This is a genomic window from Anaerostipes stercorihominis, assembly GCF_057535655.1.
This window is the reverse complement of the sequence record NZ_BAAJCL010000004.1, coordinates 56518-113116: the sequence shown is the minus strand read 5'-3', so window position 1 is coordinate 113116 and position 56599 is coordinate 56518. Positions and strand designations below refer to the sequence as shown.

At 41.4% G+C, this 56599-nt stretch carries 61 protein-coding genes, 3 tRNA genes and 1 pseudogene (1 of these 65 cut by a window edge); 54 read left to right on the top strand and 11 right to left on the bottom strand.

Annotation, left to right across the window (positions count from 1 at the left end):
* Positions 1–25: 25 nt before the first annotated feature.
* Positions 26–98, top strand: a tRNA-Gly gene (locus AC27EF_RS06080).
* 696 nt (positions 99–794) lie between these two features.
* Here the strand turns inward: AC27EF_RS06080 and AC27EF_RS06075 are convergent.
* Positions 795–1001, bottom strand: coding sequence for a DUF378 domain-containing protein (locus tag AC27EF_RS06075; RefSeq protein ID WP_487109594.1), 207 nt, complete (start codon positions 999–1001; stop codon positions 795–797).
* 241 nt (positions 1002–1242) lie between these two features.
* On the opposite strand from AC27EF_RS06075, the gene AC27EF_RS06070 reads away from it, so the two are divergent.
* The 15 genes from AC27EF_RS06070 (at position 1243) to AC27EF_RS06000 (ending at position 13762) form a co-directional block, all read left to right on the top strand.
* Complete coding sequence (locus AC27EF_RS06070; RefSeq protein ID WP_487109593.1) at positions 1243–1755, top strand: HAD domain-containing protein; 513 nt, start codon at positions 1243–1245, stop codon at positions 1753–1755.
* 134 nt (positions 1756–1889) lie between these two features.
* Positions 1890–1962, top strand: a tRNA-Phe gene (locus tag AC27EF_RS06065).
* 6 nt (positions 1963–1968) lie between these two features.
* A tRNA-Gly gene (locus tag AC27EF_RS06060) sits at positions 1969–2039 on the top strand.
* Between the two features lie 147 nt (positions 2040–2186).
* On the top strand, positions 2187–3341 hold the full coding sequence (locus AC27EF_RS06055; protein WP_487109591.1) for an NAD(P)-dependent malic enzyme: 1155 nt from the start codon (positions 2187–2189) through the stop codon (positions 3339–3341).
* 105 nt (positions 3342–3446) lie between these two features.
* A complete protein-coding gene (malQ, locus tag AC27EF_RS06050; protein WP_487109590.1) occupies positions 3447–4883 on the top strand; it encodes a 4-alpha-glucanotransferase in 1437 nt (478 codons plus the stop codon).
* 356 nt (positions 4884–5239) lie between these two features.
* A complete protein-coding gene (locus tag AC27EF_RS06045; protein ID WP_487109589.1) occupies positions 5240–6088 on the top strand; it encodes a Rossmann-like and DUF2520 domain-containing protein in 849 nt (282 codons plus the stop codon).
* Positions 6085–6912 carry a 3-methyl-2-oxobutanoate hydroxymethyltransferase gene (gene panB, locus AC27EF_RS06040; protein ID WP_487109588.1) on the top strand — a complete coding sequence of 276 codons (828 nt, stop codon included), beginning with the start codon at positions 6085–6087 and terminating at the stop codon, positions 6910–6912. Before AC27EF_RS06045 ends, panB begins: the two co-directional genes overlap by 4 nt.
* A 13-nt stretch (positions 6913–6925) precedes the next feature.
* Entirely contained in the window at positions 6926–7768 is an 843-nt protein-coding gene (gene panC, locus AC27EF_RS06035; RefSeq protein WP_487109586.1) for a pantoate--beta-alanine ligase, read from the top strand.
* 14 nt (positions 7769–7782) lie between these two features.
* On the top strand, positions 7783–8172 hold the full coding sequence (gene panD / locus AC27EF_RS06030) for an aspartate 1-decarboxylase (protein ID WP_487109585.1): 390 nt from the start codon (positions 7783–7785) through the stop codon (positions 8170–8172).
* A gap of 9 nt (positions 8173–8181) precedes the next feature.
* Complete coding sequence (coaBC, locus tag AC27EF_RS06025; RefSeq protein WP_487109583.1) at positions 8182–9411, top strand: bifunctional phosphopantothenoylcysteine decarboxylase/phosphopantothenate--cysteine ligase CoaBC; 1230 nt, start codon at positions 8182–8184, stop codon at positions 9409–9411.
* A gap of 175 nt (positions 9412–9586) precedes the next feature.
* Entirely contained in the window at positions 9587–11083 is a 1497-nt protein-coding gene (locus AC27EF_RS06020) for a sensor histidine kinase (protein ID WP_487109582.1), read from the top strand.
* Positions 11076–11765 carry a response regulator transcription factor gene (locus tag AC27EF_RS06015; protein WP_487109581.1) on the top strand — a complete coding sequence of 230 codons (690 nt, stop codon included), beginning with the start codon at positions 11076–11078 and terminating at the stop codon, positions 11763–11765. Before AC27EF_RS06020 ends, AC27EF_RS06015 begins: the two co-directional genes overlap by 8 nt.
* 8 nt (positions 11766–11773) lie before the next feature.
* The gene (locus tag AC27EF_RS06010; RefSeq protein ID WP_487109579.1) at positions 11774–12487 is read left to right on the top strand and encodes an RluA family pseudouridine synthase; all 714 of its coding nucleotides are present in this window, start codon (positions 11774–11776) and stop codon (positions 12485–12487) included.
* Positions 12488–12498: 11 nt separating this feature from the next.
* Entirely contained in the window at positions 12499–13290 is a 792-nt protein-coding gene (gene hisA / locus AC27EF_RS06005; RefSeq protein ID WP_487109578.1) for a phosphoribosylformimino-5-aminoimidazole carboxamide ribotide isomerase, read from the top strand.
* A gap of 1 nt (position 13291) precedes the next feature.
* Positions 13292–13762 carry a hypothetical protein gene (locus AC27EF_RS06000; protein WP_487109576.1) on the top strand — a complete coding sequence of 157 codons (471 nt, stop codon included), beginning with the start codon at positions 13292–13294 and terminating at the stop codon, positions 13760–13762.
* Positions 13763–13867: 105 nt separating this feature from the next.
* Here AC27EF_RS06000 and AC27EF_RS05995 read toward each other — a convergent pair whose 3' ends face one another.
* From AC27EF_RS05995 to AC27EF_RS05980, 4 genes are all read right to left on the bottom strand, one after another.
* Positions 13868–14329, bottom strand: coding sequence for a hypothetical protein (locus tag AC27EF_RS05995; protein ID WP_487109574.1), 462 nt, complete (start codon positions 14327–14329; stop codon positions 13868–13870).
* A gap of 53 nt (positions 14330–14382) precedes the next feature.
* Entirely contained in the window at positions 14383–15117 is a 735-nt protein-coding gene (locus AC27EF_RS05990; protein ID WP_487109572.1) for a lysophospholipid acyltransferase family protein, read from the bottom strand.
* A 17-nt stretch (positions 15118–15134) separates the two neighbouring features.
* Complete coding sequence (locus AC27EF_RS05985) at positions 15135–16589, bottom strand: nicotinate phosphoribosyltransferase (protein ID WP_487109571.1); 1455 nt, start codon at positions 16587–16589, stop codon at positions 15135–15137.
* A 231-nt stretch (positions 16590–16820) separates the two neighbouring features.
* Complete coding sequence (locus tag AC27EF_RS05980) at positions 16821–17087, bottom strand: HPr family phosphocarrier protein (protein WP_487109570.1); 267 nt, start codon at positions 17085–17087, stop codon at positions 16821–16823.
* Between the two features lie 73 nt (positions 17088–17160).
* Between AC27EF_RS05980 and AC27EF_RS05975 the strand changes: the two genes are divergently transcribed.
* The 3 genes from AC27EF_RS05975 (at position 17161) to AC27EF_RS05965 (ending at position 19229) form a co-directional block, all read left to right on the top strand.
* Entirely contained in the window at positions 17161–18096 is a 936-nt protein-coding gene (locus AC27EF_RS05975) for a SpoIID/LytB domain-containing protein (RefSeq protein ID WP_487109569.1), read from the top strand.
* A gap of 40 nt (positions 18097–18136) precedes the next feature.
* Positions 18137–18823 carry a peptidoglycan DD-metalloendopeptidase family protein gene (locus tag AC27EF_RS05970; RefSeq protein ID WP_487109568.1) on the top strand — a complete coding sequence of 229 codons (687 nt, stop codon included), beginning with the start codon at positions 18137–18139 and terminating at the stop codon, positions 18821–18823.
* Positions 18824–18938: 115 nt separating this feature from the next.
* Positions 18939–19229, top strand: coding sequence for a GIY-YIG nuclease family protein (locus tag AC27EF_RS05965; RefSeq protein WP_487109566.1), 291 nt, complete (start codon positions 18939–18941; stop codon positions 19227–19229).
* A 9-nt stretch (positions 19230–19238) separates the two neighbouring features.
* Here the strand turns inward: AC27EF_RS05965 and trhA are convergent, their stop codons facing one another.
* Positions 19239–19883, bottom strand: coding sequence for a PAQR family membrane homeostasis protein TrhA (gene trhA, locus AC27EF_RS05960; protein ID WP_487109565.1), 645 nt, complete (start codon positions 19881–19883; stop codon positions 19239–19241).
* A gap of 206 nt (positions 19884–20089) precedes the next feature.
* Between trhA and AC27EF_RS05955 the strand changes: the two genes are divergently transcribed.
* The 12 genes from AC27EF_RS05955 (at position 20090) to AC27EF_RS05900 (ending at position 33689) form a co-directional block, all read left to right on the top strand.
* Positions 20090–20791 carry a FadR/GntR family transcriptional regulator gene (locus AC27EF_RS05955; protein WP_487109563.1) on the top strand — a complete coding sequence of 234 codons (702 nt, stop codon included), beginning with the start codon at positions 20090–20092 and terminating at the stop codon, positions 20789–20791.
* A gap of 222 nt (positions 20792–21013) precedes the next feature.
* Positions 21014–21802 carry an electron transfer flavoprotein subunit beta/FixA family protein gene (locus AC27EF_RS05950; RefSeq protein ID WP_487109562.1) on the top strand — a complete coding sequence of 263 codons (789 nt, stop codon included), beginning with the start codon at positions 21014–21016 and terminating at the stop codon, positions 21800–21802.
* A 14-nt stretch (positions 21803–21816) separates the two neighbouring features.
* On the top strand, positions 21817–23010 hold the full coding sequence (locus AC27EF_RS05945) for an electron transfer flavoprotein subunit alpha/FixB family protein (RefSeq protein ID WP_487109560.1): 1194 nt from the start codon (positions 21817–21819) through the stop codon (positions 23008–23010).
* Positions 23011–23013: 3 nt separating this feature from the next.
* Positions 23014–24417 (top strand): FAD-binding oxidoreductase, encoded by a 1404-nt coding sequence (locus AC27EF_RS05940; protein ID WP_487109559.1) that lies wholly within the window; start codon positions 23014–23016, stop codon positions 24415–24417.
* Positions 24418–24615: 198 nt separating this feature from the next.
* On the top strand, positions 24616–25011 hold the full coding sequence (locus AC27EF_RS05935) for a Fur family transcriptional regulator (RefSeq protein ID WP_487109558.1): 396 nt from the start codon (positions 24616–24618) through the stop codon (positions 25009–25011).
* A gap of 127 nt (positions 25012–25138) precedes the next feature.
* Positions 25139–25681: an NADH peroxidase gene (locus AC27EF_RS05930; protein ID WP_487109557.1), complete on the top strand. Its 543-nt coding sequence runs from the start codon at positions 25139–25141 to the stop codon at positions 25679–25681.
* 613 nt (positions 25682–26294) lie between these two features.
* The gene (locus AC27EF_RS05925) at positions 26295–27842 is read left to right on the top strand and encodes an L-lactate permease (RefSeq protein ID WP_487109555.1); all 1548 of its coding nucleotides are present in this window, start codon (positions 26295–26297) and stop codon (positions 27840–27842) included.
* Between the two features lie 19 nt (positions 27843–27861).
* Entirely contained in the window at positions 27862–29148 is a 1287-nt protein-coding gene (gene larA, locus AC27EF_RS05920; RefSeq protein ID WP_487109554.1) for a nickel-dependent lactate racemase, read from the top strand.
* Positions 29149–29174: 26 nt separating this feature from the next.
* Positions 29175–30602 carry a D-lactate dehydrogenase gene (locus AC27EF_RS05915; RefSeq protein WP_487109553.1) on the top strand — a complete coding sequence of 476 codons (1428 nt, stop codon included), beginning with the start codon at positions 29175–29177 and terminating at the stop codon, positions 30600–30602.
* Positions 30603–30710: 108 nt separating this feature from the next.
* Positions 30711–31847: an acyl-CoA dehydrogenase family protein gene (locus AC27EF_RS05910; protein WP_487109551.1), complete on the top strand. Its 1137-nt coding sequence runs from the start codon at positions 30711–30713 to the stop codon at positions 31845–31847.
* Positions 31848–31877: 30 nt separating this feature from the next.
* Positions 31878–32681 (top strand): electron transfer flavoprotein subunit beta/FixA family protein, encoded by an 804-nt coding sequence (locus tag AC27EF_RS05905; protein ID WP_487109549.1) that lies wholly within the window; start codon positions 31878–31880, stop codon positions 32679–32681.
* An 18-nt stretch (positions 32682–32699) separates the two neighbouring features.
* On the top strand, positions 32700–33689 hold the full coding sequence (locus AC27EF_RS05900; RefSeq protein ID WP_487109547.1) for an electron transfer flavoprotein subunit alpha/FixB family protein: 990 nt from the start codon (positions 32700–32702) through the stop codon (positions 33687–33689).
* A gap of 94 nt (positions 33690–33783) precedes the next feature.
* Here the strand turns inward: AC27EF_RS05900 and AC27EF_RS05895 are convergent, their stop codons facing one another.
* From AC27EF_RS05895 to AC27EF_RS05880, 4 genes are read right to left on the bottom strand one after another with little or no spacing between them, the layout of a single operon-like run.
* A complete protein-coding gene (locus AC27EF_RS05895) occupies positions 33784–34665 on the bottom strand; it encodes a DUF4340 domain-containing protein (RefSeq protein WP_487109545.1) in 882 nt (293 codons plus the stop codon).
* A 9-nt stretch (positions 34666–34674) separates the two neighbouring features.
* Positions 34675–36087: a DUF7088 domain-containing protein gene (locus tag AC27EF_RS05890; RefSeq protein ID WP_487109543.1), complete on the bottom strand. Its 1413-nt coding sequence runs from the start codon at positions 36085–36087 to the stop codon at positions 34675–34677.
* Between the two features lie 12 nt (positions 36088–36099).
* On the bottom strand, positions 36100–36966 hold the full coding sequence (locus tag AC27EF_RS05885; protein ID WP_487109541.1) for an ABC transporter permease: 867 nt from the start codon (positions 36964–36966) through the stop codon (positions 36100–36102).
* A complete protein-coding gene (locus AC27EF_RS05880) occupies positions 36950–37930 on the bottom strand; it encodes an ABC transporter ATP-binding protein (protein ID WP_487109539.1) in 981 nt (326 codons plus the stop codon). The genes AC27EF_RS05885 and AC27EF_RS05880 overlap by 17 nt, the downstream gene beginning before the upstream one ends.
* Before the next feature lie 263 nt (positions 37931–38193).
* Here AC27EF_RS05880 and acpP point away from each other — a divergent pair, with 263 nt between their 5' ends.
* The 8 genes and pseudogenes from acpP (at position 38194) to AC27EF_RS05840 (ending at position 45504) form a co-directional block, all read left to right on the top strand.
* Positions 38194–38427: an acyl carrier protein gene (gene acpP / locus AC27EF_RS05875; protein WP_412232099.1), complete on the top strand. Its 234-nt coding sequence runs from the start codon at positions 38194–38196 to the stop codon at positions 38425–38427.
* Between the two features lie 219 nt (positions 38428–38646).
* Positions 38647–39567, top strand: coding sequence for an ACP S-malonyltransferase (gene fabD / locus AC27EF_RS05870; RefSeq protein WP_487109537.1), 921 nt, complete (start codon positions 38647–38649; stop codon positions 39565–39567).
* Positions 39567–40307 carry a 3-oxoacyl-[acyl-carrier-protein] reductase gene (gene fabG / locus AC27EF_RS05865; RefSeq protein WP_487109535.1) on the top strand — a complete coding sequence of 247 codons (741 nt, stop codon included), beginning with the start codon at positions 39567–39569 and terminating at the stop codon, positions 40305–40307. Before fabD ends, fabG begins: the two co-directional genes overlap by 1 nt.
* A gap of 15 nt (positions 40308–40322) precedes the next feature.
* On the top strand, positions 40323–41567 hold the full coding sequence (gene fabF, locus AC27EF_RS05860; RefSeq protein WP_487109534.1) for a beta-ketoacyl-ACP synthase II: 1245 nt from the start codon (positions 40323–40325) through the stop codon (positions 41565–41567).
* A 15-nt stretch (positions 41568–41582) separates the two neighbouring features.
* Complete coding sequence (gene accB / locus AC27EF_RS05855) at positions 41583–42035, top strand: acetyl-CoA carboxylase biotin carboxyl carrier protein (RefSeq protein ID WP_487109533.1); 453 nt, start codon at positions 41583–41585, stop codon at positions 42033–42035.
* 12 nt (positions 42036–42047) lie between these two features.
* Positions 42048–42470 carry a 3-hydroxyacyl-ACP dehydratase FabZ gene (gene fabZ, locus AC27EF_RS05850; protein ID WP_487109531.1) on the top strand — a complete coding sequence of 141 codons (423 nt, stop codon included), beginning with the start codon at positions 42048–42050 and terminating at the stop codon, positions 42468–42470.
* A gap of 16 nt (positions 42471–42486) precedes the next feature.
* Complete coding sequence (locus AC27EF_RS05845; protein WP_487109530.1) at positions 42487–43848, top strand: acetyl-CoA carboxylase biotin carboxylase subunit; 1362 nt, start codon at positions 42487–42489, stop codon at positions 43846–43848.
* Positions 43839–45504: pseudogene (locus AC27EF_RS05840) on the top strand (acetyl-CoA carboxylase carboxyltransferase subunit alpha). The gene AC27EF_RS05845 and the pseudogene AC27EF_RS05840 overlap by 10 nt, the downstream one beginning before the upstream one ends.
* An 86-nt stretch (positions 45505–45590) precedes the next feature.
* Here the strand turns inward: AC27EF_RS05840 and AC27EF_RS05835 are convergent.
* Positions 45591–46358 carry a DeoR/GlpR family DNA-binding transcription regulator gene (locus AC27EF_RS05835; RefSeq protein ID WP_487109528.1) on the bottom strand — a complete coding sequence of 256 codons (768 nt, stop codon included), beginning with the start codon at positions 46356–46358 and terminating at the stop codon, positions 45591–45593.
* 209 nt (positions 46359–46567) lie between these two features.
* Here AC27EF_RS05835 and hxlB (AC27EF_RS05830) point away from each other — a divergent pair, with 209 nt between their 5' ends.
* The 15 genes from hxlB (AC27EF_RS05830) to rplP all read left to right on the top strand — a co-directional run.
* Positions 46568–47131 carry a 6-phospho-3-hexuloisomerase gene (gene hxlB / locus AC27EF_RS05830; protein ID WP_487109526.1) on the top strand — a complete coding sequence of 188 codons (564 nt, stop codon included), beginning with the start codon at positions 46568–46570 and terminating at the stop codon, positions 47129–47131.
* A 12-nt stretch (positions 47132–47143) separates the two neighbouring features.
* Positions 47144–48142 carry a dihydroxyacetone kinase subunit DhaK gene (locus AC27EF_RS05825; protein WP_487109525.1) on the top strand — a complete coding sequence of 333 codons (999 nt, stop codon included), beginning with the start codon at positions 47144–47146 and terminating at the stop codon, positions 48140–48142.
* 42 nt (positions 48143–48184) lie between these two features.
* Entirely contained in the window at positions 48185–49345 is a 1161-nt protein-coding gene (locus AC27EF_RS05820; RefSeq protein ID WP_487109523.1) for a mannitol dehydrogenase family protein, read from the top strand.
* 43 nt (positions 49346–49388) lie between these two features.
* Positions 49389–50015 (top strand): 3-hexulose-6-phosphate synthase, encoded by a 627-nt coding sequence (gene hxlA / locus AC27EF_RS05815; RefSeq protein WP_487109522.1) that lies wholly within the window; start codon positions 49389–49391, stop codon positions 50013–50015.
* A 19-nt stretch (positions 50016–50034) separates the two neighbouring features.
* Positions 50035–50592 carry a 6-phospho-3-hexuloisomerase gene (gene hxlB, locus AC27EF_RS05810; RefSeq protein ID WP_487109521.1) on the top strand — a complete coding sequence of 186 codons (558 nt, stop codon included), beginning with the start codon at positions 50035–50037 and terminating at the stop codon, positions 50590–50592.
* A 70-nt stretch (positions 50593–50662) separates the two neighbouring features.
* Positions 50663–51604, top strand: a complete 942-nt coding sequence (locus AC27EF_RS05805; protein ID WP_487109519.1) for an aldo/keto reductase — start codon at positions 50663–50665, stop codon at positions 51602–51604.
* 467 nt (positions 51605–52071) lie between these two features.
* Positions 52072–52392: a 30S ribosomal protein S10 gene (gene rpsJ / locus AC27EF_RS05800; RefSeq protein WP_294688017.1), complete on the top strand. Its 321-nt coding sequence runs from the start codon at positions 52072–52074 to the stop codon at positions 52390–52392.
* Between the two features lie 116 nt (positions 52393–52508).
* A complete protein-coding gene (gene rplC / locus AC27EF_RS05795) occupies positions 52509–53138 on the top strand; it encodes a 50S ribosomal protein L3 (RefSeq protein WP_487109517.1) in 630 nt (209 codons plus the stop codon).
* Positions 53139–53167: 29 nt separating this feature from the next.
* The gene (gene rplD, locus AC27EF_RS05790; protein ID WP_487109516.1) at positions 53168–53788 is read left to right on the top strand and encodes a 50S ribosomal protein L4; all 621 of its coding nucleotides are present in this window, start codon (positions 53168–53170) and stop codon (positions 53786–53788) included.
* On the top strand, positions 53788–54087 hold the full coding sequence (gene rplW / locus AC27EF_RS05785; protein ID WP_008393404.1) for a 50S ribosomal protein L23: 300 nt from the start codon (positions 53788–53790) through the stop codon (positions 54085–54087). Before rplD ends, rplW begins: the two co-directional genes overlap by 1 nt.
* A gap of 58 nt (positions 54088–54145) precedes the next feature.
* Positions 54146–54988, top strand: a complete 843-nt coding sequence (gene rplB, locus AC27EF_RS05780; RefSeq protein WP_487109514.1) for a 50S ribosomal protein L2 — start codon at positions 54146–54148, stop codon at positions 54986–54988.
* A 16-nt stretch (positions 54989–55004) separates the two neighbouring features.
* Positions 55005–55286, top strand: coding sequence for a 30S ribosomal protein S19 (gene rpsS, locus AC27EF_RS05775; RefSeq protein WP_487109512.1), 282 nt, complete (start codon positions 55005–55007; stop codon positions 55284–55286).
* A 27-nt stretch (positions 55287–55313) separates the two neighbouring features.
* Entirely contained in the window at positions 55314–55703 is a 390-nt protein-coding gene (gene rplV, locus AC27EF_RS05770; RefSeq protein ID WP_412232035.1) for a 50S ribosomal protein L22, read from the top strand.
* A 12-nt stretch (positions 55704–55715) separates the two neighbouring features.
* Entirely contained in the window at positions 55716–56366 is a 651-nt protein-coding gene (gene rpsC / locus AC27EF_RS05765) for a 30S ribosomal protein S3 (RefSeq protein ID WP_487109510.1), read from the top strand.
* Positions 56366–56599, top strand: partial view of a 50S ribosomal protein L16 gene (gene rplP / locus AC27EF_RS05760; protein WP_412232033.1) — the 5' portion only. It continues 204 nt past the right edge of the window; the window shows 234 of its 438 coding nt (coding positions 1–234); its start codon is at positions 56366–56368; the stop codon falls past the right edge of the window. Before rpsC ends, rplP begins: the two co-directional genes overlap by 1 nt.

Below are 56599 nucleotides of genomic sequence, written 5' to 3'. Positions count from 1 at the left end.
TTGTTCTCAAGAAGAACAGATATAAGCGATAGTGGCGTAGTTGGTAACGCGCGACCTTGCCAAGGTCGAGACCGCGGGTTCGAGCCCCGTCTATCGCTTTTTTTGTTGCCTTTTAGAAATAGCTTAAAATGGTTATTTTTAGGAGGCTTTCTTTTTTTCTCCGACCAATATTTTTACAATGGTTAAAGTTTTTGGTTAAAGTCCTAAAATATCTTATCTGCGTAGTCCGTTACCGCCTTTGCGGATTGCCTGCGCTGGATGTGGGCATAGGAATGATAAACAGATTATCCTTCAAGTAGGAGGTGGCAAAAATGGCAAACGATTTCAAATCATTACAGACCAGAAAAGTATTGAAAAATATGATGGAAGTTAAATGTATTTTGCATCGCCAATCGACTATGACAAAGTAATCAAAAAAATTCCGTATGGTAAAGGGATTACCGTTGGGAAAATACGAGAATACTTTCCAAAATTAAGAAAATTGGAAATTGAGAGAGGGTACTGATATGAAAATGAAAGAAATCAAAGAGAATAAAAAACAATTTCTTCCCTTGTTGTTAGCCGATGAACAATGTATGTATTAGACGATTAGGGGATTAAATGTGAGTGTATCGTAACTGATGAGGGGAAATATGATTTATTTGCAGAAAAAAATATAAATCCGGGTTTGCTGGCAGAGAAATTAAAATATTTACGAACAAAAATGAAGATTCACAGAAGCAGCTTTTTGTTTCATAAGGACACAGGCACATTTCATGGAAGAAAATGTGCCTGTATAAAAAATGAAATATTCTTTATATCTGTTTTCCACAATATCGGTAGAATGCCAGAAGGTATAAACCGCAGATGCCAACCAGATCATAGATGATTCGTGTTACAACGGTCATTTCTCCAAAGAGAAAAGCAACCAGATCAAAACGGAAAAATCCAATGAGCCCCCAGTTGATCGCTCCGATAATTACAATCGTAAGCGCGGTACAATCTAAAAATTTGTTTCCCATAAAATCCTCCTTGTTATTTAAGAGTACACCTGCAATCTTGTCGCAGGTGATATAAAGAATACTTAAGATAGTATTCGTTGCAAGTAATCAAACTATACATTTTAGCAAGAAATTTATGAAATTAATTTTAGGGACCAAGACACTTCATTGCCTTTTTTTGGAAGAGAGAGTATAATAAGAACAAAATATATGAGAAACAATGGATCACCAGAAAATCAGCGGCCATGAAGGAGGAATGGAAATGAAAGTTATTTTTCTGGATGTGGATGGAGTATTAAATTCTCAGAGTTTATTTGAAAAATGTAAAGAAGAGCTGGTACCCATTGATGAAGAGAATATTAAATATTTGAAACAAATTGTGGATGCAACCGGAGCCAGCATTGTACTTTCATCTTCCTGGCGATATGGATGGACAAAACACAGCGACAATGTACAGGACTGGTGCAGACTTTTGGTGGATACTCTGAAGAAATATCAATTGAGAATTATTGATAAAACGGAGTATTTGAGCAATGGAAGACGGGAAGATGAGATTAAGGACTGGCTGGAAAAAAGTTCGGAACCGGTGGAGAATTTTGTAATATTGGATGATGGGGATTATGATTGGCGTAGACATGGATATGAAAAATATTTGGTCAAGACAGACTTTTGTACCGGAGGATTACAGAGGGAGCATGCAGAACGAGCAATTAGTATTTTAAAAAAACCTCCTTTTTGGAAATTTTGGAAACGATGGAAATCAGAAAATCGGTGATTAAAAATAGGAGGAGTGGAGTTCACAAAATTTTTTCAAAAAATGACTTGTCAATTGTTCTTGAATATGGTAAAGTATAGAAGTCGCAGAGATGCGGGGAAAGAAGACAAAGATTGACACTTTCCAGTTGAAAAGCCCAGATAGCTCAGTCGGTAGAGCAGAGGACTGAAAATCCTCGTGTCGCTGGTTCGATTCCGGCTCTGGGCATGATATGCGGGTGTAGTTCAATGGTAGAACTCCAGCCTTCCAAGCTGATCACGTGGGTTCGATTCCCATCACCCGCTTGTGAAGAAGAATGTTTATGTCATTCTTCTTTTTTTGATAATTAGAGAATTCTTCACTTTCCTATAGAATAGACGAAGTTTTGTTTTATTCTATAGGAATTTTTTGTATAATAAGGATGAAGAAATACGAAGAAAAGGAGAAAAAAGATGGATTATAATCAGTTGGCGCTGGAAATGCACGAAAAAAATAAAGGAAAAATTGGAGTTCGTTCAAAGGTAGCAGTAAAAACCAGAGACGATTTAAGTACGGCTTATACGCCGGGAGTTGCAGAACCATGCCGTAAAATTCGAGATCACAAAGATGATGTGTATCGTTATACTGCAAAAGGCAATTTGGTCGCTGTGGTATCGGATGGAACTGCGGTTTTGGGGTTGGGAGATATTGGACCGGAGGCAGCGATGCCGGTGATGGAAGGAAAGGCATTATTATTTAAAGAGTTTGCAGACATTGACGCGTTTCCGATCTGTTTGGATACAAAGGATACAGAAGAGATTATACAGACAGTAAAAAATATTGCGCCGTGCTTTGGAGGAATCAACCTAGAGGACATTTCCGCACCGAGATGTTTTGAGATTGAGAGAAGGCTGAAAGAAGAACTGGATATTCCGGTGTTTCATGATGATCAACATGGAACGGCAATTGTTGTGGCAGCGGGACTTTTGAATGCGTTAAAATTGGTTGGGAAAACGATGGAAGAAGCAGAAATTGTGATTAATGGGGCCGGGTCTGCCGGTATTTCCATTTGCAGACTTCTTCTCCAATTCGGAGCAGGCAATGTTGTTCTGGTAGACCAAAAAGGTGCTCTTTGTCCGGGAGAAGAATGGATGAATCCTGCACAGAGAGAGATGGCGGAAATTACCAATAAAGAAAAACAAAGAGGTCTTTTGCCTGAAATTATAAAGGGGAAAGATGTATTCATTGGGGTTTCGGCACCGAAGATTGTTACATCAGATATGGTTTCTGACATGGCAGACGATGCAATTATTTTTGCAATGGCAAATCCAACTCCTGAAATTATGCCGGAAGAAGCTAAAAAAGGAGGAGCAAGAGTTATCGCAACCGGACGTTCCGATTTTCCAAATCAGATTAACAATGTTCTTGTATTTCCGGGAATTTTCAGAGGCGCTTTGGATGCCAGAGCCGGACAGATCACAGAAGCGATGAAAATGGCTGCGGCAAGAGCGATTGCCGGAATCATCGGTGATGATGAACTAAGTGAAGAATATGTTATTCCCGGAGCTTTCGATGAGAGAGTATGCAGGGCAGTTGCAGAGGCGGTTGCAGAAGAAAGTCGAAAATAGTGATTTGTATGAAAATTAAATACGTTTAAAAAGGTGAAAAGTTTGTTCATACAAAGCTTTTTTATGATATAATGCAAGAAATAAAAAAGAGCTAAGGAGAATTTAATGAAAACAAGTGGAATTTTGTTACCAGTTTTTAGTTTGCCGTCATCTTATGGGATTGGATGTTTTTCCAAAGAAGCGTATCAATTTGTCGATTTTTTGTCAGAAGCCGGACAACAGTATTGGCAAATTTTACCTTTGGGAACGATTGGTGCAGGAAATTCTCCTTATCTTTCATTTTCCAGCCATGCAGGTAGCACACTCTATATAGATTTAGAGCAGCTTCAAAAAGAAGGGCTGCTGACCCAGCAGGAGCTTGATCCGTATCAAGAGGAGAATACCGGAAAGGTGGATTATGATGCAGTGCGTGAAAGTCGGCATAAGCTGCTTCGCAAGGCATATCTCAGATTTTCACCGGATCAGGATTACGAAACGTTCAAAGAGAAGAATCAGGAGTGGCTGGATGAATATGTGTCTTATATGAAAAAGCGAAAAGAGCTGGACAGCGGGGGCTATTTTCGCTTTTGTCAATATTATTTTCAGAAGCAGTGGCTGTCACTGAAAGCGTATGCGAATAAAAAGGGAATTAAGATTATCGGAGATTTACCGTTTTATGTAGCATTGGAGGGAACCGCATTTACGCATCATAAGGAGTTATTTAAAGTAAATGAAAAGGGAGAACCAAAGGTTGTCGGAGGGTGTCCTCCGGATGCCTTTGCGGAAGACGGACAGATTTGGTCAAATCCGGTTTATGATTGGGAATATCACAAAAGCACCGGATATCGCTGGTGGATGAATCGTCTTCGTTACAATTTCCTGTTATATGACGTCCTGCGTCTGGATCATTTCCGGGGATTTGACGAATACTTTGAAATCCCGGCGGAAGACCAGACAGCAGTGGGCGGACACTGGCAGAAGGGGCCGGGACAGGAGTTTTTTCATGCGATGAAGAAAGAGCTGGGAAACCGGGAAGTTATAGCAGAGGATTTGGGATTTTTAACTCCGAGCGTATTTGAGCTTTTGAAAGAGACAGGGTATCCTGGGATGAAAGTTCTGGAATTTGCCTTTGGCGCGTGGGATGACAGCATCTACCTGCCTCACAAATATGAAGAAAATTGTGTCGTTTATACCGGAACTCATGATAATGATACGGTGGTTGGATGGTACGAGACATTGTCCGAGGAAGATCGGGCGTTTTTGGAGCACTATTTGTCCCACAGCACCATTGAGAGAACGGGAACCGTTCATCTTGACTTAATTTCACTGGCATTGGAAAGCCGCGGAAACATGGTGGTGATCCCATTGCAGGATTATCTTGGTTTAGGAAGTGAGGCAAGAATCAATACACCTTCAACGGTGGGAGATAACTGGGAGTGGAGAGTCAAAGAAGAACAATTGGACGATGAATTGAAAAAGTTAATTCTCAGATTAACGACAAAATATCGAACCATTTCGGAGGACAAATGTAAAAAAGAAGCTGTTGAGAAGCGTGAAGAATAATGTGAAAAAGAATAATCGCCGGAAGTGCTAAAAGGCACATTCCGGGATGGTAAGCAGTCGCCGGAGGCTTGGGTAAGCCCGGATTTTGGATCATCGCTATTACAAAAAGAAAAACGTGCCATGGCGGAGTCTGTAGGAAGGCTTTTTGTCATGGCACGTTTTATATCCTATGGGCAGTCATAACTGCAAAATGCTTTGGAGCGCAGGATATTTGTATACGAAATAATACCACAAAGGGATGTTTTTATCTTGCGTTTTGACGGTGCGGGTGCTATAGTACGAGGTGGATGGTATTCTTGGAAGAAATCATACCGACAAACACTGGAACATCACCGCACGAAAGCAGGTGATATTGTATGAAAGTAGGATTTATCGGAGCCGGAAAAGTGGGCTGCTCTCTTGGAGATTACTTTATACATCATAACATACCCGTTGCCGGGTTTTACAGCCGCACACAAGCTCAGGCATGTGAAGCGCAGAAACAAACACAAAGAAGTTATGTAGCATCCATTGATAAATTATTAACGATGAGTGATGTTCTGTTTTTAACGGTACCGGACGATTCAATTGAAGAAGTCTGGGAACAGGTCAAACCCTTTCCTTTAAAGGGAAAGTATATCTGTCATTGCAGCGGATCTTTGAGTTCTGCTGTTCTTTCTGGAATTGAAGAAACCGGAGCATACGGTTATTCTATTCATCCAATGTTTCCATTTAAGAGTAAAAAAACTGCATATGAAGATCTAGAGCAGGCATTGTTTACCGTAGAAGGGGACCAAAATCATGAAGAACCGATCCGGCAGCTGTTGTCTTTATGTGGGAATTCTGTTGTTTCCATTGAAAAAAAGGACAAGCCGAAATACCATGCGGCTGCGGTGTTTTCATCCAATTTGATGGTTGGTCTTATGAGAGAGTCTGTAAGTCTGTTAATGGAATGTGGATTTGATGGCTCCCAAGCCCTGGCAGCTTTAAAGCCTCTGGCACTGCAGAATCTTGAAAATATTTTTCAAGTGGGACCGGAGGCGGCGCTCACCGGACCGGTGGAGCGGCATGACGTTGAGACCATAAAAAAACATCTGGAAGTTCTCGGAGAACAAGAAAAAGAAACCTATTGCGTTCTTACGAGAGAAATCATTCAGATTGCAGAAGAGCGACATCCTGAAACAAATTATGCAGATATGAAACAGGTATTGGAGGAAGAAAAATGAAGGTTACAGTAAGTACATTGCAAAAAATGAAGGATAACAAAGAGAAAATTTCAATGTTAACCGCGTATGATTATTCTACAGCAAAACTGTTTGATGAGAGTGGAATTCATACAATGCTGGTGGGGGATTCTCTGGGGATGACGATGCTCGGATATGATTCCACGATCCCGGTTACGGTGGAGGACATGATTCACCACGGGGCTGCAGTGGTAAGAGGAGCCAAAGAGGCTTTAATTGTTGTTGATATGCCGTTTTTATCCTATCATACTTCAGTATATGATGCTGTTGTAAATGCCGGAAGAATTATGAAAGAAACAGGATGTACGGCGGTGAAATTAGAAGGCGGAAAAGATGTCTGCCCGCAAATTGAGGCGATAGTGAAAGCACAGATTCCGGTCTGCGCGCATATTGGGCTGACTCCTCAGTCTGTGAATGCATTTGGTGGATTTCGAGTTCAGGGAAAAAGTGAAGAAGCAGCAAAAGAATTAATTGAGGCAGCGCTGGCGGTAGAAAAAGCGGGAGCTTTTATGGTCGTTTTAGAAGGAATTCCGGCTAAATTGGCGTCTGTTATTACGTCGAAGCTGCATATTCCAACCATTGGGATCGGGGCAGGGGCAGACTGCGACGGTCAGGTGCTGGTATATCAGGACATGCTGGCGATGTATGGAAACTTTGTTCCTAAATTTGTAAAGCAATTTGCACAGGTTGGAACAGCAATGAAAGAAGCGGTTGCAGATTATATGAAAGAGGTTCAGGACGGAACGTTCCCGGCAAAAGAACACACATACGCAATTGATGATGATATTATAGAGAAATTGTATTAAACAGGAGCGGATTATGAAGATCGTTGAAACAATCAAAGAAGTACGAGAACAGGTAAAAGATTGGAAAATGCAGGGACTCACTGTCGGATTGGTACCTACCATGGGATATCTTCATGAAGGACACCAAAGCCTGATGGAAGCGGCAAGAAAAGACAATGATAAGGTGGTTGTCAGTATTTTTGTAAACCCGATGCAGTTTGGACCGACGGAGGATCTTGCTCAATATCCAAGAGACTTAGAGCATGATGCGGCATTGTGTGAGAAAACAGGCGTGGATCTGATTTTCCATCCGGAACCGGAGGAAATGTATGAGAAAGATTTCTGTTCTTTTGTGGATATGACAGGTTTAACCGAAGGATTATGTGGAAAAACAAGACCGATTCATTTTCGGGGAGTTTGTACGGTTGTAAATAAGTTATTTCATATTGTCACGCCGGATCGCGCTTATTTTGGACAGAAAGACGCACAACAGCTGGCAGTGATCAGACGCATGGTCCGAGATTTGAATATGGATATTCAAATCGTAGGCTGTCCGATTGTAAGAGAAGAAGATGGATTGGCAAAAAGTTCCAGAAATACTTACTTGTCAAAGGAAGAAAGAAAAGCGGCGCTGATTCTTTCAAAGACCATTGCGCTGGGAAGAGAGCTGGCAGAAACTCAGAAAGATGCAGCAAAGGTTCTTCAGGCAATGAGAGAGAAGCTTGAGACGGAGCCTCTGGCAAAGATTGATTATGTAGAAGCTGTGGATGCATTTTCCATGCAGCCTGTGGATGAGCTTCGGGGAGAATGTATGCTTGCGATGGCTGTATATATCGGAAAGACAAGATTAATTGACAATACATTAATTCATCAATAGGAGAGAAGAGAACAATGAAGGTTAGCATGTTAAAAGGGAAAATCCACAGAGCAACTGTAAAACAGGCAGAGCTTGATTATGTGGGAAGCATTACTGTAGATCCGGTACTATTAGAAGCCGCAGGGATTCTTGAATATGAACATGTACATATTGTGGATGTGAATAACGGAAGCCGTTTTGAAACGTATACAATTCCGGGAGAAGCGGGAAGCGGGATGATTTGTCTGAATGGTCCGGCGGCAAGATGTGTGGCAACCGGAGATAAAATTATTATCATTGCCTATGCAGATATGACATTGGAGGAAGCCCGGACGTTTGAACCAAAGGTGGTTTTTGTGGATGAGGAGAATCATATTTCACGCTGCACCAATTATGAGAGACACGGACGATTAGAAGATATGTAGGAGAAAACGATGTTAAAAGGAAAAACGATTGTGTTGGGCGTGACGGGAAGCGTTGCAGCTTATAAGATGGCGAATGTTGCCAGTAGGCTGGTAAAACAGGGATGCGAAGTGCATGTGATTATGACAAAGAATGCGACAAATTTTATCAATCCCATCGCATTTGAAAGTCTGACCAATACAAAATGCTTGGTCGATACGTTTGATCGGAATTTTCAATTTCACGTAGCGCATATTTCACTGACGGATAAAGCAGATGCTATGCTGATTGCGCCGGCATCTGCCAATATCATTGGGAAAATTGCCGGGGGGATTGCAGATGATATGCTTTCCACGACCGTTATGGCATGTAATAAACCAGTGCTGATTGCGCCGGCTATGAACACTAAAATGTATACCAACCCTATTTTGCAGGATAATCTTGCAAAATTGCGGAAGTTTGGGTACGAGGTGATAGAACCTGCAACCGGACATCTGGCATGCGGAACCAGTGGAGCAGGAAAAATGCCTTCAGAGGAAGTTTTGATTGCTCATTTGGAACGTCAAATTGCAAAAGAAAAGGATCTTGCGGGAAAGAAAGTGTTAGTGACGGCAGGTCCAACCATCGAGTCAATTGATCCGGTCCGCTATATTTCCAACCATTCGTCCGGGAAAATGGGGTATGCGATTGCAAAGGCGGCAATGCTGCGGGGGGCGCAGGTGACTCTCGTATCCGGGCAGACCGCTGTGGAGCCTCCAAAATTTGTGGAGGTTGTTCCGGTAATCAGTGCGGAGGAAATGTATAGGGAGGTCATGAAGCGAAGCGAGAATCAGGATATTGTCATTAAAGCTGCCGCAGTTGCAGATTATACGCCTGCCGATGTCAGTGACGAGAAGGTGAAGAAGAAAGATGGAGATTTATCCATCCCTTTGGTTCGGACAAAAGATATTTTAAAAACCTTGGGGGAAAAGCGCAAAGATGGACAGTTTTTGTGTGGTTTTTCCATGGAAACACAAAATATGCTGGAAAATTCCAGAGCGAAGCTGAAAAAAAAGAAGATTGATTTAATTGTTGCCAATAATTTGAAGGAAAAGGGAGCGGGATTCCATACAGATACCAATGTGGTGACGCTGATCACAGAGATGGAAGAAAAACAATTGCCAATGCTGACAAAGGATGAAGTGGCAGACGCACTCTTTGATTTTATCTTGACGAAAATGCAAACGAGCAAAAATCCTTGCGGAGAGTTTCTAAAAAATTAATAAAATATCGTTCAAATTCTGTTTTCTTTTGGCTCCTATGATATAATAACCTTGCGGCATTTTTATGACGCAAGGTTTTGACTTTATGATATAGCAGGTTCGAGGCAGTGAAAAAAAGGTTTGTTTGGGCGTATTTCTATATTTTAGTGAAATTATAAAAGGGAGCGAAATCAGAATGAAAACAGTAAATAAAGTTCGATTAATTTATTTGCCGGCGATTGTACTACCGATCTTAGTGATGATAGTATCAATCGCTGCTTTAGGTGTAGGATATATGCGAATGAATGACGCAGATATTTCTGCCGGAGCATTTGAGCGTTTCGTTAATCCCCTGAATACAATGAATAATCAGACCAAAGAAATCTATAAAGAAGTAGAAAAGAATGCAATGCTTCATCCTGAAATTTTTGAGGACGAAGCATATTTGAAGGCTTTAAATCAACGGCTTAAAAAGAAGGATTCTTATTTGATGATCCGAAAGAATCAGAAAATTGTATATCAGGGGAAAGCAAAAGTGGATTCAGAGCTGATTCGGAAGCTTCCGGATTATGGAAATCAGGACAGTGATCAGGATCGGGGCTTTTTTGTCAGCCGTCCGGGGAATTATTTGGTAAAGCAACAGGATTTCCAATATAAAGATCGAGGAAAAGGATCTGTCTTTATTATGACGGACTTGGGCACGGTGCTGCCTCACTACCGAAACATTTTCACACAACTGTTTTTTGCAGTGATTGGTGTGCTGATTTTAACCAGCACTTATTTATCATGGTTTATGTATAAAGAATTTATTGGTCCGATTCGACAGTTGAAAGCCGGCGCCGAACGGATTAAAGACGGAAATCTGGACAATGATGTGGTCATCAGAAGTGGAGGAGACGAGATTCGCGATTTGTGTACTTCTTTTAACGAGATGCGCGCAGAGTTAAAAGACTCTATTGACGCAAGAATTATTTATGAAAAGCAAAATCGTGATTTGATCAGCAACATTTCTCATGATTTGAAAACTCCGATTACGGCGATCAAAGGATACGTGGAGGGAATTATGGATGGGGTAGCGGATACTCCGGAAAAAATGGACCGTTATATTAAGACAATTTATAACAAAGCCAATGATATGGACGTATTAATTAATGAATTGTCTTTGTATTCAAAGATTGATTCCAATATTATTCCATACAATTTTGATAAAATAAATATTAACGCTTACTTTAAAGATTGCGTAGATGAAATCGGAGCAGATTTAGAGCAGAGAGGGATGTTGTTTTCATATCGAAATTATTGTTCTTCCAATGTTATGGTTACGGCAGATCCTGAACAATTAAAACGTGTGATTAATAACATTATTAATAATGCCTGCAAATATAATAATAAAGCAAAGGGAAAAGTAAGTATTACCTTGACGGAATTTGATCGGAAGGTACAAGTTGAGATTAAGGACAATGGAATTGGAATTTCCAAAGAAGATCTGCCGCATATTTTCCGCCGGACTTATCGGGCAGATATGTCAAGAAATTCTGCCGGAGGAAGCGGACTTGGATTGTCCATCTGTAAGAAGATTATCGAAGAACATGGCGGAGAAATCTGGGCAGAGAGCAAGCTGCGTGCCGGAACGACCATATTCTTTACGCTAAATAAAGTATTGGATCAGTCAAAGGAGAAGAAACATGAGTAAAGTTTTAATCGTAGAAGATGAATTGGCGATTGCAGAATTAGAAAAAGACTATTTAGAATTAAGTTCTTTTGAAGTTGAAATTGAGACGAACGGAGAAAAAGGGCTTGAGATGGCATTAAAAAATGACTATGATATGATTATCTTAGATATTATGCTTCCGGGTGTCGATGGCTTTGAAATTTGCAGACAAATCCGTGAAGTCAAAGAAATTCCGGTATTGATGGTTTCTGCCCGGAAAGAGGATATTGATAAAATTCGAGGTCTGGGTCTGGGGGCAGATGATTATATTACAAAACCATTCAGCCCCAGCGAGTTGGTAGCCCGGGTAAAGGCCCATTTAAATCGTTACCACCGCTTGGTAAATAATCAGATGGAAGCCAACGATATCATTGAAATCCGGGGATTAAAGATTGATAAGACAGCAAGAAGAGTGTATTTAAATGATGAAGAAAAGACATTGACTACCAAAGAATTTGATTTATTAACTTTTCTGGCAGGACATCCGAACCGTGTCTTTACCAAAGAAGAGTTATTTAATAAAATTTGGGATATGGAGTCTCTGGGAGATATTGCTACAGTTACGGTTCATATTAAAAAAATAAGAGAAAAAATTGAATCAGATACGTCCAAGCCACAGTATATTGAGACAATCTGGGGTGTAGGGTATCGGTTCAAAATGTAGGAGCATCTATGAGAAGAAGAAAAAGAATACCGATTTTATATCAGGATGACCAAATTTTAGTATGTGAAAAACCAAGGGGGATTCCGGTATCTGGCGATAAAAGCGGAGATCTTGATTTATTTCATCAATTGAAGAATCAGTTATTTTTGGAAGAACAAAAGAAAGGTGAGCCGGAGCTTTATCTGGTGCATCGCTTAGACCGACCGGTCGGCGGTGTTATGGTATTTGCCAGAACCAGACAAAGTGCCGCGGTTCTGGGAGAACAGATCCGACAGCATAAGTTTGAGAAAGATTATCAGGCGGTTTTAACCGGATGGCTGCCGGAAGAGACCGGAACTTTTCGGGATTACCTGTTAAAGGATGAAAAGCGAAATATTTCTTCGGTGGCTGCAGAGGGAACGCTCGGCGCAAAAGAAGCTGTTTTGGATTATGAGGTTATTGACAGAATGGAAGATGAGCAGGGAAATCAATATACATATTGTCTGATTCATCTGCAAACCGGGCGTCATCATCAAATTCGCGTACAGACATCGTCCAGAGGATTTGGTATTTGGGGAGATACGAAATATAACCCATTGTATCAGCACACGAAAAAAAAGTATCGGGAAATCGGATTGTTTGCAGCAAGGGTTTCATTTTGCCACCCGGTCACTCAGGAAAAGCTGAGTTTTAAACGAGAGCCGTCAGGGGAAGCATTTGATTTGCTGGAAATGACACAATAGCAGGAGAGATTATGAAATTTAGACCTTGTATTGATATTCACAATGGAAAAGTAAAGCAGATTGTCGGAGGCAGCCTTTTGGATCAAGGGGATTTTGCGAAAGAGAATTTTGTGTCGGAACATGACGGGGCATTTTACGGGAAACTGTATCGGGATTATCATTTATTCGGCGGACATATCATTCTGTTGAACTCTGGTGATTCAAAGTTTTATGAGCAAGATAAAGAGCAGGCGATTCGCGCTCTCAAGGCGTTTCCGGGAGGTCTTCAGATCGGCGGCGGCATCACTGCAGAGAATGCGGCGGAGTTTCTGGAACATGGAGCTTCCCATGTGATTGTGACATCTTATGTTTTTTCGGATGGCAAGATTCATTATGAGCGGCTGAGGGAACTAAAAACAATCGTGGGAAGAGAGCATTTGGTTTTGGATTTAAGTTGCCGAAGGAAAAATAATTCCTACTATGTGACCACGGATCGTTGGCAGAAGTTTACGGAGGAAGAGCTGACAAAGGAATTGCTGGAAACTTTGGAGACCTGGTGTGCAGAGTTTTTGATTCACGGCGTGGATGTGGAGGGCAAGGCGCAGGGAATTGATCAGGAACTTGTAAAGTTGTTGGCACAGTATGAGGGAAACCCGGTTACTTATGCCGGCGGTGTAAGAAATTTTAACGATTTGGGTATATTAAAAATAGATGGGAAAGACAGGATTGATGTGACCATCGGAAGCGCTCTGGATTTGTTTGGGGGACCGATGGAATTTACAGAGGTCTTATCCTACTGTAAGCAATCCAAGGAGGTAGATTAGGATGAAACTATTATATGAGGCCAGCAATTTTACAATCCAAGTCCATTGGGTTGTTCCTTTTGCGATTCTGGGGATCATCGGACTATTGCTGGCGGTATTTGCGAAAAAACCGTTTTTCAAACTGTTATCAGCAGTGTGTCTGGTCATTTGTGCCATTGCGGCGTTGCGGTTTGCATTTGGATATATGCAGATTATTCACACCTATAAACAAGGAAACTACAAAAGTGTGGAAGGTTACGTAGAGAATTTTGTTCCGGCATCTTCAGGAGGCGAGGATCAGGAAGATATGGAACAGGAAAGTTTTGACATCAAGGGAGTCCATTTTTCCTATGGGGATCGATTTATTAAAAAATTCGGATACCATCAGCCGTCGACGCAGGGAGGGGTTATAAAAAAGGACGGACAATATATGCGAATCGGATATATTGAAACAGAAAATGGAAATGTGATTGTGAAAATTCAAGTAAGATAGGAAGCAGGAATAGAACCTGAAAGATATCATAGAATAATAAAAATCGCACAGGACAAAATCCTGTGCAATTTTTCTGTCATAAGAAGTTTGATAGATTGGATTGTTTTATTGTTTGCGCATATATTGTGCACTTTTTTTCGTTAATTTTGCACGCAAGCCACGTTTTTCCGGCTCTGGCGGAGCCACATTACGAAGATTTTTAATGTTGGTAATGTAAATTCCGCTGACAACAGCCTTGATTTCGGTTTTTACAGGAACATCATCAAAGATGGCTTCGTCACACAATAAAGGTGTGATTTTCGGTCCGATTTTTACTTTGACAACCGGAACTTTTGACAATTTCGCCCGTTTGGGAATGTTCTCTGTAACCATCTTCGGAAATCCCGCGTCCATGATTTTCATCCGCTTCTTATCTATAACCAGCATGCTGACGGTTTGTGCCATCTCATCTAACTGTGCTCGCTGAGCTTCCTGTTTGTCCTGCATTTTTCTGCCGACAAAATAAAGAACACCGAGAATAATAGCTACAATGATTCCAATGATTAATATAATCACCCATATATTCATGTTCTTCTCCTCCTGTTACATTTGAATATCTTATTCATTATACCATCTTTTCTTTAGATTGTGTTATGTTTTTTTCTCATTTCGATAATTTCTTCACGAATGGAAGCGCCCAAATGTTTTTGTTCAGAGCGTTCCAGGGTATCCGGGTCAATTGGCTGACCGAAGGTAATGTGAACGACCGTTGGTTTTACTTGAAAGCGGCGGTTATTTTCCAGGATATCTGCAGTGCCGGAAATGGCCATGGGAACAACCGGAACATGAGCTTTTAAGGCGGGGCGCAGACTGCCTTCCTTAAAAGTGTGAGGATCAGCGTCCTGGCTTCTTGTGCCTTCCGGAAAAATAGTCATAGAAAAACCATTTTTTAAATATTCTGTTCCTTCATTCATTGTTTTTAAACCTTCCTTGATATTATGCCGGTCTAAAAACAAACAGTTGATAAAACGCATCCAGTGACTTAGACAGGGGATTTTCTCCATTTCCTTTTTGGCAAAAAATCCGGTTCCGGATGGAGTTGCACAGTATCCGCATAAAATATCGTAGTAGCTGCTGTGGTTTCCCACATATAAAACAGCGGTATCCCTTGGGATATTTTCTTTTCCTTCGACAATGAGTTTGGTTCCCGCAAAGCGCAGACAAATACGAAATGCATTCATAACCATACGCTGTGCCATGGCAGAGCGCTTATGAGCCCGGTCGGTTTTGTTCCAGTGCTCAAACAATGGATACAATGGGGCTGTCAAGGTTAAGAAAAAGAATAGATAAATAATATCCGCTAAAAAACGAATCATAGGGGTATCTCCCTTCTTTAGTTTTTATGATTTTGATCGAGTAATTGGCGTTTCAGTTGGTAGAGTGGAACCGAAAGATCCACATATACCTCCTGAGGATTGATAAGGCGTCGGCTTTCATCCCATAATGTTTCCAGTTCTTTTTGACAATAGCTGCGAATCTCCATAGCAGAAGGATTTTCATAAACACATTGTCCTTTTTGAAAAATAGGAACGAGAAGCTCTTTCATAAAATAAGTGTTTCCTCGAATCGTTGACTTCTTCCATGTAGCGAGAGGGTCAAAAATCACAAGATCCTCGGAGTCATCGTAAGTTTCCCCGGTGAGACAGATTAAATCACCGCGGATTTTTCCGGCGTTCTTATCATAGATTCGGAAAACTGTTTTATCTCCCGGATTAGTAATCTTTGCCGGATTTTCGGAAATTTTAATTTTTGCGGTAAAGTGAGCTTCCCCTTGATGTTTGGATGCTGCGAGCTTATATACACCGCCGAATGCAGGACAATCGGAAGATGTGATGAGCTTTGTTCCAACGCCCCAGGATGTAATGGGAGCTCCCTGCAATTTTAAGCTGGCAATCAAGTGTTCATCGAGATCACCGGATGCAGCAATTACAGCATCCTCAAATCCCGCAGCATCTAGCATTGCCCGGGCTTTTTTGGTTAGATAAGCAAGATCCCCGCTGTCTAAACGAATCCCGTATTTAGCGGGCATTTTGCCTTCCCGGCGTAATTTTTCAAAGACACGAATTGCATTGGGAACACCGGAACGAAGCGTATCGTAAGTATCCACCAGTAAGGTGCAGGCATTTGGGTATAAGTTTGCATACGTGAGAAATGCGGTGTATTCATCATCAAAGCTCATAATCCAGCTGTGGGCATGAGTTCCGAGAATGGGAAGATCAAAACATTTTCCTGCCAGTACATTGGAGGTGCCGTCGCACCCGCCAATCACGGCGGCTCTGGCGCCGTAAGTACCGGCATCCGGACCCTGGGCACGGCGTAAGCCGAATTCCATGACTCCCTGTCCGCCGGCTGCATAGACGACCCGGGATGCTTTGGTGGCAATCAGGCTCTGGTGGTTTATAATATTTAAAACAGCTGTCTCAATCAGCTGAGCTTCCATCATCGGAGCCGTTACTTTTAAAAGCGGTTCCATTGGAAAAACAACAGTACCTTCCGGGATCGCATAGATATCGCCGGTAAAATGGTAGCCTGCCAAATATTCCAGAAAATCCTCATCAAATAGATTCTGGCTTCGTAGATAATCAATGTCTTCATATGAAAAAGACAAATTCTTAATATATTCAATGACTTGCTCCAATCCACAGGTAATAGCATAACCGCTGCCGGAAGGATTTTCCCGATAAAAGACATCGAAAACTACCGTTTCATCGTTTCCGGTTTTAAAATACCCCTGCATCATCGTCAATTCATAAAGATCGGTCAGCAAGGTCAGTTGATGTGTATTCATAAAAGCGTTTTATCCCCTTTCCAGTTTCTGTATGACTCCCCTAAATTATACCTTATCGAGCGAAGCTCGTCCAGTGCGGAGCACTATGTATTTACGAGTGCCCCCCAGAGGGTATACCTTATCGAGCGAAGCTCGTCCAGTGCGGAGCACTATGTATTTACGAGTGCCCCCAGAGGGTATACCTTATCGAGCGAAGCTCGTCCAGTGCGGAGCACAATGGAATCATCGGCTCTAATCGTCGAAAAGTTCACTGTCAATCAGATCTTTGATGATTTGAAATGCCTCGTCTTCATTCTTTCCAGAAATTCGTAAAATAATATCATCTCCATATGAAATTCCAGATGACATAAGAGCAATGGGATCGGCGACATTGATTTTTCTGCCATTGGTTTCAAGATAAATCGATGCCTCCAGCTGTTTGGCAGCTGCAGCGAGACTGGCGCAGGGGCGCGCATGCAGACCTCGAATCGACTGGATGGTAAAAGGATAGGTTTTCATAAATTTTCATTCTCCCTTCATATTTTCTTCTATTGTAACATAAAATAGTAAGACGGACAAAAGGGGGATGAGCATGAGGTACAAAATGTCATACGTTTTCTTTTTATTATTTTTATTCATTACAATTCCATACCTGACTACCGTTTTTATGACCAAAGGAAATGAAAAGTCGGAGATTCAGCCGGAACGATATGACAGCGGTTATAAAATTTTGTCAAATCAAAAGGAAATTGATTTAGAACAATTTCTTTTGTGGATCCTCCCGGGACAAATTTCCATGGATGAGGAGGAGGAAGCTTTGAAAGCCCAGACAGTTATTTTGCGAACTGATTTGATTCGCAGAATGGGAACTTCAAAAAAAATCAGTGAAAATAAACTTCCATATAAGAAACAGACCGATGAAGAGCTTTTGGAAGCGCTGGGAAATAAAAAATATGCGCGGGTAGATCAAAAGCGAAGGAAAGCGGTCAGTGATACGCTGGGAAAAGTAATAACGTATAAAAATATCTGCATTGAGCCGTATTTTCATGGAATCAGTGTGGGAACAACCTTAAGCGGCGAAGAATGGTTTGGAACGAAAATGCCATACTTAAAAGAACGGGAGAGTCTTTACGACGTGGAGGCAGAAGATTATATGTCTGTCAAGATCGTTACATATGCGGAAATTATCAGAACTGTCAAAAACAATAAAAAAATAGATTTAAAAGAGGAGCGTTTGAAAAAGAATCTGAAAATTCGCAGAATGACAAAAAACGGATATGTGAAACAGGTACAGGCAGATTCGGTGGTTGTATCAGGAACAGCTTGGGCGGAATGGTTTCATTTGGCGTCCAATAATTTTTATTTGGAGTCGTATGAAGGGAAAGTGCGGATGGTCTGTCTGGGCAAAGGAAATGGATTGGGATTAAGCCAGTACGGGGCGTGTCAAATGGCAAAAGAAGGAAAAAAGTATTCCTCCATTTTAAAATATTTTTATAGCGGGATTAGAATCAAAAAACTGTATGAATAAACTCAGGGAAATGGGCAAAACTAACCTTGAGGTGATGAAAATGAGAAAGAATAACAGGGAGAACCCCTTTCCATTGAGAAAATATTATGGGGTGATGATTGTCGGATTTGTATTGTTTCTCGGAGTTATGGCTTATTACAGTGTCCAGTTTCGGCAGAAGCGCGAAATCGCGAAACAGGAAGTCGAGCTGGAACAGAAATCTGTAGGAGTAAATAACAGCGCTACACAGGGAACAACACAGACAGAGACAACAACAGAGAAACGTACCGTATCAACACAGGAGACAAAAAGTACGATGAACCAGGGGATGAGCTATGATGGTACATCAAAGCTGATCTGGCCGCTTCAGGGAAATATTTTACTGCCTTACAGTGTGGAATCAACCGTGTACTTTGAATCTCTTGACCAGTATCGAATTAACAAAGGAATTTTAATTGAGGCAAAAGAAGGAGCTTCCGTGAAAGCAGTGAAACAGGCAAAGGTAGAGAAAATCCAAAAATCTGCGGAATATGGACAAACTATTTTGTTGGATTTGGGAAGCGGATACCGGGCGCTTTACGGTCAGATGAAAAAGATTTCAGTGAAAGAAGGGCAAGTTGTAGAGAAGGGTCAGGTGATTGGTCAGGTGGCAGCGCCGACAGACTATTATACACTGGAAGGAACCAATCTTTATTTTCAGATGGAAAAAGACAAAAAGAGTGTTGATCCGGGAAAATATTTAGAATAAAATGATATTAGAATGTTTGGAGAAAACCAACAGCATCATTTGTAAGGTCATGAGGGACACTTCATAACAGGAAGTGTCCCTTTAAATTGCGGAAAAAACTTAGGGAACAAACAAAATGGAAAAAACAATCAGAAATGTAACATATATAGTGAAGTGCAGAGACGGAAGTTTGTATACCGGGTGGACCAATCATCTGAAACACCGTTTGAGGATGCACAATGAGGGAAAAGGGGCAAAATATACAAAGTCCAGAAGACCTGTGGAGCTGGTATATGTAGAGGAATTTCATACAAAACAGGAGGCTATGAGCCGGGAAGCGAGAATCAAGCGTTTGACAAGAAAAGAAAAACTCCTGCTGATTCAAAAAAATCAGCAGGAAAGCAAACTCTCCGAATATTTAAAATAGAACAAAGGTTTAGATTTGAAACATTAAAATCATATGACAGAGACTTCCGCCCATGACAAAGAGGTGAAAGATTTCATGTAATCCGAAATTTTTCCAATGATGCTCAAACCATGGGATTTTTAAGGCATAAATAATGCCGCCGATCGTATAAATGACACCGCCTGCAAGTAGCCATCCAAAGGAGGTATGGGAAAGACTGTGGATGATCGGCGCGATGGCAACAATGCAAAGCCATCCCATGGCAATGTACATGACAGAAGAGATCCATTTGGGGCAGGTAACCCAGAACATTTTAAATGCAATCCCTAGAATGGCGATGATCCAGATGATGGTCAGCAGTCCGTAACCAAGAGTACCTGCGAGAACAATGGTACAGATTGGGGTATAGGAACCTGCGATTAATACAAAAATCATGGCATGATCTAATTTTTTTAACAATTTATTGATTCGCGGAGAAATATTGAAGGAGTGATAAGCTGTACTGGCGCCATAAAGACCAATCATACTCAGTGTGAATATAAGAAGAGAAATGATTCTCACATAATTTCCGGATAAAATACTTTTGATAATAAGCGGAACAGACACAACAGCGGCGAAAACCATTCCGATAAAATGTGTAATAGCGCTGCCGGGATCTTTTAATCTTTTTTGCATAAAATACCTCCAGTCTGGAAAATGATACAAAATAAACGTAGTTTTCAATACTACTTGATAACTTCTTTTATACTACACCTGTTCTGGCAAGATTGCAAGGGGCTTTACAAAAAAACTGTGTTTGTTATAATAATCCAATGGTAGAAGACCATTTTAGAGAGCCGGATGAATGGCGCATCATTGATTGAGGAGTGTTATAGTAAAAAATGGAACATAAGATAGAAAAATCAAAAAAAGCATATGAAATTGTCATGCATCATATCCGCGATATGATTATGGATCAGGAACTGGTGCTCGGACAGAGTCTTCCGCCTGAGCGGGAAATTGCGGAGCAGCTGGGCGTCAGCAGAAATTCCGTTCGTGAAGCATTAAAGATTTTAACAGTGTCCGGTGTGGTATCCAGCAGACAGGGCGCCGGAAATTATATCTCGTCAAATTTTGAAGGGTATTTGGTGGATACGCTCTCTATGATGTTTATGTTAAATGAATTAGATTATGACCAGATCAATCAGGTTCGTAGAGGGCTGGAAATTCAAGCATATATTCTGGCGGTTCAAAATGCAGAGAATCATGAGATTTTGAAGATGCAGGAATATGTAAAAAGACTGGACATCAGCAGCGATGATGAAGAAAAAACAATGCTGGATAAAAAGATTCATTACGCCATTGCCAAGGCATCGAAAAACGTTTTGATTTTTGATATTTTAAATGCTTTATCAGAAGTCATGGATATTTTTATTGCAGATATGCGAAGAGAAATTTTGCGGACGGAAAGAAGGAAAGGAATGCTTCAGGAAGCTCATAAACAAATGGTAGAATGTCTTTTGAAGCGGGATGCTGAAAATGGGCAGAAAGCTATGACAGATCATTTTGATATGATTGATAAGATTCTTCAAAAGGTACTGTAGAAATTGTACAATTTTTATACAGTTTATTGTGCAATCTTCATAAAAAGTGCATTGTTTTAAAAAAATACTAGACAAAATTGTCCTATATGTTATAATTGAAACATAAATTGGTAGTACCAATTAAAAGGATGTGAAGGCATCCAAATTTTTTAAAACATAAATTGGTAGTACCAATTATCGGAGAGTGTCAAAGGAAAATATCGGAATTGAGGAGGAAGAATCATGGATATTTTAGTGTGTATCAAACAGGTGCCGGCTTCTAATAAAGTAGAAGTTGATCCGGTGACCGGTGTGCTGCTGAGAAATGGAGCTGATTCCAAAATGAATCCGTATGATCTTTATGCGTTGGAAACTGCGCTACGGATTCGGGAGGAAACAGGAGGAACCATCAGCGTGATTAGTATGGGACCGCCGCAGGCAAAAGCAGTCATTCAGGAGGCATTTGCCATGGGTGCAGATCGAGGAGCGTTGTTATCTGACCGAAGATTTGGCGGAGCGGATGTATTGGCAACCAGTTATACGTTGGCACAGGGAATTAAAAAAATGGGAGCTTTTGATTTAATCCTCTGCGGAAAACAGACGACGGATGGAGATACGGCTCAGGTAGGTTCCGAAGTATCCGAGTGGCTGAATCTTCCAAGTGTATCGAATGTAAAGAAGATTACAAAGATAGAGAAGGAAGCAATTACAATTGAGATGGATCTTCCAGATGAGCTGGAGGTTGCCAAGGTATCATATCCTTGTCTTTTATCTGTGGATAAAGATATTTTTCAGCCGAGACTTCCGTCTTATGTAAAGAAAATGGATACAGCGGATCGGGAGATCGAAGTATATTCGCTGGATGATATGGAAGATCAGGATGAAACACATTATGGTTTGAATGGTTCTCCAACACAGGTGAAACGTATTTTCCCTCCGGAAACCAATGATCATCGGGAAGTGTGGAACGGAGACGGTACAGAAACCGCAGACAAATTATTCCATATGATTGCAGATATGAAATTTATCTAAAGGGGGAAAATGAAATGCCAAAATTAGTAGTTCACCAGGAAAAAATAGAAAATCCACAAGCTTTGGTTGATATTTGTCCATTTGGAGCAATGGAAGAAAAGGACGGAAAAATTTCTATCAATGCGGCATGTAAGATGTGCAGATTATGTGTAAAAAAAGGTCCGGAAGGTGCCGTAGAGTACGTAGAAGACGAAAAAAAGGAAGAAATTGATAAAAGTCAGTGGAATGGCATTGCGGTTTATGTCGATCACATTGACGGCAACATTCATCCGGTTACATATGAATTAATTGGAAAGGCAAAGGAGCTTGCAGCAAAGATTCAGCATCCGGTGTATGCATTATTTATGGGAAGCAAGGTGGAAGAAAAAGCGGAAGAACTGCTCCACTATGGGGTAGATAAAGTCTTTGTGTATGATTTTCCACAGCTGGATCGTTTTAAAATTGAATCTTATACAGCGGTTTTTGAAGATTTTATTAAAAAGCATCAGCCATCAGCGATCCTGACAGGCGCGACTACCGTGGGAAGACAGCTGGCCCCGAGAGTAGCGGCGCGGCTTAAAACCGGTTTGACGGCAGACTGTACGATTCTTGAGATGGATGAGAATACAGATCTCTCTCAGATACGCCCGGCGTTTGGCGGAAATATTATGGCGCATATTTTAACTCCGAATCACCGCCCTCAGATGGCAACTGTTCGTTATAAGGTGATGGATGCGGCAGAACGCATGGAAGAAACGCATGGAGAAGTTATCTCCTGTGCAATTGATGAGGAAAAATTAAAAGCCCGGGTGGAAGTACTGGACATTGTAAAGAAAGAGCCTGAAAAATTTATTGAATCTGCAGACGTCTTGGTTGTGGCAGGAAGAGGAGTAAAAAAAGAAGAAGATTTGGAAATGATTCGCGAGCTTGCAGATTTATTGGGCGGACAGGTGGCATGCACAAGACCTCTGGCAGAGGCAGGCTGGCTGGATGCAAAATGTCAGGTCGGATTAAGCGGCAGGACGGTGCGTCCGAAATTAGTTATTACTTGCGGTGTCGCGGGAGCGATTCAGTTTGTTGCCGGAATGAACAACTCCGACTGTATTGTCGCAATTAATTCTGATGAAAAAGCGGCGATCTTTGAAACGGCACATTATTGTCTGATCGGTGATATTTATGATATTATACCGAAGCTGATTGAAAAAATAAAAGCGGCGAAGGGGGCATAAGCGATGAATTATAAAAAATTTGAGGCGCCAGACTTGGCAGCCATGAAAGAGATAATTACTGACCCGGAAAGAATTTTGTACGGAGAAAATATCAATGAAGAGTACAGTCACGATGAATTAAGCGGAACCAACAGTTACCCGGACGTGGTAGTAAAAGCAGTGTCAGCAGAGGAAATTTCCCAAATTATGAAATATGCTTATGAAAATAATATTCCGGTAACACCGAGAGGCGCAGGAACGGGACTGGTGGGTTCTTCTGTGGCAATGGAACATGGAATTATGATAGATTCCAGTCTGATGAATCATATTTTAGAGCTGGATGAGGAAAATCTTACGATTACGGTAGAACCCGGCGTGTTGTTAATGGAATTGTCTGCCTATGTGGAAGATCATGACTTTTTCTATCCGCCGGATCCGGGAGAGAAATCCGCAACCATCGGAGGGAATATCAGTACCAATGCCGGAGGAATGCGTGCGGTAAAATATGGAGTGACAAGAGACTATGTCAGAGGACTGGAGGTTGTGCTTCCAAACGGAAATATCGTAGAGTTTGGAGGAAAGGTCGTGAAAAACAGTTCCGGATATTCTTTAAAAGACTTGATGATCGGCTCAGAAGGAACTTTGGGCTTTATCACAAAGGCTACTTTAAAATTGCTCCCTCTGCCGAAAAAGGCAATTAGTTTGTTGATACCATTCCCTTCTTTAAAAAAGGCAATTGATACAGTGCCTCTGATTATTAAGTCAAAAGCAATTCCAACTGCTGTGGAATTTATGCAGAGGGAGGTTATTATTGACGCAGAAGAATACCTTGGGAAGAAATTCCCGGATTCTCAATCCGATGCGTATCTTTTGTTGAAATTTGACGGCAATTCCACAGAGGAAATTGAACAGCAGTATGATAAAGTTGCCAAACTGTGTCTGGAACAAGGTGCTCTTGATGTGCTGATTTCCGATACCGAGGAAAGGGAAGAATCCATTTGGAAAGCCAGAGGAGCTTTCCTTGAGGCAATTAAAGGATCTACCACCTATATGGATGAGGTCGACATGGTTGTTCCAAGAAATAAGGTAAATGAAATGGTAGATTATCTGCACAATCTTCACAACGAAGTAGATATCCGGATTAAAAGCTTCGGTCACGCCGGAGATGGAAATCTGCACTCCTATATCCTGCGGGATGATCTGACACAGGAAGAATTTGAAAAACGAATGGGACTTGCAATGGAAAAAATTTACCAGAAAGCAAAAGAACTGGGCGGTCAGGTATCCGGAGAACATGGAATCGGATATGCCAAAAAGCCATATTTAAAAGAGTCCTTAGATCCGGAAACGATTGCATTAATGAATGGGATCAAGCAGGCATTTGATCCGAAAAATATACTGAACCCTCATAAAGTATTCCAAAGTTAACTGACCCATTACTTCATGGGAAAAGAATAAAACCTCTTAAGTTGAAACTTGCCGAAACGGCGGGACCAGACCGGTGCCGCCTTTTTGGCGTACAAAAGATTCCGGGAAAAAGAACAGGAAGTCTCTTGACAAAAGAAGACAGTTTCGATAAACTAAAATAGTAATTGTTATTGTTATGATAAAGGGAAAGGAAAGTTTATGCAGCCAGCAATGAAACGAAGTAAACAAAGAGATGCAATCGTTGCATTTTTGATGACTCGCAAAGACCATCCCACTGCCGATACCATATATATGAATATCAAAAAAGAATTTCCGCACATAAGTCTTGGAACTGTGTATCGAAATCTTGCGTTGTTAAGTGAACGGGGCGAGATTTTGAAATTAACCTATGAGGGCGGTGCGGATCGCTATGATGCGAACGTAGATCCACATTATCACTTTATATGCCGGGACTGCGGTGAAATTATTGATATGGAAATAGAATCAATGGATCAAAGAATCCGAGAGATTGCAGGTGAAAATTTTCCAGGTCAAATGGAACAAAGCGTGATTTATTTTAAAGGAATCTGCAAAAAATGTTTAAAAAAGCATTGACAAAGGAAAATCGCGATGGTAATATTAAGATAACAAAAACAGTAATTGTTACTGATTTTGTAAAAGGTGTAAAAAGGAAATTATGTCAAAGAAGACATGAACAAAAGTAAGTAAAGGAGAATAAATTATGAAAAAATGGGTTTGTACAGTATGCGGATACGTTCATGAGGGAGATCAGGCACCAGAGAAATGTCCTACATGCGGAGTAGGAGCAGATAAATTCAAAGAGCAGACAGGAGAAAGAGAATGGGCTGCAGAGCATGTAGTCGGAGTAGCACAGGGAGTCAGCGAAGATATTTTAGCTGATTTAAGAGCAAACTTTGAAGGTGAGTGTTCAGAAGTCGGAATGTACCTTGCAATGGCAAGAGTCGCTCATAGAGAAGGATATCCGGAAATTGGATTATATTGGGAAAAAGCAGCTTATGAAGAGGCAGAGCATGCAGCAAAATTTGCAGAGCTTCTTGGTGAGGTTGTGACCGACAGCACAAAGAAAAATCTGGAAATGCGTGTTGATGCAGAAAACGGAGCAACTGCCGGAAAATTTGATCTTGCGAAGAGAGCAAAAGCAGCGAACTTGGATGCAATCCATGACACAGTACATGAGATGGCAAGGGATGAAGCAAGACACGGTAAGGCGTTTGAAGGATTATTAAAAAGATATTTCGGATAATTCAAGATCCATTTAATAAAATATATCAGAACATCATACAAGGAGATATCGGCGATTTGGCTGATATCTCCTTTTGTAATATTAGGAAAGTTCTGACTTTCCTATATTACAAAAACGCTCCCAGCGATGAGATCTTTTGCGGAGTGTACGGTTTGAGTAAAATGGGACAAACAAGGTATATGTTCGGTCTCTGGTTCATATAGTTCAGATGAGACAGTTTTCAAAGAGATACAAAGCAGGAAATTCATTTTTGTAGAAATTGACGAAATTTTTAGAGATAGAAATGAGTTTCTATTTTTGAAAAGAACGGTTTTAAGCTGATTTCAAACAATAAATACAATATACAGAATTAATTAAAAACTAAAAAATTGTGCAAATTAAACAATAGAAAGGCGTTTAAAAAGAATTTAAAAGTTAGAAATAACAAAAAATAGCTTGACTTTTCATCTGATTGGTCCTACCATATACATACAGGAAAAAGGTAGGACCAATCCTACAAATCCGCGTATACGCACAACAAAGGGGCTTGCAGGGAACGAGTAAGAGAAAAGGCTCTAATGAGCAGGCGTTTTATAACCATTGATCTTTTGGACAGAAAGGAGAGAGACTCATCATGTTCATTCAATTTATTTTGGCGATGCTTCCAATTATCTTTTTGATTATTGCGTTAAGCGGATTAAAGATGTCAGGGCACGTTGCATGTCCGATTGCACTTCTTATTACAGTGGCGGAAGCTTTGTTTTTGTGGAAGCAGAAAATTCTTGATGTGCTGACAGGAGGACTGGAAGGTTTTGCAATGGCAATCTGGCCGATCTGCCTAGTCATTGTGGCAGCAGTGTTTACGTACAATTTGGTAGTACATACGAAAAATATGGAACGGATTAAGAAGATGCTGACTTCTGTTTCCAGAGATAAGAGGATTCTTGTGCTGATTATTGCATGGGGATTCGGTGGATTTATGGAGGGTATGGCAGGATTTGGAACTGCGGTGGCAATCCCGGCAGGAATTTTAGTGGGACTGGGGTTTGAACCGATTTTTGCCGCGACGGTTTGTCTTGTGGCAAATACAACTCCGGTGGCTTTTGGATCTATTGGTATTCCGACGGTAACAGCGGCCAATGTGACCGGAATGAGTCCGCATATGACAGCATCTTATGTAGTATTACAGTTGGCTGTGATGGTGATTGTGGCTCCGTTTTTAGTAGTGTTTATGACAGGAAAGCATGAGGGGGCAAAGGGATTTGCTGATTATAAAGATGTATTGTTTATCACTTTGATGTCCGGGGTTTCATTTGTGATTCCACAGTATCTGACAGCGCGATTTATCGGTGCGGAACTTCCGGCAATTATCGGCTCTGTGTGCTGTATGGCTGTGACAATTTTACTGGCAAAAGTAATTTTTAAGGGGAGACCGTCGAAGTTTGATATTCAGATGGAAGATGATGATGAGAGGCTGACAGGAAAGGAAGCATTGGTTGCATGGAGTCCATTCATTTTGGTTTTAGTATTTCTGTTAATTACTTCAACACTGGTTCCGGCGATTCATGATCCCCTAGCTGCAATTAAGTCTGATGTGATGATTTATACAGGAGCAGGAGCCGCACCGTATACCTTTACATGGATTGCGACACCCGGAATTTTGATTTTCATCGCTGCTTTTATCGGCGGGCTGATTCAAAAATGTCCGGTGGGAGAAATTTTTAAGGTTCTGGGTGATACGGTGATTCAGATGCTGAAGACCATTATTACGATTATGGCAGTTCTGGCAACTGCAAAAATTATGGGTTACAGCGGAATGACTCAATCAATCGCAGACTTTATTGTACAGGTAACGGGAAGCTTCTATCCGCTTGTAGCGCCTTTGATCGGTTCCATCGGAACTTTTGTAACGGGAAGTTCAACTTCCAGCAGCGTTTTGTTTTCAAAACTTCAGGCAAGTACCGGAGCGGAGCTTCAGATCAATCAAATGTGGCTGGTGGCTGCGAATACGGTAGGAAGTACTGCAGGAAAAATCATTTCTCCGCAGAGTATTGCAGTTGCAACAGCAGCAACAGCAACAGTTGGAAAAGAAAGCGCGATTTTAACAAAAGTTATTAAATATTTTGTGTTGTTTGTGATTGTTTATGGTGTTGTTTGCTATTTTGGCGTGAAATTCATCTAGTAAAGAAAGGGGTAAAAATATGGCAGAAGTCAGGCTTCCATTTGGAAAAGAGAGGATTACGGTTACGATTCCTGATGAAAGATTTCAAGGAACACTGGTGTCGGATGCAAGCTCTTACAAAGCCAAAAAAGGACAGGAAGAAATGGTAAGAGAGGCTCTGGAGCATCCCATTCAGTCAGAACCGTTAAGAGAGCTGGTAAAAGGAAAGAAAAATATTGTTATGATTGCCAGTGACCATACAAGACCGGTTCCTAGTAAAGTCATTCTTCCGGCAGTGATGGATGAAATTAAGGCGGGCAATCCGGATGCACAGCTGACGATTTTAATTGCCACCGGATTTCACCGTCCTACCACAAGGGAAGAGCTGATTTATAAATTCGGAGAGGAGTATGTAGATCGGGATGATATCCATTTTGTTGTTCATTTAAGTCATAATGATGATGAGATGGTGGAGATCGGAACCCTTCCATCCGGAGGTAAGCTCTTAATTAACAAAGTTGCCTGGGAAGCAGATTTGTTGATTTCAGAAGGATTTATTGAACCTCATTTTTTTGCAGGGTTCTCAGGAGGAAGAAAAAGTGTGCTGCCGGGTGTCTCCAGTGCGGTGACGGTTATGGCAAATCACTGTTCGGAATTTATTGATAGCAAATATGCCAGAACCGGAATTCTGGACGGAAATCCAATCCACAAAGATATGGTTTATGCAGCAGAAACCGCAAAGCTTGCATTTATTGTCAATGTGGTGCTGGATGAAGATAAAAAAGTGATCAAGGCTTACGCAGGGCAGTTCAATGAGGCACATCGGGAAGGATGCAGATTTGTGGATCGGTTGTCCGGTGTGGATGCCAGACCGGCAGATATTGTAATTTCTACCAATGGGGGCTATCCATTGGATCAGAATATTTATCAATCTGTGAAAGGAATGACAGCTGCCGAGGCAACCTGCAATCCGGGTGGCGTGATTATCATGGTAACAAGCTGTGCCGACGGGCATGGGGGACAGTCTCTGTATGATACATTTGCCGGAGGAGAAGACAAAGAAGTTATTATGAAACGGTTTTTGGATACTCCGAGGGATGAAACCATTCCGGATCAATGGGAGGCGCAGATTTTGTGCAGAATTCTTTTGAAATATAAGGTCATTCTTGTGACAGAAGCTCCAAAACAGATGGTGGAAGATATGCAGATGGAATATGCCGAGAATGTGGATGAGGCAATTAAAATGGCGGATATGTTTCTCGGTAAGAAGAACAGTCCGATTACGGTAATTCCGGACGGAGTTTCGGTAATTGTCCGTGCAAAATAGTAATTTATTTTTAAGGAGGAAAATAGATGAGTGAATATTCGTATAACAAGGTAACACCGGAGATGATTGAACAATTCAAGGAGATTGCTCCGAAACGTGTTCTGGTGGGAGATGAAATCAACGATGATTTCACCCATGACGAGATGGCGATTTATGGAAAGGCAAGACCGGAAGTACTGATTGAAGCGATGAGTACAGAAGAAGTTGCAGCAATCGTAAAACTTTGTAATGAGCATAAGGTTCCTGTAACTCCAAGTGGAGCCAGAACCGGACTGGTTGGGGGAGCAGTCAGCATCGGAGGCGGTGTGATGATTTCTTTGACCAAGATGAATAAAATTCTTGGATATGACAAAGAAAACTTCGTAGTAAAAATTCAATCCGGAGTGCTGTTAAATGATCTTGCACAGGATGCAGAGAAACAGGGACTGCTGTATCCGCCGGATCCGGGAGAGAAGTTTGCAACGGTTGGCGGGAATGTGGCAACCAATGCCGGGGGAATGAGAGCTGTGAAATATGGATGTACCAGAGATTATGTACGTGCCATGACGGTGGTACTCCCGACAGGCGAGATTGTGAAACTGGGAGCAACGGTTTCAAAAACAAGCTCCGGATATAGTTTGTTAAATTTGATGATTGGTTCCGAAGGCACTCTGGGAATTATTACAGAATTAACTCTTAAGGTCATCCCGGCGCCAAAAGCGGTGATCAGTTTAATTATTCCTTACGAGAATCTGGAAGATTGCATTGCCACGGTTCCACAGTTCTTTTTACACCATTTAGCTCCTCAGGCTCTGGAATTTATGGAAAAAGAAGTTGTAATGGATACAGAGAAATTCTTAGGAAAGCAAGTATATCCAAAAGAACTGGAAGGAACGGAAATCGGAGCTTATTTGCTGGCTACGTTCGACGGAAATTCCGAAGAGCAGCTGGAGGATATTATTGAAGAAGCTTCCGAAGTTGTGTTTGAGGCAGGTGCGATTGATGTTCTTGTGGCAGACACACCGGCATTAAAGAGAGATGCATGGGCTGTCCGGGGAGCTCTGTTAGAGGCAATTGAAGATGATACTGTGCTGCTGGATGAGTGCGACGTGGTTGTGCCAACCAATAAAATTGCCGAGTTCTTAACCTATACGAAGTCTTTGGAAGCAGAGTCTGATTTTAGAGTCAAGAGTTTTGGTCATGCAGGTGACGGAAACTTACATATTTATACGTGCAGCAATGATATGGAAGAAGAAGAGTTTAAAAGACAGGTTGCCGTATTTATGGATAAGGTTTATGCAAAAGCAACAGAATTTGGCGGCATGATTTCCGGAGAGCATGGAATTGGACACGGAAAGATGGATTATCTCGCTCAATCTCTGGGACCGGTACAAATGCGCGTTATGGAAGGAATTAAAGAAGTTTTCGATCCAAATATGATTTTAAATCCGGGTAAGATTTGTTATAAATTATAGAACTTAAAAGAAACAGGTAATAAAACTTAAGCAAAGCGAAAAAACATAAACATAAGCAATTAAAAAATCATAGAGAAGTTAAGCAGTTATTTTAAGGAGGATATGGAAATGGCATATTTAATTTCAGAAGAGGCACAGGATTTATTACAGGATGTTCATGAGTTTTGTGAAAACGAAGTCAAAGAGCAGTGTAAAGAATATGATATCAGCGGTGAGTGGCCAAAAGAAATTTATGATAAGGCGATCGAGATGCAGCTGCATTCTCTGGAAGTTCCAGAAGAGTACGGCGGACCTGGCTTGTCCAGGGTTGACGTGGCAGCGCTGATTGAAGAAATGGCAATTGCAGATGCAGGATTTGCAACAACAATCTCCGCCAGCGGACTTGGAACAAAACCGGTATTAATTGCAGGAAATGAAGAACAGAAAAAACATGTTTGTCAGAAAATCATTGACGGAGGATTCGGAGCCTTCTGTTTGACCGAGCCGGGCGCAGGATCTGATGCAAGCGCCGGAACAACAACTGCGGTCAAAGACGGTGATGAGTATGTACTAAATGGAAGAAAATGCTTTATTACCAACGGAGGAATCGCATCTTTCTATTGTATTACTGCGATGACAGACAAGTCAAAAGGGGTAAAAGGAATTTCCATGTTCCTGGTAGATGCAGGAACTCCGGGCTTAAGTACAGGAAATGAAGAAAATAAAATGGGAATTCGTACGTCCAATACCTGTGATGTGGTATTAGAGGATTGCAGAATTCCGGCAGCAAACTTAGTCGGCGGAGAAGGAAAAGGATTTGGAATTGCAATGAAGACTCTGGATCAGGCAAGAGCATGGATGGGATGCGTTGCAGCCGGTATTGCACAGCGTGGAATCAATGAAGGAATTGCTTACGCAAAAGAGAGAGTACAATTTGGGAAACCGGTCATTAAGAATCAGGCAATGCAGTTTAAAGTAGCGGATATGGAAATCAAAGTGGAAACCGCCCGTCAAATGGTAGCGCATGCATTGACAAAGATGGATATGGGTCTTCCGCATTCTAAGGAAGCCGCAATTGCAAAATGCTATGCTTCGGATATTGCGATGGAAGTAGCTTCCGAAGCAATTCAGATGTTTGGAGGATATGGGTACAGCAGAGAATATCCGGTAGAAAAATTGTTAAGAGATGCAAAAATCTTCCAGATTTTCGAGGGAAGTAATGAAATCCAGAGAATCGTTATCGCAAATAATACCATTGGCAGATAGGAAATAAGACGAGCAAAAGGAGTAAGAACGATGAACATTTTAGTTTGTATCAAACAGGTTCCGGATGATTCTGTAGAAATACACTTAAATGCAGAGGGGACGCCGGATCTTTCCAATGTAACACCGGTTGTCAATGCATTTGATACGTATGCATTAGAGATGGCAGCCCGGCTGAAAGAAGCTTCTGAGGGAGAGATTACAGTTGTATGTATTGGAGATGCCAGCGCCAAAAATTCTTTGAAAAACTGTTTGGCGGTTGGGGCAGATCATGCTTTTTTAGTACAGGACGATGCCTTTGAAGGCTCTGATACCAAGGGGATTGCATCAATTTTAAATTGTACGGCAAAAAAACTGGAGGCAGATTCCGGAAAGAAATTTGATCTTATTTTCTGCGGAAAAGAAGCCACAGATGCGGCTTTGGGTCAGGCAGGAATTACCTTGGCAGAAGAGATGAATGTGGGTGTAATTACCAATATCACAGAGATTGCTTTGAATGGCGATAAAGTGACTGCAAAACAGGAAACAGAAGAAGGGTATCGTACGGTTGAGGCATCCGCTCCGTGTGTTGTTACGGTTACAAAACCGGAATATGATCCACGCTATCCGACCATCAAGAATAAGATGGCAGCCAGAAAAAAACCAATCGGGGATATTTCCATGGCAGACCTTGCGGATCTTGCAGATGAGAACGTCGGAATGGATCATGCAAAGGTGAAAATGGTAAAACTGTATGAACCTGCCAAGAAAGAGGCTGGAGTGAAAATTCAGGAAGAAACTGATGAAGATTCAGCATTAAAAGCTGTGGCAATGATGGCAGATGCCAAAGTATTCTAGGAAGGGAGAACAAAGGACATGGCAGATTGTAAGAATATTATGGTATATGTGGAAACTGCGGAAGGCAGTCCGGTCAAAGTCGGATTGGAAATGCTCTCTCCTGCGAAAGAATTGGCGGATGCTAAGGGAGGCAAAGTTATTGCGGCAGTCATTGGAAACGGTATAAAAGAAGCAGCCGAGAAAGTTGCGGCGGCTGGCGCAGATCAGGTGCTTACTGTGGATTCACCAGAGTATGAGAAATTTAATCTGGATGCCTATGCAGCAGTTATAACAGAATTAATGAAAGAAGAAAGTCCGGCAGTAGTGCTGATCGGCGGCACACAGGATGGGAAAGACATTGCGCCGATGATCGCGGCAAAATGTGGAGCAGGATGTGCGTCTGATGTGATGGCAGTGAAAGCGGAGGATGGAAAAGTAATTTATACTTGTCCACTGTATGGAGGAACCATTCTGGAGGATGTAGAAATTGACGGTTGTCCGCAGGTTGCAACGATGCGTTCGGGAGCTTTTCAAAAATTGGAGAATCCGACAGCGGGAGAGATTGTGGAGAAAGAAGTGTCTGTACCACAGGATCAGATTCGCACTCAGATTACAGAGACTGTAAAAGAGATTGCGGAATCCATCAATCTGGAAGAAGCAGAGGTGATTGTATCCGGAGGACGCGGCATGGGCAGCAAAGAAAATTTTGCTTTGGTGGAAGAACTTTGCAGTCTGTTAGGCGGTGTGGTAGGAGCTACGAGACCGGCAATAGAAGACGGATGGGTATCTAAAATCCATCAGGTTGGACAGTCCGGAAAAATTGTTGCTCCGAAGCTTTATATCGCATGTGGGATTTCCGGTGCAACACAGCATATTTCAGGAATCATGAATTCTGATTATATTGTGGCAATTAACAAAGATGAAGATGCGCCGATTTTTGATGTAGCCAATGTAGGAATTGTGGGAGATGTAATGAAAGTGCTTCCGGTTATGATTGAAGAAATTAAAAAAATCAAAGAAGTACAATAATGAAAGAAGCTTGTTTCTATACTTAATGTATATTCACCATTTAAAAGGCTGCCTGTATCACCAACAGGCAGCCTTTTCTTGATGGAGTCTTCCATTACGGATTCAAAATATTCTTGATCACATCAGCATCGCTGAAATAAACCATATCAGAGCCTTCCAGCTGAACATAGTAGTTTTCTTTGGAAGAATCCTTTTTTCCAATGTACAATGCAATGGTATCTGTTTTTTTGGTTGTAGTATCTTTGTAGGTAATCTGCACGGAAATTCGGGAACCTGCATCAAGTCCATAGGAAATTAAATCTTGTTTGGTCGCGGAATAATTTTGGCAGTCTCCGAAAGTAAAGACGCCAAGTCCTCCGGCAATCCCGTCTAAATTTTCTTTGTTACCGGAATAGACAGTTTGTTTTCCGTTTTCTGTGACGATTACTTTTTTTAAGTTTCCGGTGCTTAAGGAAGGAAAGGTATCTGTCTCAATAAAATCATCCAGAGAATAAGATAAATTGGAGATGAGATCGGAGGATACCGTATAAATTTTTGATTGATCTTTGCAGGTAAAGTAATAATTGTCTCCGGTGGCATTTCCGATATAATAAGTGACTTCTTTGCCTGAGGAATCCTTTACTTTTACCGTATAGGTCGGTTTGTCAAGACCGTAATCCTTGAGTGCATCTGCTCCTTTTAACTCTCTGACCGCATCAACTTTTTGAAATTTTGAAGCCATTTCTTTCAGATAAGACTGAATGATTGGATAGTCTTTGTGTTTGCTGTAATACCAAGTGCCGTCGTCTTTTATGAAATGTAACGTATCTTTATCATTGGTGTAAGAAAGGGAGGTCAGAGATTTTAAATTCACAATATATTCTTGATCAGAAGACTTAGAAGAAGACTGTTTCTGGTATAGAGTGATTCCCATATACATGACAAAAAGTCCTGAGAATATGAGAATTAAAGTGAGTAATTTTTTTTGCTGTTTCATAAGGTCTCCTTATCTTCTTCTTCGGCGGAACCAAACAATGAAGCCGCCAACAATCAGCGCCAGCGGAATGACAAAAATAACAAGAATGCTGAATGGTCCCGGATGGGCGATGGTATTATAGCTAACTTCCAGACTCTTTGGTGAAACGGAAATATTGTTTGCATCATCAAGGTTTTCTGTAATAGCATTGGTAAACAATGTCAGGTTTTCAAGAGACGAAAAAGCACTGGTAATTTGCTCGTCTATTAGCATATTACTTCCAAATACAGTCAGACGGGCATCCTCTTTTACTTTTTTGCCGTTTTTATTTTTCACTGTAACAGTTTCTGATGTAGCAGCGCCGAGTACATAAGTGCCCTGGGTCTGTTTTTTTTCTGTCACGGCATAACCATTTTCCGAAGTTGTCATGAAAGATTCTGTAGTAATGGAATCCCTGACTGGCTCTGTGGTAGTCATTCCTTTTGAGTTTACCAAAAGAACAGAGCCGGAACTGATGCCGGAAGCCATATCGCCGCTGACAGAAAGGTTCGGAACAAGATAATAATAATTTCCCTGGTAACAGCGTTCTGCATCTGCAATATATCCGCTGGAAACCTTCAATCCGTAATCCTCGAGAAGTCCGTAAAGATTTTTCATACTCTTATCGGTTTGTGCAAGAAGAGTTACAATTTTGCCGCCTTTTTTCAGGTAATTGGAAAGAAGTTTTATTTCCCCGTTTGTCAGATCGCTGGTAGCACCATTGATGATTAACAGGTCGCAATCATCCGGAATGGAGGATTTGGTCAGGAGCAGCAATTCTTCTGCAGTAATTCTTGATTTTGTCAGCAGGCTTGTAACCTCTGAGGATAAGGCAGTTTCTCCGTGACCGGATGTGTAATAAGCCTTATATTCTTTGTCACTGGTAACATAATTGACTGCACTGGTAAGCTGTCCGTCACCGTCGAATTGAGAAGCAGACGATGAAGTATTATAATAGGAAGAAGATGTTATTAGAATATCATCAAAAGAAACGGAAGTTGTTCGATTTGTCTTTTTGGATGATACAACAATTGTATTTGCTTCTACGCCATATTTGGTCAGAGCAGATGGATGTAGTACCGGATCAATCCATTGGATCTTGATTTTTCCAGAGATAGATGCATATTTGTTTAAAAATGTGCGGATTCTGTCGTCGGCTTGATCTTTTTCAGCCAGCACATACAATGTGACATCTTGATCTAAATTTTTCAATAGTTTTTGACTTTTTGAGGAAATTTCATAAATATTTGTATCACTGATGTCAATTTGTCTTGTTTTCTGCGGAATGAATCCAACAAGAAGATTTAATAGAATAACAATTCCGATGACTGCGGCAGTCATGGTAAGACTGAAAGCACCGCGTTTGGAATCGTTGGTTTGAAATAGTTTTTTGATTTTTTCCATGTGAATATCCTCCTAGCTCCATCGTCTTTTCTGGAAAGTCTGAATTGTTAAAAATACCAAAAGAGCGATCAGAGTTATATAGGTAAACAGCCCCCCAAGATCAAAGATATAGTTTTGGGAGAAGTTGTAAAAAATATCTGTCAAAACAAGATGTTCCAGAAGGTTTGTAAATAAACTTTCCAGAAGGGATGATTTGATAAAATAAACCGCAATTGCCGTAATGATGCCAAGAAGCTCAATACTGCCGGCAATGACTTGATTTTTGGTCATATGATAAACAATTCCGGCGGCAGCTGTGATCATGAAAATCAATATGATAAGATTACTGACTGCACTTGTGGGCATATAGGCAAGCAGATTATCCAGCAAATAGAAGAAAAATAAGGCGGCACATGTGCTGATGGCTGCAATGACCGGACTCTCTGTCAGAGAAGATAAAAACATGCCGATTCCAATATAGACACATCCTAAAAGGAAGAAAGCCAAAATGGAAGAATAATCTACAAGAAGGTGTGCGGTTCCCTGCAATTTAATGATCAAAGGAAATAAGCAATAGATAACGCAGGGAACCGCAAAAACTGTAATCATTGCAAGATATTTTCCCAGAACAATTTCTGTCAGAGAAACAGGAGAGGTTAAAAGAAGCTGATCCGTTTTATTTTTTCGGTCTTCTGCAAAAGATTTCATGGAGAGCACCGGAACAGAAACAAGAAGCATGAAAATAACCCCTGCAAGCGAGTAAGAGAAAAAGGGATAGCCGCTGTTTAAGTTATAAACCATAAAATAAATTCCGCCGATGATGGTTAGAAATGCAGCAAAAACGCATCCAATCATGGAATTGAAATAGGAATGGATCTCCCTTTTATAGATTGCTTTCATCTGTAAGACCTCCTTTGGTGTCGAAATGATTTTCGGAATTTGTAAGCTCCAGGAAGATATTTTCCAAGGTTGCTTTGCTTACATACATTTGGGTTATCGGAATCTTTTGTTCTGCAAAAGCAAGCGAGAGAGAGGAACAGAGTTCTTCTGCATCGCTGTTTGTGCTGATTTCGATGCTGCAGGAATCTTCTGTGTGCCCGAGCCATTGTATCTCCTCGACGGAGTCGATGGAATCAAGGGTTTTTTGGATGGTTTTTGCGTCAGATCGAATGGTGAGTTCGATGGAAGACTTTGTGTATGCAAGTTCTTCCAACTGCTTTGGTGTGCCTTCTGCAATCAGTGTTCCCTTGGATATAATTAGAATATAGTCGCAGATTTCCTGCACTTCTGCTAAAATGTGGGAACTTAAAATGACAGTATGATCTTTGGCTAAGGTCCGGATCAACTGGCGAATTTCAATCATCTGTTTTGGATCAAGTCCGACAGTCGGTTCGTCCAGAATGATAATCTTTGGGAAACCAAGCACTGCACAGGCAAGACCGGTTCTCTGCCGGTAGCCTTTGGACAGATTTCGGATTAAGCGGTTTTCTACATCCTGAAGTTTTGCAAGTTCTAAAACCTTAGATACTTCCCTGGAACGGTTTCGCTTGGGAATTTTCTTTAATTCTGCAGCAAAATTTAAATATTCTCTGACGGTCATGTCAAGATATAATGGTGGAATCTCAGGAAGATATCCAATGGATTTTTTTGCTTTTTCAGGTTCCTCCAAAATGTTTGTGCCGTCAATGAGGACCTCTCCCGCGGTTGCCCCGATGTATCCGGTCATGATGTTCATTGTCGTAGACTTACCGGCGCCGTTTGGTCCGAGAAATCCGTAGATTTTTCCTTTTGCAATATGAAATGACAGATCGCAGATCGCCTGATGATTTCCATATTTTTTCATAAGATGTTTTACTTCTATCAATAATTTGGCCTCCTTTTCTATGGCTTCTATTAACTTTAAGGGAAAAAGCTAACGAAAGTGTGATAAAACTATGAGCAAAATGTGATAAAAGTTTGAGCATTTTGTGAATACATGGAAAATTCGCGGAACTCAACGATTTGATTTACTTGCATAATTTAACATACCTTAGTATAATAAAATCTGCAGGAATGCTTGACAAGCAAAGGTAGATAAATGTATACTTTGAGAATCAACTTAATTAAGAAGTATGAAGGAGAACGATTATGTTAGAGAAGATGAAAGAGATCATTGCAGAGCAGTTAAGTGTCAGTGAAGATGAAGTTACGTTAGAGGCTTCTTTTAAAGATGACTTAGAGGCAGATTCCTTGGACCTGTTTGAATTGGTAATGGCATTAGAAGAAGAATATGATGTGGAGATTCCATCTGATGATCTTGCAGAACTGAATACAGTAGAAGATGTAATCAATTACTTAAAAGACAAAGGTGTAGAAGACTAAGGATTTTATAAGATTGGCTTATAACAATATTGTTATAAGTCAATTTTTTGAAGAAAATATTTTGAAGATCAAACTAATTTTAAAAAGCATTGAGCCAGACAGCAGTTCCTGAAGAAACGACGGATGCTTGCATACGGGAGAACATTTTCAGGAACTGATATCTGGCGAAAGCCAAAGATTTAGAAGAGGCAAAGAAGTTGATTTTGTGAGGTGAGGATTATGGGTAAAATCGTGTTTATGTTTCCTGGACAGGGAGCACAGTACGTTGGCATGGGAAAAGATTTTTATGATGCTTTTGCGTGCAGCAAGGAAATTTTTGATCAGGCCAATGAGGTTTTAGATATTGATGTAAAAAAGCTTTGCTTTGAAGAAAATGATGAGGTACATATTACGGAATATACACAGGCGGCAATGGTGACCGCCAGTGTGGCAATTTTGAGAAAGCTTGATGAGATGGGAGTAAAACCAGATTTTACAGCAGGGTTAAGTCTTGGAGAATATTGTGCCCTGGTGGCATCCGGGGTTATGCGCTTTGAAGACGCAGTCAAAGTTGTACGGCAGAGAGGAATTCTCATGCAGGATACCGTTCCGGCAGGAAAAGGGGCGATGTCTGCGGTCCTCGGCATGAAAAAAGAAGAAATTGAGGCGGTTTTACCGAAGGTTCACGGAATTGTAACCATTGCAAACTATAATTGTCCTGGACAAATTGTAATTTCCGGTGAGACAGAAGCTGTGAAGCTGGCAGGAGAAGCGTTGAAGGAAGCAGGAGCGAAAAGAGTGCTGCCATTAAAAGTCAGTGGTCCGTTCCATTCTCCGATGCTTCAGGAAGCAGGGGAAAAGCTTTTGGATGTTTTGAAAGAGGTTGAAGTAAAGGACCCTGTTGTTCCTTATATATCTAATACAACGGCGGAGGTTGTTTCAAAAGCAGATGAGGTGAAAGAGCTTCTGGGGAAACAGGTTTATTCGTCTGTTCGTTGGGAACAATCTATAGAGAAGATGATCGAAGAGGGAGCCGACACTTTTATTGAAATCGGTCCGGGAAAAACTTTGTGTGGATTTATGCGCAAAATAAATCGAACAGTCAAGGCAATCAATGTGGCAAAAGCAGAAGATTTGGAAAAGATAAAGGAGATTCTTTGATGTTAAAAGGAAAAGTTGCAGTGGTAACAGGAGCAAGCCGTGGAATCGGGCGTGAGACAGCTTTAACTCTTGCAGGGTATGGAGCGGCTGTAATTGTAAATTACTGCGGATCGAAAGAAAAAGCGGAAGAGGTAGTCAGAGAGATTACAGAAGCCGGAGGACGTGCCAAGGCATATCAGGGAGATGTTTCAGATTTTCAGGTTGCAAAAGAAATGATGACTTCTGTAAAAAAAGAATTTGGATCTATTGATATTTTAGTAAACAATGCGGGAATTACAAAAGATAATCTCATTTTAAAGATGAGTGAAGAAGAGTTTGATAAAGTCGTAGAAGTGAATTTAAAAGGTGCGTTTAATTGTATGAAGCATGTTTCAAGAATTATGCTCAAACAGCGCTCCGGTCATATTATCAATATGTCTTCAGTATCCGGTGTTATGGGAAATCCGGGACAGGTAAACTATTGTGCGTCAAAAGCCGGCATCATTGGGATGACAAAATCTTTGGCAAGGGAATTAGGTTCCAGAGGAATCACTGTGAATGCTGTTGCGCCTGGATTTATTGAGACGGAAATGACAGATGTTTTGCCGGAAGATGTGAAGGAAGGACTGCTTTCTGCAATTCCGTTAAAGAGAATGGGTCAGACAAAAGATATTGCAGAAACAGTTGCTTTTCTTGCATCAGAAAAGGCATCCTATATTACGGGTCAGACAATTAGTGTAGACGGCGGAATGGGAATGTAAAGGAGAGTAGAAACAATGAAAAATTTGAAAAGAGTTGTTGTGACCGGTATGGGGGCAATTACCCCAATTGGAAACAGCGTGGAAGAATTTTGGGACAGCATTAAAACGCAGAGAATCGGATTTGCCCCGATTTCTCATTTTGATGCGTCCGAGTACAAAGCACATCTGGCAGCAGAAGTCAAAGATTTTAAAGCAAAGGATTATATGGATGCAAAAGCTGCAAGGCGAATGGAACTGTTTTCACAATATGCAGTGGCAGCGGCAGGAGAAGCGATTTCGGATGCAGGTTTGAATCTGGAAGAAGAAGATACAGCAAAAATCGGAGTTTCCATTGGATCAGGAGTGGGGAGTCTTCAAATGGTAGAAGCTACCACCAGAGTGATTGATGCCAAAGGACCGAAGCGGGTGAAGCCGCTGGCAGTGCCGATGATGATCTCCAATATGGCGGCTGGAAATGTTTCCATTGCCTATGGGCTGCGAGGAAAAAGCATCAATGTTGTAACAGCATGTGCGACAGGAACGCAGTCGATCGGGGAAGCTTTTCGTTCGATTCAGATTGGAGAGGCAGAGGTGATGGTTGCAGGAGGAACCGAAGCGGCAGTGACTCCGGTTGCGGTGGGCGGATTTGCTTCCTTAACTGCACTGAGCACTTCGGAAGATCCTAACAGAGCTTCCATTCCATTTGACAAAGAAAGGGACGGTTTTGTCATTGGAGAGGGCGCAGGCGTTGTAATTTTAGAAAGCCTCGAACATGCACAAAAGAGAGGCGCCCAAATTTTGGCAGAAGTCGTGGGATATGGCGCAACCAGCGATGCATTTCATATTACATCTCCGGCAGAAGACGGAGATGGAGCCGCAAGAGCGATGGAATTTGCCATGGAGGAAGCCCAAATAAAACCAGAGCAGATTGATTATATCAATGCACACGGGACAAGTACCCACGCCAACGATTTGTTTGAGACCATGGCAATTAAGAAAGCTCTTGGAGAGCATGCCTACCATGTAAAAATCAGTTCTACAAAGTCTATGATCGGACATGGACTTGGAGCGGCAGGAGCCATTGAGTTTATTACTTGTGTGAAATCCATTGAAGAAAACTATATTCATCCGACGGTGGGACTGAAGGTTTTGGATGAGGAATGTGATCTGGATTACACTTTGGCGCCGGTCACAGACCGCAAGGTAAATTATGTTATGAGCAATTCCTTAGGGTTCGGCGGTCATAATGCAACACTTCTTCTGAAGAAATTTGAGGATTAGGGGGGGCTTACTTCAATGAAAATAAAAGAAATGAAAGAATTAATTTCAGCAGTTTCCGAAGCTGAGATTGATGAATTTGAATACGAAAATGATGAGTTTTCCATTCGCATCGCAAAGAAAAAAGCAAAGTATTTCGAGGCTGGCGCAGCTTCGCTTGGAACCGCAACGCCGGAGCCGATTTCTGTGGAGCCCTCGTTGCCGGAAGAAACGGATTCAAAAGATGAGACAGTGACCGGAAACGAAGTGAAAGCGCCATTGGTTGGGACTTTTTATGCGGCGCCTGCAGAAGGCGCAGAGCCATTTGTATCTGTCGGTGATTCTGTAAAAAAAGGACAGGTCATTGGAATTGTAGAAGCTATGAAGCTAATGAATGAAGTTGAGAGTGAATATGACGGAACAGTTGCAGCAATTCTTGTGGAAAACGGCGAAATGGTAGAGTATGGACAAACTCTGGTTGTAGTTCAGTAGGAGGAAGAAGTCATGTTGGATATAAAAGAGATTATGAAGATCATTCCTCACAGAAGTCCTTTTTTGCTGGTGGACCGCGTAGAGGAAATGGAAGAGGGAAAGCGCATTGTCGGGAAAAAATGTGTTACATACAATGAGCCGTTTTTTGCAGGGCATTTTCCACAGGAACCGGTGATGCCGGGAGTTCTGATCATTGAGGCGTTGGCACAGACAGGGGCTGTTTGCGCGCTGTCAGCAGATGAATATCGGGGAAAAATTGCATTTCTCGGAGGCGTAAATAAGGCGAAATTCAGAGGAAAAGTTGTGCCGGGAGATGTATTGAGTCTGGAAGTTGAAATGATAAAGGTCAAGGGCCCGGTAGGCGTTGCAAAGGGCATTGCAAAAGTAGATGGAAAGATGGTTGCATCTGCTGAAATCACATTTATGATTGGATAAGAGAGGGTGTTTCTTAATGTTTAAGAAAATTTTAATTGCGAACAGAGGAGAAATTGCAGTACGCATTATCCGAGCTTGTCGTGAGATGGATATTATATCTGTGGCAATTTGTTCCGAGGCAGACCGGGATGCGCTGCATGCACAGCTGGCAGATGAGACGGTTTGTATCGGACCTGCTCCGGCAAAAGACAGCTATCTTGATATGGAGCGTGTGATTGGAGCTGCAATGGCTGTAGGAGCTGATGCTATTCATCCGGGATTTGGGTTTTTATCAGAAAACAGCAAATTTGTTCGGATGTGTCAGAAATGCAACATTACGTTTATTGGACCGTCGGCAGAGATTATTGACCGAATGGGAAATAAATCAGAGGCCAGAAAGACAATGATCGAGGCGGGGGTTCCGGTGGTTCCGGGAACAAAAGAGGCAGTTTATGAAGCCGCAGAAGGTCAAAAAATTGCGGATGAAATGGGGTATCCTGTGATGATCAAGGCATCCGCAGGAGGCGGCGGAAAAGGGATGAGAGTATGTGCCTGCGGAGATGAATTTGAGCACATCTTTGAAACCGCGAAGCTGGAGGCGGAAAATGCCTTTGGGGACGGCACCATGTACATTGAAAAGTATATTGAGAACCCGCGCCATATTGAATTTCAGATTCTTGCGGATAAATTTGGAAATGTTGTTCATCTCGGAGAGCGTGATTGTTCCATCCAAAGAAGACATCAAAAGCTAATTGAAGAGTCGCCATCGCCGGCAATTGATGAAGAAACGCGCAGGGAAATGGGTGCGATTGCAGTGAAAGCAGCCAGGGCTGCAGAATATTACAGCGCCGGGACCATAGAATTTTTAAGAGATAAGCATGGAGATTTTTATTTTATTGAAATGAATACAAGGATTCAGGTGGAGCATCCGGTCACGGAATGGGTCACTGGAATTGATTTGATTCGGGAACAGATTCGCATTGCAGCCGGACAGCATTTAACCTACAGTCAGGAAGAAATTCAGGTTCATGGACATGCCATTGAAGTGAGAATCAATGCAGAGGATACAAAGCATGAGTTCATGCCGAGCCCGGGAACAGTGTCAAATATACATTTTCCGGGAGGCAAAGGAGTCCGAATTGATTCTGCATTGTTTGCAGGATATGAAATTCCGCCGTTTTACGATTCCATGGTTGCAAAATTAATTGTCTATGATAAGAATCGGGAGCTGGCACTGCGAAAGCTGAGAAATGCACTTGGAGAATTGGTCGTGGAAGGAATTAAAACTAATATTGACTATCAATATGAAATTATCAATCATCCGGATTTTATCAGTGGCAATGTGGATACCGGATTTATTGAAAGATTCCAAAAGGAGCTGGGAGAAGAATGTCATTAAAGGATATGTTTAAAAAGCGGACTTTAACGCCTCAAGAGGCAATGCAGGCAGAGAGAGTACGCAAGGCGAAGGACACACTTTTAGAATATCAGGCGCCGGAAGGACTGTTTCAAAAATGTACTTCCTGCGGGAAACCGGTTTACAATGAGGATCTGATGGAAAATGATTCAGTATGTCCTTTTTGCGGAAATTATTTTCGGATTCGTCCAAGATCCAGGGTTGCAATGGTTTTGGACAAAGATACATTTGAAGAGTGGGATGCGAAAATGGAAACCAGTGATCCATTAAATTTTCCCGGATATAAGAGTAAACTGGAACGCCAGAGATCTGTTACCAATCTGGATGAAGCAGTAGTGACCGGTAAAGGAAAAATTGGAGGCAAGGATGTGGCGATTGCTGTCATGGGGGCAGACTTCATGATGGGAAGTATGGGGGAAGTTGTGGGAGAAAAAATTACCCGCACTGTAGAGAGAGCTACGGCACAGAGACTTCCTGTTATCATCTTTACCTGCTCTGGAGGAGCCAGAATGCAGGAAGGAATCATCTCGCTGATGCAGATGGCAAAAACATCTGCCGCATTAAGACGCCATGATGAGGCCGGACTTTTGTATATTACGGTTCTGACAGATCCAACAACCGGAGGGGTGACTGCAAGCTTTGCGATGCTTGGCGATGTGATTTTGGCGGAGCCGGGAGCGCTGATTGGATTTGCAGGTCCTCGGGTGATCGAGCAAACCATTGGGCAGAAACTTCCGGAAGGATTTCAAAAGTCAGAGTTTTTGCTGGAGCATGGATTCGTTGACAAAATTGTAGAACGAAAAAATTTGCGGAAGGTGTTAGTGACCATCATAAGGAGTTGTGAATATGAGTAAGAATTTTACACCGTGGGAGCGGGTTCAGATATCAAGATCTCCGGAGCGCCCGACCAGTCTTGACTACATTTCTACGATTTTCGATCGTTACATGTCGCTGCACGGAGACCGCTATTTTGGTGATGATAAGGCAATTGTCGGCGGATTGGCATCCATCGGAGGAAGAGCGGTTACGGTTATTGGACAGCAGAAGGGGCGCTCTACAAAAGAGAATATCAAACGGAATTTCGGAATGCCTTCGCCGGAAGGGTATCGGAAATCTTTGCGGTTAATGAAGCAGGCGGAGAAATTTCATCGGCCTATTATTTTGTTTGTAGATACGCCGGGAGCTTTTTGCGGACTGGAAGCGGAAGAAGGCGGCGTGGGAGAAGCGATTGCCCGGAATCTTTTTGAAATGTCTAATTTAAAAGTGCCCATTCTCTCAATTATGATTGGAGAAGGAGGCAGCGGAGGAGCGATTGCCATGGCTGTGGGCAATGAGGTATGGAGCATGGAAAATTCAACATATTCTGTTTTGTCTCCGGAAGGCTTTGCCGCAATTCTTTGGAAGGACGGGAACCGTGCTTCAGAGGCGGCAAAGGTTATGAAAATTATGGCACAGGATTTAAAAGAGCTGGGAATTGTGGAGCAGGTAATCAGAGAGCCTGAACCGGCATGTATTGACAATATTCTTGAAATTTCAGAGCAGATGAAAAAAATGATTTTAGATTTTCTCTCCAGGTATGATAAAATGGAACCAGAAGAGATTGTAAATCAGCGATATGAACGTTTTCGGAAATTTTAGAAAAGCCAGTCACTCGTGCAATATGCATTGAGTACTAAAATATGTAAAAAGTAGTTCGATTCATGGGCAGAATCGAACTACTTTTTTTATACATCGACAAGGACAACATTGGTTAATTCACTGATCATATCATAGAGTGGTTTCGGCAGTCCGCTGTCGGTGACAAAATAATCAATGTCTCTCCAGCTTGCATACTGGATTAAAGCAGATGCAAATGCTTTTGAGCTGTCAGAAATTACAATATTTAGTTTGGAATTCGGAAGAATTGCCTGTTTTGTCTGAGCGTCTGCAAAATCAGAGACTGCGGGACCTCTGTGCTGTTCAAAGCCGTTGGTTCCGAGGAAGGAGACTGCAACTTTTAGATTATTAATAAAATTGGTTGTCTGAAATCCTTCCGCAGACATATTTGCGTTCAGCTGTCCTCCGGTGATAATTGTGGTATTATCACTGTGCACCAGCACGTTGGCGGCGCTGAGTGAGCAGGTGACAATGGTGCATTTTGAACGTTTTGCCAGAAGTTTTGCCATATGAACCATGGTACTGCCCGCATCCAAATAGATAACGCCTGTCTGAGGGATAAATTCCAAAGCTTTTTCACAGAGCTTTGTTTTTAGCGCGGCATCTTTGTTGATTCTTGTCTCAATTGGTATATTACTGCCAAATTCATACATGGAGGTTGCGCCTCCGTGGCTTCTCTGTGCGGCACCGATTTCGTTTAAATAGGACAAATCACGCCGAATGGTTTCCCGGGAAACTTCAAATTGTTCAGCAAGCTGTCCGATTTTTACGCTGCCGTTATCATGGAGAAGCTGTAAAATTTCTTTTTGCCGTTCCGCGGCAATTAATTTCCCCATAAGGATCCTCCTCTTTATATGTATTATTAAGATTATTTTATAATATATCATGAATATAGTCAAATGATACACAAAAAAACTCAAAAATACACATTATTAAAGGAAAAACCATTGACAAATGTGGTGTGCAGATGTATGATAACGCTATAAAACAACAAAACAACACATAAAGACACAACAAAATGTGAGAATTAATTAGGAGGACTCTTATGGAGGCAAAGAAATTAAAAGTTATCACAGATGAATTATCAAAGTTTTCCGGTATGGTGCAGGAAGAGGATGTACAGAGTCTGGCAGATGCAGTGAAACATGCAGGAAAAATCTTTTTGGCAGGGGCTGGACGTTCAGGTCTGGCGGCAAGAGGTTTTACAAATCGTCTGCTTCATATGGGATTTGATGTGCATTTTGTAGGTGAAATTTCCTGTCCGCCAATTAAAGAAGGAGATTTAATGGTTCTGGGGTCTGGATCAGGAACAACGAAGAGCCTGATTGTGATGGGGGAAAAGGCAAAAGCTGTCGGAGCAAAAATCGCAACGGTCACAATGTTTCCAGACCATACCATTGGGAATATGGCAGATGTTATTGTAACGGTTCCGGGGTCCACACCGAAAAAGGCAGAAGGAGAAAAAAATCTGGCAGAGTCTCTCCAGCCCATGGGAAATTTATTTGAACAGATGAGCTGGCTGGTATATGACAGCGTCATTATGACTCTGATGGATGATCTTCATCAGACCAGTGAAGAGATGATGGAAAGACATACAAATTTAGAATAGAGGGAGCGAAAGATGCAGAGGTTTGTCAATGATCCAGATTATATCGTGGAAGATATGGTAAAGGGATTTGTGAAAGCGCATAGTGATTTGATTGTGCGCTCTGAAAAAAATGATCGTGTTGTAAAGTATAAAGATGCTCCGGTGGAAGGAAAAGTAGGATTGGTGACCGGAGGAGGAAGTGGACATGAACCGGCATTTCTTGGGTATGTGGGAAAAAATATGATGGATGCGGTAGCAGTTGGAGAAGTTTTTTCATCACCGTCTGCACAGGCGTTTTACGATGCATTTATGGAAGCTGATTCCGGCAAAGGCGTGGCTTGTTTATTTGGAAATTATGCCGGAGATAATATGAATGTCAAAATGGCGGTGCGGAAAGCCAGGAAACAGGGAGTGACGGTGAAATTTGTGACAGCAACAGACGATGTGGCGTCTTCTCCCAAAGAGACAAAAGAGAAGAGACATGGAATTGCAGGCGGCGTTTTCATGTGGAAAGTCGGTGGAGCCAAGGCTGCTTTAGGGGCTGATTTAGATGAGGTGATCCAAACAGCACAAAAAGCAGTTGATAATACAAGAAGCATTTGTGTAGGGCTGGAGCCTTGTGCAATTCCGGCAGTGGGACATCCGAATTTTCAGATTGAGGATGGAAATTTAGAATTTGGAATCGGTCATCACGGAGAGCCGGGAATGAATGTCCAGAAAATGAAACCTGCCAGAGAAATAGCCAGAGATATGGCAGAGGCTGTGATTCAAGATCTGGAACCGGCAGGAGGTGATGAAGTTGCAGTGCTGCTTTCCGGACTTGGCGCTACGCCAATAATGGAATTGTATGTGTTGTACGACGAAGTAGAAGCATATTTAAGGGAACAGGGATTGTCTGTCTATAAAGTATGGATCGGCGATTATGTGACATCCTTAGATATGAATGGAGCGGCTTTGACAGTTTTGAGACTGGATGATGAGTTGAAGGAATTGCTTGATTACGATGCGAAATCCCCGGGGATTGAGGTATAAAACTATAAATTTTTAATGTAAGAGATGTTAGGAGGAATTCAGATGAAAGCGGTGCATTTTGGTGCAGGAAAAATTGGAAGAGGTTTTATTGCTGATTTACTTCACGACACGGGATACGAAATTGTGTTTGTGGATGTAAATGAAAAAGTAAACGAGGAACTGAATCAATATCACAATTATTATCTTTATGTGATTGAAGAAAATTATAAGAGAAAAGAGATTGATAAAGTTTCTGCGCTGTCTCCGATTACACAGCCGGACGAGGTTACCGAAACAATCAAGGATGCAGACCTTGTGACAACAGCGGTGTTGGCAGATAATTTCCCGAAAATTGCAGGGAATCTTGCGAAAGGTCTGAAAGCGAGATTGGATGCAGGAAAAGAAAAAATCAATGTTATCCCTTGTGAAAATGCATTATTCTGTGGAGATATGTTGAAAAAGGAAATTGTGGCAACGGGAATTCTCACAGAGGAGGAAGTGGATCAAATTGCGGCAATTCCAAATACTGCGGTAGACCGTATGGTATTCGGAACAGATCGTGATGGAAGAGACGGAATTGAAATCGGAAAAGATCATGAATTGGCAGTGGAAGTGGATAAGCTGACAGACCCGTCCAATCCTCCGATTCAGGGAGCGGAGTACACAGATAATCTTCAAAAATTCCTGGAGAGAAAATTATATACGATTAACTGCGGGCATGCATGGTCCGGATATATGGCACATTTAATGGGATATGAAATTATTCAGGATTATTTTGCTTCAGAAGATAACGTAAACATGACAAGAACTGTAATGTTGGAGGTTGCGGCATTGTTAGAGCAAAAACACGGATTTACTCATGAGGAAATGGTAAATTATATTGACTTTGCTCTGAATCGTTTTTTAACCCCGGGAATTGTGGATACAGTGGCGCGTATATCCAGAGCCCCAATCCGTAAGCTTGGGCATGAGGATCGTCTGGTAGGACCTGCAGTACAGTGTGAAGAAAAAGGGCTGAAAAACGAGATGCTTTTAAAAGGAATTGCAGCAGCTTTCCTATTTGATGTCAAAGAAGATGAACAATCTGCAGAATTGCTTGCTTATGTGAATGAAAATGGTATAGAGAACGCAATTGAGCATTATACTGGAATTGAAGAAGGCAGCAGAATGTATCAGGAGATTGTAAAATATTATAAGGAATTAAAAGAACAGTACAATCGCTAGTCAGAAAATAAAAAATAGAGATAGATTTCAGGAGGAAATAAAAATGAAATTACAGTTAGCTTTAGACGAAATGAAAACAGAGGCAGCCATTGAATTGGTGGAAAAAGTAAAGGATTATGTGGATATCCTTGAAGTGGGGACGCCATTATGCTTAGGTGCAGGGAACGATGCAGTTGCAGCATTGAAAAAAGCATTTCCAGATAAAGAAATTTTAGCAGACTGCAAGATTATGGACGGAGGATACTTTGAGGCAGAAAATGCAATCAAAGCCGGAGCTGACTATGTTACAGTATGTGCCGCAGCCGATGTATTAACTGTAAAAGGTGCATTTAAGGCTACGCAGGATTATGGAAAAAAATTAGTGGTAGATATGATTACGATTGAAGATATTCCTGCAAAAGTAGCAGAATTAGAAGAAATCGGAGTGGATGTTTTGGCGGTACATACAGGAGCAGATGCGCAGGCAGTTGGAAGGGAACCAATTCAGGACTTAGAAGTTATGGTCGGGTGTTCTAAAAAAGCGGAGATTGCAGTTGCCGGAGGAATTAACAGCAAAACCATTGAAAAATATGTAGCATTAAAACCGGAAATTGTCATTGTGGGAAGTGCGATTGGAAACGCAGAGGATCCGGTGGCAGAAGCAAAGGCAATCAAAGAAGCAATGTTGTAAAGAACAGGGAGATGATATCATGAAAGAAGCAAAGAATATTTTTGCAATTCTCGATGAGTTGAAAGAAAATGCGGAACTAATAAATAATGAAGAATTGGAAGCTGTAGAAAAATTAATTGTAGAAGCAAAAAGAATTTTTATCGGTGGTGCGGGACGCTCCGGATTTGCAGCGAGAGGATTCTCAAATCGCTTAATGCACCTTGGATATACTGTATACTTTGTTGGAGAACCAACAACCCCATCCATTCAGGAAGGAGATCTTTTGATTGTTGGCTCAGGATCCGGAAATACGGCAAGTTTAGTGTCTAACAGTAAAAAAGCAAAGGATCAGGGAGCAAAAGTTGCAACGCTTACGATGTTTCCGGAAAATAAAATTGGATCTATGGCAGACGCATGTATTAAAATTCCGGGAGAAACCGAAAAAGTAAAAGGAGAAGGCAAAAAAAGCGTTCAGGCATCCGGTTCTTCTTTTGAGGAGTTAAGCTGGATTACTTATGATGCAATGGTAATGGATTTAATGAAAATTACAAACCAAACGAATGAAGATTTATTTAAGCGTCACGCAAATATGGAATAATCGTCATTTTGAAAACAGGGTGTGCCCGGAGTGGTGCACCCTGTTATCTTTTTCTTTGGAGGGAATGAAAATGAACTTGACAAGAACATTGAGTAATGGAGTAAAAATGCCTGTACTGGGGTTTGGAACATGGAAATTGAAAGATGAACAATGCAGCGAGATGGTAAAGTATGCATTAGAACAGGGATATTGTGGAATCGACACAGCGCAGGTGTATTTAAATGAAGAGGCCGTTGGAGAAGGAATTCGCCGGTCTGGAAAAAGAAGAGAAGATATTTTTGTGACGACAAAAGTTCGGAATCGGTTTCAGGGATATGATAATACGTTAAGGGCGGTGGAAGCCTCCAGACAGCGTTTGGGTCTGGAACAAATTGATTTGTTTTTAGTGCATTGGCCGGGAAAAGATATGTATGTTTCCACGTGGAAAGCGCTGGTGAGATGCTATGAAGAAGGCGTGATTCGGGCAATTGGTGTCAGTAATTTTTATCCGGAACATATGGAAGCATGCGCTCATGAAACAGGCATTATGCCGATGGTAAATCAGATTGAAATGCATCCGTATCTGGTGCAGCATGAGATTGTGGACTACTGTAAGGATCATGATGTATTTCCTGTCGCCTGGAGTCCGTTTGCGGCAGCGGGAGAAAGCAGAAAAGACAGCAAGACGAAAGAAATAGAGGAAACGGTAAAAGTGGACAGTCCACTCAAAGATCATGGAATCGCAGAGATTGCCAGGAAGCATCAGAAAACACCGGGGCAGATTATTCTTCGCTGGCATATTCAAAATGAATTTGGCGCTGTTCCAAAGTCAGCCAATCCGGGGCGAATAAAAGAGAATCTGAATATTTTTGACTTTGAATTAACAGAGGAAGAAATGAAAACCATCTGGAATCTGACAAAGAAGCAGATTAGAATCGGAGACGATGGGAAGACATATCGTTTTCTGTTGTTGGATCAATTAATCCGCGAAGGAAAAGAACCGGAGAGAGATCGGTTTGGAAATTATATATAGCAATCGAAAGGTACTTTAAAAAATAATGAGTTTCTTCTATATTACATAGTCTGAATTGATAATATATATAGAAGAAACTCATTTCTATACTATAAAAATATCAAAGGCAGTAAAGTATCCGGCGAATAAAAAAGAACATTGCACTTTCTTTGGTACATTGGAAAAAAGTAAAAAAAGTTCTTGCATTTCCATATGTTTTCCTTTATAATCAAATCGTTGTGACCTTGATAGTGTTGAAGCGTGAGGTTGCTGTAAGGGCAAAAGCCTTTGCAGGTTTTCCGTGGAGCGAATGTCAAGTTGTTAAAACTGGCGACAAGTCACTGTACGAATATACAATCTATTTTTTAATTATGAGAATTAGAATAGAGACGCAGTGTGTAGATTTCACGATACACACGGAGGAGTGTACAGTCACCACTTGTCGTGCTACAAGAACATTATAGTACGAAAAGGAGGCGGCTTTTTTTATGGCAGCAAGTCAGGTAATGAGAATTACATTAAAGGCGTATGATCATCAGTTAATCGATGCAAGCGCAAAGAGTATCATCGAAACAGTAAAGAAAACAGGATCTAAGGTGAGCGGACCGGTTCCGATGCCGACAAAGAAAGAGATTATTACAATTCTTAGAGCGACTCACAAATACAAAGATTCCAGAGAGCAGTTTGAGCAGAGAACTCATAAGAGATTGATTGATATCATTACACCGACACAGAAAACAGTTGATGCTTTATCTAAATTGGAAGTACCGGCTGGTGTGTACATCGACATTAAGATGAAAAACAAATAGGTAATCCCTACAGGGTTATAAGTAAATGAGGTATCCCCTTAAGCTTGTAGCGTCTAGGATGATTACAACGTTAAGCGTTATAATCCGCTGTAGATTAAATAGGAGGAACAATCAAAATGAAAAAAGCGATTTTAACAACAAAAGTCGGAATGACTCAGATCTTTAACGAAGATGGAGTTTTAACTCCGGTTACTGTATTGCAGGCAGGACCTTGTGTCGTTACTCAGGTAAAGACAGTAGAGAATGACGGGTACAGCGCTGTTCAGGTTGGGTTTGTTGATAAGAAAGAAAAAGGAATCAACAAGCCGCAGAAAGGACATTTCGATAAGGCTTCTGTATCTCCGAAAAGATTTGTAAGAGAATTCAGATTTGAAAATGCTGAAGAATATACAGTTGGTCAGGAAATCAAAGCCGATATTTTTACGGCAGGAGATAAAATTGATGCAACTGCAACATCAAAAGGTAAAGGATATGCTGGTGGTATCAAACGTCATGGTTTGAAATCAGGTCCATCTGCCCATGGTTCTAAATATCATCGTCATGCAGGTTCCAACGGTATGGCTTCTGATCCTAGCAAGGTGTTCAAAGGAAAGAAAATGCCGGGACAAATGGGAGCGGAAAGAGTTACCATCCAGAACCTTGAAATCGTAAAAGTTGACGCTGATCAGAACATTATTTTAGTAAAAGGTGCCGTACCGGGACCGAAAAAATCTTTGGTAATGTTAAAAGAATCAGTAAAGGCGTAGGTCTTTAGAAGAAAGGAGGACTATATAAGATGGCAACAGTATCTGTGTTAAACATGGAAGGCAAAGAAGTTGAAAAGTTAGAATTAAATGACAGCATCTTTGGCGTTGAAATAAATGAACATTTAGTACATCTGGCAGTTGTGAGCCAGTTAGCAAATAACCGTCAGGGAACTCAGAAAGCAAAAACACGTTCCGAAGTTCGCGGCGGCGGAAGAAAACCTTGGAGACAGAAGGGGACAGGTCATGCTAGACAGGGATCTATCCGTGCTCCACAGTGGAAAGGCGGCGGAGTTGTATTTGCTCCGACACCGAGAGATTATACAAAAAAATTAAACAAAAAGGAAAGACGTCTGGCGTTAAAATCTGCTCTGACATCCAGAGTGCAGGCAGACAAATTTGTAGTCATTGATGAATTTAAATTTGATGATATTAAGACAAAGAACGTAAAAGCAATGCTTGACAGTGTTGGTGCTAAGAAAGCTCTGGTTGTTATGAAAGATAAAAACGACAACCTGATCTTATCTGCAAGAAACCTTCCAGGCGTAAAAACAACTTTAACAAGCACAATGAATGTGTATGATGTATTGAAATATGACACTGTAGTTGTTTCTAAGGAAGCAGTTGCAAATATCGAGGAGGTATATGCATAATGGCAGATATTAAATATTATGACGTTATCTTAAAGCCGGTTGTAACAGAAAAAAGTATGAATGCAATGGCTGAAAAGAAATATACTTTTTTAGTTCATCCATCTGCTACGAAGAATCAGATCAAAGAAGCAGTGGAAAAGATGTTTGAAGGAACAAAAGTTGCGAAAGTTAACACAATGAACAACGATGGAAAAACAAAAAGACGTGGAATGACTTTTGGAAAAACTGCAAAAACAAAGAAAGCGATTGTGCAGCTTACAGAAGAAAGCGCAGATATCGAAATCTTTGAAGGATTATAGACAGCGAACTATACGCAACAAAAGCGTGATATTAAATTAGATTTGAAAGGAGACTGACATGGGAATTAAATCATATAACCCATATACACCTTCTAGAAGACATATGACAGGATTGGATTTTGATACAGTTACAAAATCCGCACCGGAAAAATCTCTGGTGACTTCATTAAAGAAGAATGCTGGTCGTAATAATCAGGGAAAAATCACTGTAAGACACCGCGGAGGCGGATCTAGAAGAAAATACAGAATCATTGACTTTAAGAGATATAAGGATGGTGTTCCGGCAACTGTAACAGCAATTGAATACGATCCGAACAGAACAGCAAACATCGCGCTGCTCACTTATGCAGACGGTGAAAAAAGATACATTCTTGCTCCGAACAAACTGGCAGTTGGAACAACTGTTATGAATGGTCCGGAAGCAGAAATTAAAGTAGGAAACTGCCTTCCATTGGCAAATATTCCGGTAGGTACAGAAATTCATAACATCGAAATGCATCCTGGAAAAGGCGGACAGCTGGTTCGTTCCGCAGGAAATTCTGCACAGTTGATGGCAAAAGAAGGAAAATATGCAACCCTTCGGTTACCATCCGGTGAGATGAGAATGGTGCCTGTAGTATGCCGTGCTACTATTGGTCAGGTTGGAAACATCGAACATGATCTTGTGAACATCGGTAAAGCTGGACGTAAACGTCACATGGGAATCCGCCCAACAGTCCGCGGTTCTGTTATGAACCCGAATGACCATCCACACGGTGGTGGTGAAGGTAAGACTGGTATCGGTAGACCGGGACCATGTACGCCTTGGGGTAAACCTGCACTGGGATTAAAGACCCGCAAGAAGAACAAGCAATCTAACAAGATGATCGTAAGAAGAAGAGATGGTAAAACTGTTAAATAGTACAAGGAGGTAACTTATGGCTCGTTCACTTAAAAAAGGACCATTTGCAGATAAGAGTCTGCTTAAGAAAGTAGACGCTATGAACGAATCAGGAGACAAAAGTGTAATTAAGACATGGTCTCGTCGTTCTACAATCTTCCCATCATTCGTAGGACATACTTTTGCAGTCCACGACGGAAGAAAACATGTACCGGTATATGTAACGGAAGACATGGTTGGACACAAACTGGGAGAGTTTGTGGCAACAAGAACTTTCCGCGGACATAAGAAATCTGAAAAGAAAAGCGGAATGAAATAATGAAGTTTGGAAGGAGGTTCCATTTAAATGGCAAAGAAATACAGCAGATCTCAATATAAAAAAGAGAGAAATGCAAACAAAGATACAAGACCGAAAGCTACATTAAGAAACGCTAGAGTTTCTACAACAAAAGCAGCTTTTGTATTAGATGCGATCAGAGGAAAAGACGTAGAGACAGCGCTTGGTATTTTACTTTACAATCCAAGATATGCTTCAACATTAATTGAAAAGTTATTAAAATCTGCGATTGCAAACGCAGAGAATAATAACGGGATGGACCCAGCAAACCTTTATGTTGCAGAATGCTATGCAAACAAAGGACCTACAATGAAGAGAATTAAACCTAGAGCACAGGGAAGAGCTTACAGAATCGAACATAGAATGAGCCATATTACACTGGTGCTTGATGAAAGATAGAAGGAGGCAAACATGGGACAGAAAGTTAATCCTCATGGTCTGAGAGTCGGAATTATTAAAGATTGGGATTCTAGATGGTATGCAGAAGATGCTTTTGCAGATAACCTTGTAGAAGACGATAAGATCAGAAAATATGTAAAGAAAAGATTATACACTGCTGGAATTTCAAGAATTGAAATTGAAAGAGCTTCAGACAGAGTAAAATTAATTGTTTATACAGCAAAACCTGGAGTTGTGATTGGAAAAGGCGGATCTTCCATTGAAGAACTGAAAAAACAGCTTCAGAAGATGACAGACAAGAAATTACTGATTGATGTTAAGGAAGTAAAAAGACCAGATAAGGATGCTCAGTTAGTTGCTGAGAATATTGCGCAGCAGCTTGAGAATCGCATTTCCTTCAGAAGAGCTATGAAATCCTGCATGCAGCGTACAATGAGAGCTGGCGCTATGGGAATTAAGACCTCTGTTTCCGGACGTTTAGGCGGAGCAGATATGGCTCGTACAGAGTTCTACAGCGAAGGAACGATTCCTCTTCAGACACTTCGTGCAGATATCGACTATGGATTTGCAGAAGCAGATACAACTTATGGTAAAGTCGGAGTCAAGACATGGATTTATCATGGTGAAGTACTTCCATCTAAAAAGGAAGGGGGAAATAAATAATGTTAATGCCAAAGAGAGTAAAACGTCGTAAACAGTTCCGCGGAAGCATGCGCGGAAAAGCGTTGCGCGGTAACAAAATTACTTACGGTGAGTTCGGTATTGTGGCTTGTGAGCCGGCATGGATCACAGCAAATCAGATCGAAGCAGCCCGTGTTGCTATGACTCGTTATATCAAACGTGGTGGTAAAGTTTGGATTAAAATTTTCCCTGACAAACCAGTGACAGCACAGCCT

Coding starts and splice junctions, on each gene's coding strand:
- AC27EF_RS06010 (WP_487109579.1), top strand. CDS start 11,774: ATGAGAAGAAGAAAAAGAATACCGATTTTATATCAGGATGACCAAATT.
- AC27EF_RS05835 (WP_487109528.1), bottom strand. CDS start 46,358: ATGGGGAAATTAATTGCCGCGGAACGGCAAAAAGAAATTTTACAGCTT.
- hxlB (WP_487109526.1), top strand. CDS start 46,568: ATGGAGGCAAAGAAATTAAAAGTTATCACAGATGAATTATCAAAGTTT.
- hxlB (WP_487109521.1), top strand. CDS start 50,035: ATGAAAGAAGCAAAGAATATTTTTGCAATTCTCGATGAGTTGAAAGAA.
- fabG (WP_487109535.1), top strand. CDS start 39,567: ATGTTAAAAGGAAAAGTTGCAGTGGTAACAGGAGCAAGCCGTGGAATC.
- AC27EF_RS05965 (WP_487109566.1), top strand. CDS start 18,939: ATGGAAAAAACAATCAGAAATGTAACATATATAGTGAAGTGCAGAGAC.
- AC27EF_RS05995 (WP_487109574.1), bottom strand. CDS start 14,329: ATGAATATATGGGTGATTATATTAATCATTGGAATCATTGTAGCTATT.
- panD (WP_487109585.1), top strand. CDS start 7,783: ATGAAGGTTAGCATGTTAAAAGGGAAAATCCACAGAGCAACTGTAAAA.
- AC27EF_RS05930 (WP_487109557.1), top strand. CDS start 25,139: ATGAAAAAATGGGTTTGTACAGTATGCGGATACGTTCATGAGGGAGAT.
- AC27EF_RS05945 (WP_487109560.1), top strand. CDS start 21,817: ATGCCAAAATTAGTAGTTCACCAGGAAAAAATAGAAAATCCACAAGCT.
- larA (WP_487109554.1), top strand. CDS start 27,862: ATGGCAGAAGTCAGGCTTCCATTTGGAAAAGAGAGGATTACGGTTACG.
- rplW (WP_008393404.1), top strand. CDS start 53,788: ATGGCAGATATTAAATATTATGACGTTATCTTAAAGCCGGTTGTAACA.
- AC27EF_RS05970 (WP_487109568.1), top strand. CDS start 18,137: ATGAGAAAGAATAACAGGGAGAACCCCTTTCCATTGAGAAAATATTAT.
- AC27EF_RS06055 (WP_487109591.1), top strand. CDS start 2,187: ATGGATTATAATCAGTTGGCGCTGGAAATGCACGAAAAAAATAAAGGA.
- AC27EF_RS06000 (WP_487109576.1), top strand. CDS start 13,292: ATGAAACTATTATATGAGGCCAGCAATTTTACAATCCAAGTCCATTGG.
- panC (WP_487109586.1), top strand. CDS start 6,926: ATGAAGATCGTTGAAACAATCAAAGAAGTACGAGAACAGGTAAAAGAT.
- AC27EF_RS05845 (WP_487109530.1), top strand. CDS start 42,487: ATGTTTAAGAAAATTTTAATTGCGAACAGAGGAGAAATTGCAGTACGC.
- AC27EF_RS06015 (WP_487109581.1), top strand. CDS start 11,076: ATGAGTAAAGTTTTAATCGTAGAAGATGAATTGGCGATTGCAGAATTA.
- AC27EF_RS05925 (WP_487109555.1), top strand. CDS start 26,295: ATGTTCATTCAATTTATTTTGGCGATGCTTCCAATTATCTTTTTGATT.
- AC27EF_RS05935 (WP_487109558.1), top strand. CDS start 24,616: ATGCAGCCAGCAATGAAACGAAGTAAACAAAGAGATGCAATCGTTGCA.
- rplD (WP_487109516.1), top strand. CDS start 53,168: ATGGCAACAGTATCTGTGTTAAACATGGAAGGCAAAGAAGTTGAAAAG.
- acpP (WP_412232099.1), top strand. CDS start 38,194: ATGTTAGAGAAGATGAAAGAGATCATTGCAGAGCAGTTAAGTGTCAGT.
- AC27EF_RS05885 (WP_487109541.1), bottom strand. CDS start 36,966: ATGAAAGCAATCTATAAAAGGGAGATCCATTCCTATTTCAATTCCATG.
- AC27EF_RS05900 (WP_487109547.1), top strand. CDS start 32,700: ATGGCAGATTGTAAGAATATTATGGTATATGTGGAAACTGCGGAAGGC.
- fabF (WP_487109534.1), top strand. CDS start 40,323: ATGAAAAATTTGAAAAGAGTTGTTGTGACCGGTATGGGGGCAATTACC.
- AC27EF_RS06020 (WP_487109582.1), top strand. CDS start 9,587: ATGAAAACAGTAAATAAAGTTCGATTAATTTATTTGCCGGCGATTGTA.
- AC27EF_RS05955 (WP_487109563.1), top strand. CDS start 20,090: ATGGAACATAAGATAGAAAAATCAAAAAAAGCATATGAAATTGTCATG.
- AC27EF_RS05820 (WP_487109523.1), top strand. CDS start 48,185: ATGAAAGCGGTGCATTTTGGTGCAGGAAAAATTGGAAGAGGTTTTATT.
- AC27EF_RS05950 (WP_487109562.1), top strand. CDS start 21,014: ATGGATATTTTAGTGTGTATCAAACAGGTGCCGGCTTCTAATAAAGTA.
- rplC (WP_487109517.1), top strand. CDS start 52,509: ATGAAAAAAGCGATTTTAACAACAAAAGTCGGAATGACTCAGATCTTT.
- rpsS (WP_487109512.1), top strand. CDS start 55,005: ATGGCTCGTTCACTTAAAAAAGGACCATTTGCAGATAAGAGTCTGCTT.
- AC27EF_RS05910 (WP_487109551.1), top strand. CDS start 30,711: ATGGCATATTTAATTTCAGAAGAGGCACAGGATTTATTACAGGATGTT.
- panB (WP_487109588.1), top strand. CDS start 6,085: ATGAAGGTTACAGTAAGTACATTGCAAAAAATGAAGGATAACAAAGAG.
- AC27EF_RS05905 (WP_487109549.1), top strand. CDS start 31,878: ATGAACATTTTAGTTTGTATCAAACAGGTTCCGGATGATTCTGTAGAA.
- rpsC (WP_487109510.1), top strand. CDS start 55,716: ATGGGACAGAAAGTTAATCCTCATGGTCTGAGAGTCGGAATTATTAAA.
- AC27EF_RS05895 (WP_487109545.1), bottom strand. CDS start 34,665: ATGAAACAGCAAAAAAAATTACTCACTTTAATTCTCATATTCTCAGGA.
- rplV (WP_412232035.1), top strand. CDS start 55,314: ATGGCAAAGAAATACAGCAGATCTCAATATAAAAAAGAGAGAAATGCA.
- trhA (WP_487109565.1), bottom strand. CDS start 19,883: ATGCAAAAAAGATTAAAAGATCCCGGCAGCGCTATTACACATTTTATC.
- rplB (WP_487109514.1), top strand. CDS start 54,146: ATGGGAATTAAATCATATAACCCATATACACCTTCTAGAAGACATATG.
- rpsJ (WP_294688017.1), top strand. CDS start 52,072: ATGGCAGCAAGTCAGGTAATGAGAATTACATTAAAGGCGTATGATCAT.
- malQ (WP_487109590.1), top strand. CDS start 3,447: ATGAAAACAAGTGGAATTTTGTTACCAGTTTTTAGTTTGCCGTCATCT.
- hisA (WP_487109578.1), top strand. CDS start 12,499: ATGAAATTTAGACCTTGTATTGATATTCACAATGGAAAAGTAAAGCAG.
- hxlA (WP_487109522.1), top strand. CDS start 49,389: ATGAAATTACAGTTAGCTTTAGACGAAATGAAAACAGAGGCAGCCATT.
- AC27EF_RS05940 (WP_487109559.1), top strand. CDS start 23,014: ATGAATTATAAAAAATTTGAGGCGCCAGACTTGGCAGCCATGAAAGAG.
- AC27EF_RS05990 (WP_487109572.1), bottom strand. CDS start 15,117: ATGATTCGTTTTTTAGCGGATATTATTTATCTATTCTTTTTCTTAACC.
- fabD (WP_487109537.1), top strand. CDS start 38,647: ATGGGTAAAATCGTGTTTATGTTTCCTGGACAGGGAGCACAGTACGTT.
- AC27EF_RS06075 (WP_487109594.1), bottom strand. CDS start 1,001: ATGGGAAACAAATTTTTAGATTGTACCGCGCTTACGATTGTAATTATC.
- AC27EF_RS05805 (WP_487109519.1), top strand. CDS start 50,663: ATGAACTTGACAAGAACATTGAGTAATGGAGTAAAAATGCCTGTACTG.
- AC27EF_RS05980 (WP_487109570.1), bottom strand. CDS start 17,087: ATGAAAACCTATCCTTTTACCATCCAGTCGATTCGAGGTCTGCATGCG.
- coaBC (WP_487109583.1), top strand. CDS start 8,182: ATGTTAAAAGGAAAAACGATTGTGTTGGGCGTGACGGGAAGCGTTGCA.
- AC27EF_RS05985 (WP_487109571.1), bottom strand. CDS start 16,589: ATGAATACACATCAACTGACCTTGCTGACCGATCTTTATGAATTGACG.
- AC27EF_RS05825 (WP_487109525.1), top strand. CDS start 47,144: ATGCAGAGGTTTGTCAATGATCCAGATTATATCGTGGAAGATATGGTA.
- AC27EF_RS05890 (WP_487109543.1), bottom strand. CDS start 36,087: ATGGAAAAAATCAAAAAACTATTTCAAACCAACGATTCCAAACGCGGT.
- fabZ (WP_487109531.1), top strand. CDS start 42,048: ATGTTGGATATAAAAGAGATTATGAAGATCATTCCTCACAGAAGTCCT.
- AC27EF_RS06070 (WP_487109593.1), top strand. CDS start 1,243: ATGAAAGTTATTTTTCTGGATGTGGATGGAGTATTAAATTCTCAGAGT.
- accB (WP_487109533.1), top strand. CDS start 41,583: ATGAAAATAAAAGAAATGAAAGAATTAATTTCAGCAGTTTCCGAAGCT.
- AC27EF_RS06045 (WP_487109589.1), top strand. CDS start 5,240: ATGAAAGTAGGATTTATCGGAGCCGGAAAAGTGGGCTGCTCTCTTGGA.
- AC27EF_RS05975 (WP_487109569.1), top strand. CDS start 17,161: ATGAGGTACAAAATGTCATACGTTTTCTTTTTATTATTTTTATTCATT.
- AC27EF_RS05915 (WP_487109553.1), top strand. CDS start 29,175: ATGAGTGAATATTCGTATAACAAGGTAACACCGGAGATGATTGAACAA.